Raw genomic sequence first — 57,438 nt, 5'->3', positions numbered from 1 at the left:
CGCCGGGCAGCAGGTGGGCGGAGAGTGGAAACAGCACCAGTGTCATGGGAATCGTCCTCTAGCGACTTCCTCTAAGCATACGACCGCCGGACGACGCGGGATCATTCAGACCAAATTGGAATAAATAATCCCTTAACAAACAGGGGGAAATAGCCTGGACAAGCCGCTTCGATATGCAGTAGAAATGGATAACCACCACTTATTCAAATCAATATTCTGCAATGTGGTGAAAAACGCAGTGAAATATCCGCCACCCCAAGGGGGTCGGGCCATTCCTATAGTTTTCTCGGCCCGATGCGGGTAAAATTCACGCCCTTATCCAGTCAGTCATTTTTCGACGCGCAACCTCGGTGGTCAGTTATGAAAGAGCATATTCATCATCTACTTGAACAAACGGTAGCCAATCTCAAGTCCGCGGGCGTCCTGCCGGCCGACCTGGAAGCCCGGGTGCAAGTAGACCGATGCAAGGAGAAGGCTCACGGCGACCTGGCCACCAACCTGGCCATGCTGCTGGCCAAACCGGCCCGCAAGAACCCCCGTGAGCTGGCCGCTGCCATCATCGAGCACCTGCCCACCTCCGATCTGATCGCCAAGGTCGAGATCGCCGGCCCCGGCTTCATCAACTTCTTCTTCGACCCGAGCTGGCTGGCCGGTCAGGTGGAAGCCATGGTGACCTCTGCCAACGCCAACGTGAAGCTGCCCGCGCCACAGACCGTGGTGGTGGACTACTCGGCGCCGAACGTCGCCAAGGAGATGGCGGTGCACCACATCCGCTCCACAGTCCTCGGTGACGTGGCCGCCCGCGCCCTGGAGTTCCTCGGCCACAAGGTGGTGCGTGCCAACCACATCGGCGACTGGGGCACCCAGTTCGGCATGTTGATCGCCTATCTGGAGAAGATGGCCAACGAGCACGCCTCCGACATGGAGCTCAAGGACCTGGAAGCCTTCTACACCCAGGCCAAGCGTCACTACGACGAGGACGAAGCCTTCGCCGAGCGCGCACGCAACTACGTGGTCAAGCTGCAGGGGGGCGATGAGTACTGCCGCACCATGTGGAAGAAGCTGGTCGACATGACCATGGAGCAGAACCAGCGCAACTACGATCGCCTGAACATCTCCCTGTCCAACAAGGACATCATGGGCGAGTCCATGTACAACGACATGCTGCCCCAGATCGTGGCCGACCTGAAAGCCAAGGGGCTGGCGGTCGAGAGCGAAGGGGCGACCGTGGTCTTCCTCGACGAGTTCAAGAACAAGGATGGCGAGCCCATGGGCGTCATCATCCAGAAGAGTGACGGCGGCTTCCTCTACACCACCACCGACATCGCCTGTGCCAAATACCGTTACGAAACCCTGGGCGCCGACCGCGTCATGTACTTCATCGACTCCCGTCAGCACCAGCACCTGATGCAGGCCTGGACCATCACCCGCAAGGCGGGCTATGTGCCGGAGTCCGTGCCCCTCGAGCACCACGCCTTCGGCATGATGCTGGGCAAGGACGGTCGTCCCTACAAGACCCGCTCCGGCGGCACCGTCAAGCTGGTCGACCTGCTGAACGAAGCGGAAGAGCGCGCAGCCGCCCTGCTGGAGAGCCGCAACAGCGACCTCTCTGCCGAAGAGAAGGCCAAGGTGGTGCACGCCATCGCCATGGGTGCGGTCAAGTATGCTGATCTCTCCAAGAACCGCACCACCGACTACATCTTCGACTGGGACATGATGCTGTCGTTTGAAGGCAACACTGCCCCTTACCTGCAGTACGCCTACACCCGCATCCAATCCATCTTCCGCAAGGCGAACATCGATGCCGAGGCCCTGACCGGCCACGTGACCCTGAACGAAGAGGCCGAAGAGGTGCTGGCCCAGAAGCTGATCCAGTTCTCCGACGCAGTCAACGGCGTGGCGGACAAGGGCATGCCACACTTGCTGTGCACCTATCTGTACGAGCTGTCCGGAAACTTCATGACCTTCTACGAAGCCTGCCCGATCAACAAGGATGGCGTGGACGAAGCGACCCGCAACAGCCGCCTGCTGCTGTGCGCCGCCACCGCCAAGGTGCTCAAGCTGGGCCTGGGCGTGCTGGGCATATACACCCTGGAGCGCATGTAATAGATGGCGACCCGGGATTACGTCAGCAACAGCCCGAGACGACGGGCCGGTGGTCGTAACATCAAGAAAGCGGCACCTCGCCGCTTTCCTGTTATCCCGGCACTGCTGGCCGGGGCCCTGGTCGTCGGCTTTGGCGCCTTCCTTTATCTGATCAACGGCAAGGGGGCGGATGCCCCCACCATCGAAGAGCAGGTGAAGGCCAACAAACCCAAGGCTCAGGGCAATACCCTGCCTCAGGAGAAGTGGAGCTACATCGAACGGCTGGAGAACAAGCAGGTGGACATCATAGAGCCGCCGCCCCAGCCGGGCGTGCTGCCACCGCCGCCTGCCGAGACTCTGACCCTGCAACCTGAGAAGCTGCCGCAGCCGGTACCGACCGAGATCCCCCAACCGGGGACCCCCATCGGTCAGGTGAAGCCCTTCCAGCCGCAACCGGTACAACCGGCCAAGCCGGCCACCGGTGCCCCGGTCGCTAGCGCGCAAGAGCAGGTGATCAACCAGAAGGCCGAGCGTGAGCGGATGGAGCGGGAGATCCGTGCCGAACTGGAGCGGGAGCGGGCCGAGGCCGCCAGGGCCAAGGCGGCGACCCAGACAGCGGCAGCCGACGGCGGTCGTTACATGATGCAGTGCGCCGCGCTGCGCTCGCAGGATTCCGCAGAGTCGCTCAAGGCGCGCATCGCCTTCGGCGCCGGCCTCTCCTCCAGCCTGCAGGTGGTCAATGGTGCCAATGGCACCGTCTACAAGGTGATGGTGGGCCCCTTCAGCGGCAAGGCGGCGGTCGATGCGGCCAACCGCAAGCTGCAAGGCTCCGGCATCAGCGGCTGCATCCCCAAGAAAGGCTAGCCACAGAGCCAATCAGGAAGGGCCGGGGGACAACCCCGGCCCTTCTCCTTTCGACCCCCCTCTCCCTCGCCGACATGGCCTCCCCTTTTTTCCCGACAACAGGCAGGCTTGAAAAGCCGGTTTGCCATCCCCATCTTTCTTGCCATGCACAGTCCGGCCGTCATTCGGCTCAAGCGAGGTAAGTAAAGTGACTACCATAGTTTCCGTCCGCCGCAACGGCCAGGTCGTGATCGGCGGTGATGGCCAGGTCTCCCTCGGCAACACCGTCATGAAGGGCAACGCCCGCAAGGTTCATCGTCTCTACAACGGCAAGGTGCTGGCAGGTTTTGCCGGCGGCACCGCCGACGCCTTCACCCTGCTCGAGCGCTTCGAAGCCAAACTGCAGGCCCATCAGGGCAACCTGGAGCGCGCCGCCGTGGCGCTGGCCAAGGACTGGCGCACCGATCGTGCCCTGCGCCGCCTCGAAGCCCTGCTGGCCGTGGCCGATGAGCACAAATCCTTCATCATCACCGGCAACGGTGACGTGGTGCAGCCGGAGCATGATCTGATCGCCATCGGCAGCGGCGGCAACTTCGCCCAGTCCGCCGCCATCGCCCTGCTGGAAAACACCGATCTGGATGCCAGGACCATAGTCGAGAAGTCCCTCAAGATTGCGGGCGACATCTGCGTCTTCACCAACGGCAACCACACCATCGAAGTGCTGGACTACAGCGCCAAGTAAGGGCGCCCGTCAGCCAACTCATTCTCCAAGGGGTGGGCCCTGCCCGCCCCGGATACAGGAACTCCATCATGTCCGAGATGACCCCGAGAGAAATCGTCCACGAGCTGGACCGTCACATCATCGGTCAGGCCGATGCCAAGCGTGCGGTGGCCGTGGCCCTGCGCAACCGCTGGCGCCGGATGCAGCTCAGCGAAGAGATGCGCCATGAAGTGACCCCGAAAAACATCCTGATGATAGGCCCGACCGGGGTCGGCAAGACCGAGATCGCCCGTCGTCTGGCCAAGCTCGCCAACGCACCCTTCATCAAGGTGGAAGCGACCAAGTTCACCGAAGTGGGCTATGTGGGCAAGGAAGTGGACAGCATCATCCGCGATCTCACCGATGTCGCCATCAAGCTGGTGCGCGAGACCGAGATGGAGAAGATGAAATACCGCGCCGAGGAAGCCGCCGAGGAGCGCATCCTCGACGCCCTGCTGCCGAACCCGCGCAATAGCTGGGGCGAGGAGGAGAAGGCCGACAACTCCAACACCCGCCAGATCTTCCGCAAGAAACTGCGGGAAGGTCAGCTGGATGACAAGGAGATCGAGCTGGATCTGGCCGCCACCCCCATGGGCGTCGACATCATGACCCCGCCGGGCATGGAAGAGATGGCCAACCAGTTGCAGGGGCTGTTCCAGAACCTGGGCCAGCAGCAGAAGAAGAAGCGCAAGATCAAGGTCAAGGAGGCCATGAAGGCGCTGATCGAAGAGGAAGCGGCCCGCCTGGTCAACCCGGAAGAGCTGAAGCAGAAGGCCATTGCCGCGGTCGAGAACAACGGCATCGTCTTCCTCGACGAGATCGACAAGATCTGCAAGCGCGGCGAGAGCTCGGGCCCCGATGTCTCCCGCGAGGGGGTACAACGCGACCTGCTGCCGCTGGTCGAAGGTTGCACCGTCAACACCAAGCACGGCATGGTCAAGACCGACCACATCCTGTTCGTCGCCTCCGGCGCCTTCCAGGTGGCCCGTCCGTCAGACCTCATCCCCGAGCTGCAGGGTCGCCTGCCGATCCGGGTCGAGCTGACCGCCCTCACCACCCATGACTTCGAGCGGATCCTGACCGAGCCGAACGCCTCCCTGACCGATCAGTACCAGGCGCTGATGGCCACCGAAGGGGTCAAGATCGAGTTCACCCAGGACGGCATCCGCCGTCTGGCCGAGGCGGCCTGGCAGGTCAACGAGCGCACCGAGAACATAGGTGCCCGCCGTCTGCACACCGTGATGGAGCGGCTGATGGAAGACATCTCCTACGACGCCTCCGAGAAGTCCGGCGAGACCTTCGTCATCGACACCGACTACGTCAACGCCCACCTGGGTGCCCTGATCGAGGACGAGGATCTGAGCCGCTATATTCTGTAGGCTCGCCCTCCCGATAAAAAAACGCCTCCCTTCGCGGAGGCGTTTTTTATGCGTCCCGTTCAGGCACTGACCGGTACCCCCTCCCGGCGGCGCCCCACCAGCCAGAACGCCAGGCCAATCAGCAGCGCGCTCAGGGCAAAGAGAGCCCGGGTGCCGAACACCAGCTCGCTGGCCAGGGTCAGGCCCTGCTCGCCCACCAGGGCGGCGAACAGGCCACCGAGCCCGGCCACCCCGATCAGCTGACCCAGATTGCGCGACAGGGTCAGCAGACCGGCCACGGCGCCCCGGGTCTGCTCACTCGCCTCCCCCACCACGGCACTGTTGTTGGCGGTCTGGAACAGGGCATAACCGGCGGTCAGCAGCAGTATGGGCAACAGATAGCCGAGCGGGCCGAACTGCCCAGCAGCCCCGGCCAGACCGAGGGCCGCAGCCCCCATGACTGCCAGCCCCAGTCGGACCACCTGTCGCGCCCCCAGCCTGTCCACCAGCCAGCCGGCGGGCATGCCCGTCAGGGCCGCCAGCAGGGGCCCGCCCGATATCATCAGGCCGACAGTCCCGAGACCGAGGCCGAAGACCCCCCTCAGGTAGAAGGGGCCTATGAGCAGGGTCAGCACCATGACGCTGGCCACCAGGGCGCTGGCGACAAGGCCGTGGCGCAGCCCCGGAGCCCCCAGCAACGCCAGCGGCAGCAGGGGCACAAGGGCGCGGTGCTCGCGGCGAATGAACGAGCCCGTGACAAGCAGGGCCCCCGCCCCCCACCAGAGGGCCAGGGCGCCCCCCAGGGTCAGCGCCAGGCCGTAGCAGAGCAGGGCCGCCACCAGCAGTGACAGGCTCGCGAGGTTCACCCCCTCTTCTTGTGGCGAGCAGTCGTCCCGGGGCAGACCGAGCCGGGCGCAGCCCAGTGCCAGCAGGCTGAGGGGCACCAGCAACAGGAAGGGGGCCTGCCAACCAAAGCTGGCCGTCAGCAGGCCGCCAAAGGAGGGGCCGAGCGCCGTGCCGCAGGCCGACAGGGTACCGAGCAGCCCCATGCCCCAGCCCCGCCGCGCCGGCGGCACCAGCTGGCCCACCATGGCCAGCGCCAGGGAGAGCATGCAGGCCGCAGCGATCCCCTGCAGGGCACGGGCCGCGATCAGCCAGCCTATGGTCGGCGCCAGGGCGCACAGCAATGAGGCCAGCGCAAAGAGCCCAAGCCCCAGGAGCAGCAGGCGACGCCGACCGAACCTGTCCCCCAGTCGACCGGCCACCACAGTCAGGCAGGTGATCCCCAGCAGATAGGCCACCAGCACCCACTGCAGACTGGCAAAAGGCACCGCAAAAGCCTGCCCCAGGGCAGGCAGTACCATGTTGGCCAGGCTCCCCCCCAGCATGGGCAGCAGGGTGGCGAGGCCGAGCGCCAGCAGGCCGAGGTGGCGGGTGGCAGGGGTCGGGAGAGAATTGAGTGATGACATGGCATGATCTTCGGCAGAGGATGATATCCACAAGGCTAGCGGGGGGCATGAGCAGGCGGAAGACGCACGACTTGCAACTTATAGCTGCACAAGACGCCATATAAAGAGAGGAATTCTTGCGTATGATGAAGCCAACCGACCGTCATGGATCCATCACCCGGGATCCCGGCTCGGCGAGGGCTATGCCATGAATACCCCCGACTTCAATCTGCTGCTGACCCTGGATGCGCTGCTGGATGAGGGCAGCGTGGCCGGTGCCGCCAGACGACTCTCCCTGAGCCCCTCCGCCATGAGCCGCGCCCTGGCCAGGCTGCGGGAGACCACGGGGGATCCGCTGCTGGTGCGGGCGGGTCGGGGTCTGGTGCCCACGCCGCGGGCCCTGGCCCTGCGCGCTCAGGTCAGCCAGCTGGTGCAGGATGCGCACGCCGTGCTGCGCCCCCAGCAGGAGGTGGATCCTGCGAGCCTGGAACGCACCTTTCGTTTGAGGTCCAGCGACGGCTTCGTGGAGGCAGTCGGTCCTGCCCTGCTGGCCCGGCTCGCCACCGAGGCCCCCGGGGTCAGGCTGCACTTTCTGGCCAAACCCGACAAGGAGAGCGGCCCCCTGCGCCGCGGCGAACTGGATTTCGAAACCGGCGTCATAGGCGCAGAGACGGTGCCCGAGCTACGTACCCAGGCGTTGTTTCAGGACCACTTCGTCGCCGTGGTGCGGCCGGGCCACCCCCTGTGCGAGGGCACTCTGACCACCGCCCGTTATGCCGCCGCCCGCCACATTCTGGTGTCACGGCGCGGGCTGGAGCAGGGCCCTATCGACGAGGCCCTGGCGCACCTCGGGCTGGCACGCGCGGCGGCGACCCTGGTCCCCGGCTTTAACACTGCCCTGGCCCTGGTGCGGGACAGCGACCTGGTGGCGACCGTGCCCGAGCGACACTGCGCCGCCCTGCACGCCGATCTGGTGACCCTGCCCCTGCCCTTTCCGCTGGCAGGGATCCGGGTCGCCCTGATCTGGCACCCCAGCCAGGACGCCGATCCGGCTCACCGCTGGCTGCGCACCCTCATTCGCGAGACCTGCGCCCAGGCCCCCTATGGAGGGGAGACCCGGGCCACCTGATCCCGACTCCCCGGCGAGAGAACCCGGCTTCCTGCCGCCCCTTGTTCAAAAAAAGATCGGCCAGCCCCTTCCCCCGAATTTATACGATCGTATAATTCAGATCAAAATCTGTTCAGAAGGAGTCTTGCCAGATGCACCCCACTCGCCAAAAACTGCTCGATACCGGCCTCGCGATCGCCGCCGACAAGGGGCTGCGCGGCCTCACGGTACGGGAGCTGGCAGCGGCGGCCGAGGTCAATCTCGGCACCTTCGTCTATCACTTCGGCAACCGTGACGCCTTTATCGACGAGCTGGTGGAGCTCTGGTACGCCCCCCTCTATGACGAGCTCAAGACGGTGGCGGCCAAAGGCACCTATCCATGTGCCCTCGCGACCTTCGAGGCGACCATGGAGGCGTTGATCGGACTGGTGGCGCGCCAGCGCAGCTTCATCAACCACCTGTTTGGCGATGCGCTGGCGGGCGAAGGGGCAGCCCAGCGCTTTCTGCTCAGTCTGCCGCGCCGCCATCCCCTGCTGCTGATCGAACAGGTGCGCACAGCGCAGGCGGAAGGGTCGCTGGTGGCGGGCCACCCGCTCCAGCTGATGATCTTCATCATGGGTTCGGTCGGCCTGCCGCTGGTGATCGCCGGCAGCGGTCGCCAGCTCGGTTGGCTGCCCCCGGAGGCGGCCCCCTTTCTGTCCCAGATAGACAACCCCGAGGCTGCCCGGCAACGCCTGGCATGGGCCCTGCGCGGCCTGCGCCGCACCGAAGGAGATCCCGCATGAAACAACGCATCGCACTCCTGGCCGTGCTGCTGGCGCTGCTCGGCGGCTACCTTTGGTGGCAGGGCCGCCCCGAAGGAGACCCGGTATGAAACAACGCATCGCCATCTTGGCCGTGATGCTGGCGCTGATCGGCGGCTACCTCTGGTGGCAGGGCCGCCCGGCCGACGGCACCATCCTCTACGGCAACGTCGACATCCGCGATGTAAACCTGGCGTTCAGGGTCGGCGGCAGAGTCAGCGAGGTGCTGGTCGATGAGGGGGACAGTGTGACAGCGGGTCAGCCGCTGGCCCGTCTCGATCCCGTGCCCCTCGCCCACGAGCGCGACAGCTCCCGTGCCAACCTGGCCGCAATCGCAGCGGCCAACACCTTGATCCACAAGGGGTATCGCAGCGAAGAGCGCGATCGGGCACGGGCCGAGCTGGCCGCCGCCGAGGCGGCGGCGCTCGAGGCAGAGCAGCAGTGGCGTCGCCAGAGTGCGCTGGCGGCGACCGGTGCCATCTCTCGCGGTCAGCTCGATACCGCTCGTTCCCAACGGGATCAGACCCAGGCCCAGGTGCGCGCCACCCGCGAGCAGCTCGGTCAGCTCGAGACCGGCTACCGCCCGGAAGAGATAGCCCAGTCCGATGCCCAGCTACAGGGGGCCAAAGCGGCGCTGGCCAGTGCCGAGCTCGCACTCGCCGACGCCGTGCTGACCGCCCCGAGCGACGGCATCCTCCTCACCCGCGCCATCGAGATCGGCAGCATGGTGCAGCCGGGGGTCACCGCCTTCAACCTCTCCCTGACCGCACCGGTCTGGGTGCGCGCCTATGTGGAGGAGCCCTGGCTCGGCCACTTTCCAAGCGGCGCCCGCGTGACCCTGACCACTGACTCGCGGCCGGATCAGCCCTATCAGGGCGTGGTGGGATTTGTCTCCCCCACCGCCGAGTTCACCCCCAAATCCGTGGAGACGCCGGATCTTCGCACCCACCTGGTCTACCGGCTGCGCATAGTAGTGCAGGATCCTGACTCTGCCCTGCGCCAGGGGATGCCGGTCACCGTCAGGTTGCAGCCATGAATGCCGCCATCCAGCTCACCGGGCTCACCAAGCGCTTCGGCGAGCGGGTCGCCCTCAACGCCATCTCGGCCACCATTCCGACCGGCGGCATCACCGGCCTGGTAGGGCCGGACGGGGCTGGCAAGAGCACCCTGCTGCGCCTGCTGGCCGGTCTGCTGGTGCCGGAGGCGGGGGAGATCCGGGTGCTGGGGCTGGATCCGGTGCGCGAGGGAGACGCCCTGCGCCAGCGCCTCGGCTACATGCCCCAGCAGTTCGGGCTCTACGAGGATCTCAGCGTGCAGGAGAACCTCAGCCTCTACGCCGACTTGCGCGGTGTGCTGGAGCCCGAGCGCAGCCCCACCTTGGCGCGGCTGCTCGCCTTCACCGACCTCGCCCGCTTCACCGCAAGGCCCGCGGGCAAGCTGTCGGGCGGGATGAAACAAAAGCTCGGGCTGGCCTGCGCCCTGCTCGGCACCCCGGATGTGCTGCTGCTCGACGAACCCGGGGTTGGGGTCGATCCCATCTCCCGCCGCGCCCTCTGGCAGATGGTGCGCGAGCTGGCCCAGGGGGGCATGACGGTGCTCTGGAGCACTGCCTACCTCGACGAGGCTGAGCTGTGCGACCACGTGCTGCTGATGGCGGACGGCGAGCTGCGCACCAGCGGCACCCCGGCGGAACTCATGGGCGCCATGGCGAGCCGCTGCTGGCTGCTGGAGGCGGGAGAACTGGACGGCCGGGAGCGGCGGGCCCTGCTGCGCCGCGCCCTGGCCCACCCGGCGGTGATGGACGGCGCCGTGGCGGGGGAGCGGGTGCGCCTGCTGCTGCACCCGGGCCAGATGCCGCCGCCCCTGGCGGAGTTGGGCCTAAGCGAGGGCGGCTTCCTACCGACCCCTGCCCGGCTGGAGGATGCCTTTATCGACCTGCTCGGCGGCGGCCCGGGCGGGGAGTCCAGCCTGGCGCAACTGATGCGCGAGGCCAGCCTGCCCGAGGGGGTCTCCCCGGAGGCGGTGATCGAGGCCCGCCGCCTCACCAAGCGGTTCGGGGATTTTGCCGCCACCGACGACGTCAGCTTCGCGGTGCGCCGGGGGGAGATCTTCGGCCTGCTCGGCCCCAACGGCGCGGGCAAGTCCACCACCTTCAAGATGGAGTGCGGCCTGCTGCGCCCGAGCAGCGGACAGGCGCTGGTGACCGGCATCGATCTGGCGCGCAGCCCCTCGGCGGCGCGTCAGCACCTCGGCTACATGGCCCAGAAATTCTCCCTCTACAAGCAGCTCACCGTGGCCCAGAACCTGTCGTTCTTCGCCGGCATCTACGGCCTGTTCGGTCGCCAGCAGCAGACGCGCATCGATGCCATGGTGAAGGCGTTCGCCCTCGGCCCCTGGCTCGGCCAGCAGACGGAATCCCTGCCCCTTGGCCTGCGCCAGCGCTTATCGCTGGCCTGCGCCCTGCTCCACGAGCCGCCGCTGCTGTTTCTCGACGAGCCCACCTCAGGGGTCGATCCGGTGACCCGGCGGGAGTTCTGGTCGCACATCAACGCGCTGGCCGATCACGGTGTCACCGTACTGGTCACCACCCACTTCATGGACGAGGCGGAGTATTGCGACCGCATCGCCCTCATCTACCGCGGTCGCCTGCTGGCCCTGGGCACCCCGGACGAGCTCAAGGGGTTGGCCGCCAAGGACACAAGCACCGCCTTGCCAACCATGGAAGAGGCCTTTATCACGCTAGTCGAGCAGGCCAGCGAGGAGGACGCATGAGCATCAACCGCCGCCGACTGCTGGCCCTGTGCCGCAAGGAGTCCCTGCAGATCGTGCGCGACCCCAGCAGCATCCTCATCGCCTTCATCATGCCCGTGGTGCTGCTGGTGGTGATGGGCTACGCCATCAACCTGGACGTGGACCACCTGCGGCTCGGCATCTGGCGCACCGATAGTGGCGCCCCTGCGGTGCGGCTGGAGCAGGCACTTCGCGGCTCCACGGCGCTGGAAATCCACGGCGGCCCGAGCAAGGCGGCGCTGCTCGCCAGTCTGGAGCGCGGCGAGATCCGCGGCCTGCTGGTGATCGATGACGGCTTCTCCGCCGCCCTGGCCAGTCAGGGGGATGGCACGCCGAAAGCCCTGCTGCTCACCGACGGCTCCGAACCCAACACGGCGAACTTCGTCACCCACTACGTGCAGGGGATCTGGCAGGGGTGGCTCGCCAGAGAGGGATTCTCCTTGCCGGTGGCGGTGGAGAGCCGCGCCTGGTTCAACCCGGCGCTGGTGAGCCGCAACTTCCTGGTGCCCGGCTCCATCGCAGTGGTGATGACCATCATAGGTGCCCTACTCACCTCCCTGGTGGTGGCCCGGGAGTGGGAGCGCGGCACCATGGAGGCGCTGCTCGCCACCCCGGTGACCAAGGCAGAGCTGCTGCTCTCCAAGCTGCTGCCCTACTACGGGCTCGGCATCGCCGCCATGCTCATCTGCCTGCTCTTCTCGGTGGCCGTGATGGGGGTGCCCTGGCGCGGCTCGCTGATCTCCCTGTTCGTGCTCACCACCCTGTTTCTCGGCAGCGCCCTCGGGCTCGGGCTCTTTCTCTCCACCGTGATGCGCAGCCAGTTCAACGCCGCCCAGGCCGCCCTGACGGCGGCGTTTCTGCCGGCCATGATGCTCTCGGGCTTCGTGTTCGAGATCGCCAGCATGCCACCGCTGTTGCGGGCCATCACCCACCTGATCCCGGCCCGCTACTTCGCGAGCTCGTTGCAGACCCTCTACCAGGCGGGCAACGTGCTCTCCATCCTGCTGGTCAACGGCGTCTGCCTGCTGCTGCTGGCCGCCTTCTGGCTGGCCCTCACCGCCCGCAAGACGCGGCGCACCCTGGAGTAAACATGCTGATCCGACTCTGGTGGCTGATCCGGAAAGAGTTGCAGGCCCTGATGGGCAATACCCAGGGGCGCTTCCTGCTCATCATGCCGGTGCTGCTGCAAACGGCACTCTTCCCCTTCGCCGCCACCCTGGAGGTGACCGGCAACACGCTCGCCATCTATGACCAGGATGGAGGGGCGCAGAGCCGGGAGCTCATCGAGCGCCTCACCCATATGCCCGCCTTCACCACAGTGGTGCCGGTGGCGGGCGAGGCGGGGATGACAGAGGCCATCACCGGGCAGCAGGCGCTGATCGGCCTCATCATTCCGCAGGATTTCTCCCGCCGGCTGGCCAGGGGCGAACAGGCCAGGCTGCAACTCATCATCGACGGACGCCGATCCAACGGGGGTCAGGTGGCGGCGGGCTACATCAATGAGGTGATCGCCCGCTGGCAGAACGAGGGCAAGGGGCAGCCCGAACTGGCGGTGCGCCACCTCTACAATCCCAACATCGAGTTCAGCTGGCACATATTGCCCTCCCTGGTGGCCATCATTACCACGGTCGGCTGCCTCATCGTCACCGCCCTGTCGGTGGCGCGGGAGCGAGAAGAGGGCACCTTCGATCAGTTGCTGGTCTCCCCCCTCACCGCGGGCTGGATCATGGCGGGCAAGGCGGTACCCGGCATCCTGGTGGCGGTGGGCCAGGGCACCATAGTCGCGCTGGCGGCCCGCTTCCTCTATCAGGTGCCGTTTGGCGGCAGCACCACCTTGCTGATGGCGGGCATGGTTTGCTACGGCCTGGCGCTGGCGGGGATAGGGCTCTTCGTCTCGTCGCTCTGTTCGACCCAGCAGCAGGCGTTTCTCGGGGTCTTCTCCTTCATGGTGCCGGCGGTGATCCTCTCCGGTTATGTCTCCCCCATCGAGAACATGCCGCAGCTGTTCCAGTGGCTGGCGGCCGTGGATCCCCTCAGCCACTTCATCCTGCTGCTCAAGGGGGTCTTCCTCAAGGATCTCGGCTGGTCGGCGGCCTGGCCCCTGCTCTGGCCCCTGCTCGCCATCGCCGGTGTCACCCTCTCCCTGGCGCTGGCCATGTTCCGCCGCCATATCGCCTGATGACCCGGCCCCTGCCAGGGCCGCACCGGACACGGAAACCGTCAACTGGTATACCCATTTATGCATAGGTTTGAATTTCCTCGAATTACCCCTGAGGAGATATATAAATAGACACTTGATTTACATCAATTGCCCACCGCCCCTAACTGGGTAGCCTAACGTCAGATTGATGTTTTATTACTCCAAAATTGAGGCAACCATGAGCAAAGTCAGACTGGTCGTTGTGGGCAACGGCATGGTGGGGCACCGCTTCATCGAAGAGCTGATCGAGCGGGCCGACCCGGGCCGCTACGAGATCACCGTCTTCGGTGCAGAACCCCGTCCCGCCTACGATCGCGTCCATCTCTCCTCCTACTTCTCCCATCACACCAGCGAAGATCTCTCCCTCGTCAAACCCGGTTTCTACGACAAGCACGGCATCCGCCTGCTGCTCGGCGAAGCGGTGAAAAAAATCGACAGAACGACCCGCGAAGTGCACTCCAACAAGGGCACTGTGGTCGGTTACGACAAGCTGGTGCTGGCCACCGGTTCCTACCCCTGGGTTCCCCCCATTCAGGGCAGCCAGCACCACGAGTGCTTCGTCTATCGCACCATCGAGGATCTGAAAGCCATCCGCAGCGCCGCCAAGAGCAGCAAGAGCGGGGTGGTGATCGGTGGCGGTCTGCTTGGCCTCGAAGCCGCCGGCGCCCTCAAGGCACTGGGTCTGGAGACCCACGTGGTGGAGTTTGCCCCGGTGCTGATGGCCGAACAGCTCGACGGTCAGGGCGGCCAGCTGCTGCGCCGCAAGATTGAATCCATGGGCGTGCAGGTGCACACCAGCAAGAGCACCAGCGAGATCCTGATGCACGGCGGCCGCGACGCCCAGCACCGCCTCGCCTTCGCCGACGGCAGCACGCTTGAAGTGGACGTGGTGGTCTTCTCCACCGGGATCCGCCCGCAGGATACCCTGGGCCGTTACTGTGAACTGGCCATTGCCGACCGTGGCGGCGTGCTGATCGACGATCACTGCCTCACCTCCGACCCCGACATCTATGCCATCGGCGAGTGCGCCGCCTGGCAGGGCCGCTTCTTCGGCCTGGTGGCCCCGGGCTACAAGATGGCCCAGATTACCGTCGACCACCTGCTGGGCGGCGACAGCTGCTTCGAAGGGGCGGACATGAGCGCCAAGCTCAAGCTGCTCGGCGTCTCCGTCGGTTCCATCGGCGATGCCCATGGCCGCACCCCGGGCAGCCACAGCTATGTGTTCCAGGATGACCAGGCTGGCGTCTACAAGAAAATAGTGGTGAGCGAAGACAACAGCCGATTGCTCGGCGCCGTGCTGGTGGGTGACGTGGATGACTACGGCAACCTGCTGCAGCTGATGCTCAACGCCCTGCCGCTGCCGAGCCACCCGGACACCCTGATCCTGCCCGCCTATGCCGGTGCCAAGCCGACCCTGGGGGTGGATGCCCTGCCTTCAACCGCCCAGATCTGCTCCTGCTTCGACGTCTCCAAGGGCGACATCGCCCAGGCGGTGGCCGAGGGTCACACCACCCTGGCCGCCATCAAGCAGCACACCAAGGCCGGTACCGGCTGTGGTGGCTGCGTGCCGCTCATCAGCCAGGTGCTCAACGCCGAGCTGGTGAAGCAGGGTATCGAGGTCAACAACCACCTCTGCGCCCACTTCCCCTACTCCCGTCAGGAGCTGTTCCACCTGGTCAAGGTGGAGGGGATCAAGAGCTTCGACGAGCTGCTGGCCAAGCACGGTCACGGCCATGGCTGCGAGGTGTGCAAACCGACCGTCGGCTCCATCCTCGCCTCCTGCTGGAACGACTATGTGCTGAGCCCGCTCAATACCCAGTTGCAGGACACCAACGACATCTTCCTCGGCAACATGCAAAAGGACGGCAGCTACTCCGTCATCCCGCGCATGGCCGGTGGTGAAGTGACCCCGGAAGGGCTGCTGGCGGTGGCCGAAGTGGCCCGCGACTACAAGCTCTACACCAAGATCACCGGCGCCCAGCGCATCGGCCTGTTCGGAGCCCAGAAGGATGACCTGCCCGCCATCTGGCGCAAACTGCTGGCGGCGGGCTTCGAGACCGGTCAGGCCTACGCCAAGGCGCTGCGCATGGCCAAGACCTGCGTCGGCAGCACCTGGTGCCGCTTCGGCGTGCAGGACAGCGTCGGCCTCGGGGTCTTCCTCGAGAACCGCTACAAGGGTATTCGCACCCCCCACAAGATGAAGTTCGGTGTCTCCGGCTGTACTCGTGAATGTGCGGAAGCCCAGGGCAAGGACGTTGGCATCATCGCCACCGATGCGGGCTGGAACCTCTATGTGGGCGGCAATGGCGGCATGAAGCCGCGCCACGCCGATCTGCTGGCGTCTGACCTCGACCGCGAGACCCTGATCAGGCTGATCGACCGCTTTATGATGTTCTACGTCACCAGCGCCGACAAACTGCAGCGCACCTCGGTCTGGCTCGGCAACCTGGAAGGGGGCGTCGACTACCTGCGCGAAGTGATCGTCGACGACAAGCTGGGGCTGGCCGACACCCTGGAGCGCGATATCCAGACCCTGATCGACAGCTACGAGTGCGAATGGTCGCGCACCCTCAACGAAGAGGAGGCACTCAAGCGATTCAGCCACTTCATCAACAGCGACAAGCGCGACCCGGACGTCCAGTTCGTCAGCGAGCGCGACCAGCACAGACCGGCTACCCCTGCCGAGCGCATTCCCGTCTACCAGATCGAGGTGGAGACCAAATGATGAAACTTGCCTGCCAACTCAACGACATCCTGCCGGGAACCGGCGTCTGCGCACTCATTGAAGGTCGCCAGAATATGCCTGTTTCGCTCGGTGTGGAGGTTCAATCATGAAATTCGCCTGCCAACTCAACGACATCCTGCCGGGAACCGGAGTCTGCGCACTCATTGAAGGTCGCCAGATCGCTCTGTTCCGCCCGAGCGCGGCCGCCGAGGTGTTCGCCATCGACAACCGGGATCCCTTCTTCGCCGCCAACGTGCTGTCGCGCGGCATCATAGGTGAACACGAGGGTGAGCTCTGGGTCGCCAGCCCGCTCAAGAAGCAGCACTTCCGTCTGCGCGACGGCCACTGCCTCGAGAACGCCGCCATGTCGGTGCAAAGCTATCCCGTTGAAGTACGCGACCAGCAGGTCTGGGTTGCCGTCTGATGCCGACAAACCCCAGATCCATGTCGGTACAGGGCTACGTCCCCGTTGAAGTACGCGACCAGCAGGTCTGGGTTGCCGTCTAACACCATGCATATCAGGGCTGCCCGCGGGCGGCCCTCTTGAAGGAAATAAAGATGTATACCGAAACCATCAACAAGTGCGCCGCCAACGCGGCCCGCATCAACAGCTTCGAGCGCAGCGACAAGCTCGGCTTCTGGCTCAGCTCCGCCATGGCGGGGGCCTATGTGGGCCTTGGCATCATCCTCATCTTCACCCTGGGCAACCTGGTGGATCCGAGCATCCGTCCGCTGGTGATGGGGGCCACCTTCGGCATAGCCCTCACCTTAGTTGTCATCGCCGGCTCCGAGCTGTTCACCGGCCACACCATGTTCCTCACCTTCGGGGTGAAGACCGGCAAGATAGCCATGGCCGACCTGCTGCGCATCCTGCCGCAGACCTGGGCCGGCAACCTGCTCGGCTCCATCGCGGTGGCGCTGATCTACTCCTATGGCGGCAGCCTGCTGCCGGACGCGGGCAGCCTGGCGCACAAGGTGGCGCTGGCCAAGACCCAGGCACCGGCGTTGACCCTGTTTATGAAGGGCGTGCTGTGCAACTGGCTGGTCTGCCTCGCCATCTGGATGGCGCTGCGCACCGAGGGTGCCGCCAAGTTCATCGCCATCTGGTGGTGCCTGCTGGCATTCATCGCCTCCGGCTACGAGCACTCGGTCGCCAACATGACCCTGTTCGCCCTCTCCTGGTTCGGTGCCCACTCCGAGGCCTACACCCTGGGCGGCATCGGCCACAACCTGCTGTGGGTGACCCTGGGCAACACCGTCTCCGGCGCCCTCTTCATGGGCCTCGGCTACTGGTATGCCACCCCCAAGGCTGAGCGCCCGGTCGCGGTGAGCGAGACCACCACCACTGCCAGCCAGACCCAAACCGCCTGATCAGGAGGCCCCATGGACTACTTGCCCATCTTTTGCCGACTCGACAACAAACCCGTGCTGCTGGTCGGCGGCGGCGAGGTAGCGGAGCGCAAGGCGCGCCTGCTGCTGGATGCCGGTGCCCACCTCACAGTCGTGGCGCCCGAGCTCGACCCCGAGCTGGCGGAACTGGCTGCCAACGGCAGCATCGAGTGGCTGGCCGGTGAATTCGCGCCGCAGCAACTGACGGGCAAGTGGCTGGTGGTGGCCGCCACCGATCGGCGCGAGGTGAACGCCCTGGTCTACCAGAGCGCCAATCAGGCGCGGATCTTTGCCAACGTGGTGGATGACCCGAAACGCTCCAGCTTCATCATGCCGTCGATCATCGACCGCTCGCCGCTGATGGTGGCCATCTCCTCCGGCGGCAAGGCCCCGGTGCTGGCCCGGCTGCTGCGGGAAAAACTCGAAGCCCTGCTGCCTCAGCATCTGGGCGCCGTCGCGGCCTTCGCCGGCAGCCTGCGGGAGCGGGTCAAGGCCCGCTTCGCCAGCATGGGGGAGCGGCGCCGCTTCTGGGAGCGGCTGCTCGGGGCAGACCGACTCGGGCAGGCGCTGGCACGGGGCGATAGCGCCTCTGCCAATCAGCTGGCCGACAGCCTGTTTGCCGACGAGAGCCAGACCGGTGGCGAGGTGGTATTGGTGGGAGCAGGCCCCGGCGATCCGGGCCTGCTCACCCTGCACGCCCTGCGCCAGATGCAGCAGGCGGACGTGGTGGTCTATGACCGGCTGGTCTCGGACGAGGTGATGGCGCTGGTGCGCCGGGATGCCAAACGTATCTTCGTCGGCAAGCAGGCGGGCAATCACTGCGTGCCGCAGGAGGGGATCAACCAGCTCTTGCTGGAGGAGGCGAAGAAGGGGCAGCGGGTGGTGCGGCTGAAGGGGGGCGACCCCTTTATCTTCGGCCGTGGCGGCGAGGAGCTGGAGACGCTGGTCGGCAGCGGCATCGGCTTTCAGGTGGTGCCGGGGATCACGGCGGCCAGCGGCTGTGCCGCCTACGCTGGCATTCCGCTCACCCACCGCGACCACGCCCAGAGCGTGCGCTTCGTCACCGCCCACGGCAAAGGGGGCGCCCGGGATCTCGACTGGCCGCTGCTGGCCAGAGACAAACAGACCCTGGTGTTCTATATGGGGCTTTCGTCTTGCGCCGTGATCCGCGAGCAACTGCTGACCCACGGCAAGGGGGGCGACACCCCGGTGGCGCTGATCGAGCGCGGCACCCAGCCAAGCCAGCGGGTCATTCGCGGCACCCTCGACCAGTTACCCGAGCTGGCGGCCGGGGTCGAGAGCCCAGCCCTTATCATGGTGGGGTCTGTGGTGACACTGGCCGACCAGCTCGCCTGGTTCGGTCAGAACAATGCCCCTCTGGCGGCGGTGGCATCCGCCTGATGGAGTCCTCCCGCGCCCCTGTTTGACGACGCCGCCCTGGGGCAGCGTCTGTTTTACTGTGCTGACTGTCATAACCTCTTGTTTTGAATTTGGTATCCTATGGAGCAAGGCCATCCGGCCAACCGAATTCAGGAATCTTGTTGCATGTCTCTCCCCCCCAAGAACAGCGCCAAACAGCGTGAACACGACAGAGCCCGCATCCTCACCCTGCTGCTGGCCGACGATGCCCTCACCGACAGCCTGCTCGATCCTCAAGGGGTGCAGGACGCCGCACTGCGAGATCAGACCAGCGAGCTGACGCGCCTGGTCAACAGCCTGCCGGCCGCCGACGTCGCCGATGCCCTGGAGTCCCTGCCCCCGGACGAGCGCCACGTGCTCTGGCAACAGGTGGACCCGGAGCGCCATGGCCAGATCCTGGTCGAGGCGTCGGAGACGGTGTGGGACAGCCTGATCAGCGGCATGAGTGACAAGGCGCTGCTGCAGGCCCTGCGCAGCCTCGACATCGACGATCAGATCTACCTAGGCCAATACCTGCCTCGCAACCTGATGGGTCGGCTGCTCACCTCCATGGCCCCCGACCAGCGCGACCGGGTGCGGGAGGTGATCCGCTACGGCAAGCACACGGTCGGCGCCATGATGGATTTCGAGCTGATCACGGTGCGCGCCGAGGTAAGCCTGGCGACGGTGCAGCGCTACCTGCGCCAGCTCGGCAAGATCCCCGCCAACACCGACAAGCTGTTCGTCACCGACAGGCGCAACCGGCTGCAGGGGGAGCTGCCCCTCACCACTTTGCTGCTGCACAAACCGGATACCCTGGTCGCCAACGTCATGGAGCGGGATCCCGTTACCTTCGACCCGGAAGACAACGATGAAGCCGCCGCTCGTACCTTCGAACGGGACGATCTCGTCTCTGCCGCCGTGGTGGATGGCAAGGGCAAGCTGATGGGGCGGCTCACCGTCGCCGAAGTGGTGGACCTGGTCTATGAGGAGAGCGACACAGATCTGCGTCGCATGGGGGGGATCAGCGAGGAAGAAGACGTGTTCGCCCCTGTCGCCAAGGCGGTCAAGACCCGCTGGGCCTGGCTGGCGCTGAACCTCTGCACCGCTTTCGTGGCCTCCCGGGTCATAGGCCTGTTCGAGCACAGCATCTCGCAACTGGTGGCGCTGGCGGCCCTGATGCCCATCGTCGCGGGGATAGGCGGCAACACAGGCAACCAGACCATCACCATGATAGTGCGGGCCTTGGCGCTGCAGCACATCCAGCCGGGCAACGTCTCCTTCCTGCTGTGGCGGGAGCTGGGAGTGGCGCTGATCAACGGCCTAGTGTGGGGCGGCACCATGGGGGTCGCGACCTACTTCCTCTATCAGGATGCGGCCCTGGGCGCCGTGATGACGCTCGCCATGGTGCTGAACCTGCTGGTGGCGGCCCTGATGGGGGTCATCATCCCCATGACCATGAGTCGGCTGGGGCGGGATCCAGCGGTGGGGGCCAGCGTGATGATCACCGCCATCACCGACACCGGCGGCTTCTTCATCTTCCTGGGTCTGGCGACCCTGTTCCTGCTCTAACCCCTGATGGCAGCCACCAGGGTGCCCGGCCCTGGTGGCCTCAGACCCCGGCAGCCCCGGATGGCAGGCCCTTGTCCCGCACAGGAATTCGGGAGTTGCTGCCGCGATAAAAACGGGGATTCCCGCCTCTGGGCAAGGAATAATCGTTGAAATGCCAACCCCACTCCTTATACTGAATCCACCTGTTTCCAGCGGTGGATCTGACACAATGGAATACAACACTTCAGAACTGTGCGACATCTATCAGGACATGGTGGATGTACTCGAACCCATGCTCTGCTCCTTCGGCGGCCGCGCCTCTTTCGGCGGCGTCATCACCACGGTCAAATGCTTCGAATCGAACGGCCTCATCCGTGAAGTCGTTAAAGAGAACGGCGTCGGCCGCGTGCTGCTGATCGACGGCGGCGGCTCCATGCGCCGGGCCCTGATCGACAGTGAGATCGCCACCACGGCGGCGGAAAACGAGTGGGAAGGCATCGTCTGCTATGGCTGCGTGCGCGAGGTCGACATCCTGGAAGATCTCGACATCGGCATCCAGGCCCTGGCCGCCATCCCGGTCGGTGCCGACCACAAGGATGTGGGAGAGACGGATCTGCCGGTCAACTTCGGCGGTGTCACCTTCCTGCCGGACGATCACCTCTACGCCGACACCACAGGGGTGATCCTCTCACCCGATGCGCTCGATATCGAATAAGCAGACACAGACTGAAGATGGGAGCCTAGGCTCCCATTTTTTATGGCTGCAACTTGCTGAAAAACAGACAAAAAAAGAGGGCCAGTAAACAACTGGCCCCTTAACTGGAAGCAATGTGAGCAATGTCGTGCCTTCACAAGAAGTCCATCACGCTGGAACGAATGAAGTCTTTCCCGGAAAACAAGGTAACAATAATCATTCTCATTTAACTGTGCAAGCCTTATTTGTAAAAAGTGCAAAAAAAAGACCACCGCGCGGGTGGTCATTCTCGTCAGGCTTGTCGTGTGGCCGTTTGCAGACTGGCCAGGCCGGTCTCCCCCACCAGCTTGCGGCTGAGGTAGCGCAGCAGCACGCCGTAGAGTGGTACAAACAATCCCAGGCTTATCAGCAGCTTGAATACGTAATCCACGGTCGCGATCTCGACCCAGTGCTCGGCCATGAAGGGATCCGTGCTGCGCCAGAAGGCGATGCTGAAGAAGGCGATGGTATCCACCAGGTTGCCAAACAGGGTCGAGGCCGCCGGTGCCACCCACCAGGCCCTGAGCAGTCTCAGGCGGTTGAACACCACCACGTCCATGAACTGGCCCACCAGATAGGCCATAAAGCTGGCCAGGGCGATGCGCGCCACGAAGAGGTTGAACTCCGCCAGGTTGCCCATGCCCTGATAACTGCCTTCGAAGAACAGCACGGAGAGCACATAGGAAACGGCCAGGGCCGGCAGCATCACGGTCTGGATGATCTTGCGGGCCAGTCCGGCACCGAAGATCCGCACCGTCAGATCGGTGGCCAGGAAGATGAACGGGAAGCTGAAGGCACCCCAGGTGGTGTGGAAGCCGAAGATGGTGATCGGCAGCTGCACCAGGTAGTTGCTGCTGGCGATGATCAGGATGTGGAACAACGAGAGACGCACCAGCGCCGTCTGGTGCTGAGCAGGGGTCAGATTCATGTTGTGACCTTTTTGGTTAATGGGGTTAGGGAACCCATACCGCCACCATAGCGATAATTGAGGGGCGAGATTATACGCCCCGACGCGGATAGTTCAATCCTTATGCGATGAGGCAGCTGAGTGCTGACGGCCTAGCCAAAGCACCACCTCCCTGTCGTCCGGGTGCGCCGCCTCCAGCCAGCAGCCGCTGTGCTGCTCATACTCCAGCCGCAACCGGCTGCCTTCGAACTCCAGCAGCCAGCTGTGGCGATCAGCGCCCCACTCCCGCTCGAGCGGTATAAGCTCCCACCCCTCGACCAGCTCTTCGGCAAGAGCCGGGAAGTTGTCCCAGTCAAGGCCTGAACAGGCCAGCAACACCACCCCGACCTCCCGATCTGTCTGCGTGACACGCCAGTTCATCTGTTGTCCCTCAACTGCTGCAAGAGAGCTCGCCACCGCAATACCACTGGGGCACCGGGGTCGCCAGATCCTCGTATTCCGGCTGCTCGTCATAGGGGCGCTGCAGGGCGGCAAACAACCGCTCGAACGGCGCCATGTTCCCCGTCTCGGCGGCGTCTATCACCTGCTGGGCCAGGGCATTGCGCAGCACGTACTTGGGATTGACGGCATCCATCCGCACCTTGCGCCCCGCATCCTGGCTCCCTTCACGGACCAGCCGGGCCCGATAGGTTTCGAGCCACTCCTGCCAGGCGGCCCGGTCCGGCAACAGCGCCAGCAGGCTGGCGTGCCACTCCCCCTGGGTGGTCAGCTCACCCAGGCGACGCAGGAAGAGGTGATAGTCCACCCGATGCGCCGCCAGCAACTGGAACAGCTGACGGAACAGGGCCGGGTCTTCATCCTCCCAGTTCTCCAGGCCAAGCCGGGCGCGCATCAGTTCGGAGTAGTGCAACATCAGCTGATGCTCGTACTGGGCCAGGGCCGCCGCCAGGGCGTCGCCGTCCACCTGTCCCGCCAGCGCCTGGGCCAGCTTCTGCAGGTTCCAGTATCCCACCGCCGGCTGCTGATCCAGGGCGTAGCGGCCACCCGGATCCGAGTGGTTGCAGACAAAATCCGGCACATAGGCATCGATGAAACCGTAGGGGCCGTAATCCAGGGTCAGCCCGAGCAGGGACATGTTGTCTGTGTTCATCACCCCGTGACAGAAGCCCGCCGCCTGCCACTTGGCGATGAGGCGCGCGGTGCGGCGCACCACCTCGGCGAACAGCTCGGCACCGCTTTCCAGTTCGGGGACGTGGTGACGCAGCAGATAGTCGATGAGAGCCGGGATCTTCTCCCCCTGGCCGCTCCAGGCGAAGTACTCGAAGTGACCGAAGCGCAGGTGGCTGGGCGCTGTGCGCAGCACTGTCGCCCCGCTCTCGACCTGCTCCCGGTAGACGGGCTCGTCACTGCCCACCAGCACCAGGGCCCGGGTGGTCGGAATGCCGAGGGCATGGAGCGCCTCGGAGGCGAGGTATTCGCGGATGCTGGAGCGCAGCACGGCACGGCCGTCGCCGAAGCGGGAAAACGGCGTCTTGCCCGCCCCCTTCAGGTGCAGATCCCAGCGCTGACCATCCGGCGCCAGCTGCTCCCCCAGCAGCAGGGCGCGGCCATCCCCCAGGCGCGGGCTGTAGCCACCGAACTGGTGCCCCGCATAGACCTGGGCCACCGGCTGCATACCCGGCAACGGCTGCCCCAACCCGCAGCAGGCGAGCCAGTCAGCCTCACCGATCCCGTCCAGCCCCAGTTCCCGCAGCAGCCCCTGATTGAGGTGCAGCAGCCTGGGTGCACGCAGAGGCTGAGGAGCCACGGGCTCGCAGGCCCAGGGCAGTTCGGTGGCGAAAGTGTTGATCAGCTTCATGGTGGTGTGGTTCGTCCCTGCGTATGCTCGTGTCACTCTTTATACCGCCGTCTGCCCGCTCAGGCTAACAGGCGATCGCGCTATTTCATTTCACGGAGAAAACAATGCAAAAATGGATATATGCCCTGCCCCTGCTGGCACTGGCCTGGGGACATCAGGTCAAGGCTGCCGACATCGAAGCGGGCAAGGCCAAGGCGACTGTCTGCGTCGCCTGTCATGGGGTGGATGGCAAGGCGAGTGTCCCCGTCTATCCCCATCTGGCCGGACAGAACGCTGCCTATCTGCTGAAACAGATGAAAGCCTTCAAGGAGGGTAGCCGCACAGAGCCATTGATGGCACCCTTCATGGCGATGCTGACCGAGGCGGATATGGAGAATCTGGCGGCCTATTATGCCAGCCTGAAGTAGCCTAGCGGCGCCCTATCCCCGATGCGGTCGATTACGCTGCGCGGATCGACCCTACCGGCGGCAGTAGTCGATGATAAGGTCCATAAAGGCCTCTCCGAAGCGCTCCAGCTAACGATGACCGACGCCGATGACCGTCAGCATCTCGTCATCGGCATCGCCACTGACCCCATCTCCACCAGGGTCGACCCTACCGGCGGCAATACTCGATGATAAGGTCCATAAAGGCCTCTCCGAAGCGCTCCAGCTTGCGGTGACCGACACCGTTGATGGCCAGCATCTCGTCCTCGGTCATCGGCATCAGCTGGGCCATCTCCACCAGGGTCGCGTCGTTGAACACCACGTAGGGCGGCACCTCTTCATCCTCGGCAATCTGCTTGCGCAGACCGCGCAGCTCCTTGAACAACCGCTTGTCGTAGTTGGCATTGTCGAGCAGACCGCTGCGCTTCTCCTTGCGGCTGGAGATGGGCTGCAAGCGTGGCACCGCCAGGGCCAGCGTCGTCTCACCGCGCAGCACGGGGCGGGCCGCCTCGGTCAGCTGCAGCACCAGGTTGCGGGTGATGTTCTGGGTCAGCAGCCCCTTGTGGATCAGCTGGCGGATCACGCTCATCCAGTATTCGTGGCTCTGATCCTTGCCGATGCCGTAGGTCGACAACTTGTCGTGGCCGTGATCCTTGATGCGCTGGTTGAGCGAGCCCCTGAGCACCTCCACCACATAACCTACCCCGAAGGCCTGACCCACCCGCCAGACGCAGGAGAGCGCCTTCTGGGCATCTTCGGTGCCGTCATAACTCTTGGGGGGATCCAGGCAGATGTCGCAGTTGCCACACGGCTTGTCGTTGTACTCGCCGAAGTAGTTGAGCAGCACCTGACGGCGGCAGGTCTGCGCCTCGGCGAAGGCCGCCATCACGTTGAGCTTGTATTGCTCCACCTGCAACTGCTGGGGGTTTTCGATGTTGTCGAGCAGGCGTCGCACCCGGCCAATGTCGGCGGGATCATAGAGCAGCAGCGCCTCGGCCGGGGTCCCATCGCGGCCGGCCCGGCCGGTCTCCTGATAGTAGGATTCGATATTCTTGGGGATGTCGTAGTGCACCACGAAGCGCACGTTCGGCTTGTCGATCCCCATGCCGAACGCCACCGTCGCCACCACTATCTCGACATCGTCCTTGAGGAAGGCATCCTGGGTGCGCAGCCGCTGATCCAGCGGCAGGCCCGCATGATAGGGCGATGCCTTGCAGCCATGGCGGGAGAGCCTCTCTGCCACTTCCTCCACCCGGTTGCGGCTGGAGCAATAGACGATGCCGCAGTTGCCCTTCTGGCTCTGCACGTAGCGCAGCAGTTGCTCGGCCCCCTTGAACTTCTCCACCAGGCTGTAACGGATGTTGGGCCTGTCGAAGCTGGCGGTGTGGATGAAGGGATCGTGCAATTCGAGGCGATGCAGCATGTCGCTGCGGGTCGCCTCGTCGGCAGTGGCGGTGAGCGCCACCACAGGCACCTGGGGGAACCACTGCTTGAGCCGTCCCAGCGCCGCGTATTCGGGCCGAAAATCGTGGCCCCACTGGGAGACGCAGTGGGCCTCGTCGATGGCGAACAGCCCGAGGGGCAACTCTGCCAGTCGATCCAGAAACTCGTGCTGCAGCAGCCGTTCGGGGGAGACATAGACCAGCTTGATCTCGCCACGGCGCATGGCGGCAAAGTTCTGGACCATCTCCTCCCGGCTCAGGGCGGAGTTGATATAGACCGCTGCCACGCCGTTGGCCCGCAGGCTGTCCACCTGATCCTTCATCAGCGAAATGAGGGGCGAGACCACCACTCCGAGCCCGGGGCGCAGCAGCGCCGGGATCTGGTAACAGAGGGACTTGCCGCCACCGGTGGGCTTGAGCACCAGGGCATCGCGCCCCGCCACTATCTGCTCGATGATCTCGAGCTGGCCCGGCCGAAATTGCTGGTAGCCGAAGACCGCCTGCAGCAGGGCAAGGGGGGTATCGGGCAAGGTGTCGGCAATGGCGGTCATGGGCTCTCCTTTGGGGTCGCCATTCTAAAGCAGCCGCCGCCCACAATAAACCTGCCATTGCGACTGTTAAGGAAGTGTTGCAGACTGGCTGGAGTTTTTACTCGGCTTTGATGACAGGGATCGGTATCAGAGAATGAAACAGATGTTGAAGAAGATGGCGCTCAGTGGCATTGCCAATCTGTTCGCCGAGAAGATGCCGTTCAACAAGCTCATCGGCATGCAGGTGACCCACTATGACTTCGAGAAAGTGGAGCTACGCATCAAGATGGATGACAAGCTGATCGGCAACCCCTTTCACAACATATTGCACGGCGGCGTCACCGCCAGCCTGCTGGATGTGGCCGGTGGCATGATAGTCGCCGCTTCCTGCATCGACGAGCTGGAGGATTTCTCCCCCAGCTACCTCAAGGAGCGCTTTTCCCGCCTCGGCACCATAGACCTGCGAATCGACTATCTGCGACCCGGCCGCGGCAACGAGTTCATCGCCACCGCCCACATCATCCGCGCCGGTAGCAAGGTCGCCGTCGCCCGTATGGAACTGCACAACGAAGAAGGGACCCACATCGCCTTTGGCACCGGCACCTATCTGGTCGGCTAATGGCCTTTATTGCATAAAAAGTGCGCTTCTAAGCTGATTTTAATCATTAGAATTGTTACCCCCTCCACCGGCCAGGGTCCATACTGAAAGTCGGGATTGTGTGCAGAGGGAGGATTGCAGACGATGAGCGCGATGCTGGCTACCAAACCATCCAGAGCCTTGTTGACACAGCTCGAGTCTATGCGCGAAGAAGTGCAGACACCCGAGTGCCATCACTGGTTGGAACAGGAGCTGGAGGGGTATTCTCTCTGTTCACCCCTGCCTTGGTATCGCATCATTGCCTGTCGGCAACGCGGTCACTTCCTGAATCTGAAGACGGGGAAATATCTGACTTGCCACATCGGCAGCCAAACGCTAAGCCAACGCGACCTGGCCCAAGTTCAGTTCATCTATGCCCGTGAACCCGCCGCCCACTATCTACTGCGTCATGATCCCGGTATCGAACCCTGGCCAGAGCAACTGCTGGAAGCGTATCGAGAGCAGTTGATCCCCGGCCATCTCTGCCTGCAGGCCTGGCATGAGCCCGTGTCTTCGCTGCGTTCACAACTGATGGAGGGAATAGCACATTTCATTAGTGAGTACCCCAAGCATGCGGCTCTGCAAACTCAGCACGGCTTCAAGGCGTTGCGGCATCAACACTGGCATATCTGATCATGCGCCCCGGGCGCAAGGAGGGCACCATCGACAAGACCCACAACGAGATTGCCACAATCTAGAGTGCCGGAGTCAGGATCAGACTCCACCTGTAGGGCCACCGAGCGGTGGCCCTTTTAATGGGCGGCATTCCGCACCGGGCAACCTCCTCTGCATACCGACCATGCGTCTGCCTATCACGGCCAAGGCAAATAGCCCAATGCGAAAGACAACCCATTGAACCCCATGCGACTCACCAGCACAGAGCTGCATGGTGAGCCACGGCAAGGCGGATCTTTGAGGTCTTGGCCGCGCAGGGCCTCGATGATCTGAGGGCTGATGAGCTGGCGATCGGGAGATAACCTGGTCGGAAGGCACATCGCACCATAGGTGCACCCAGATGAGGTGAACATCGAATTTGCCTGCCAGCTCAGGCCAGGCCGCCGATTGCAATGGCTGGCGCCTTGGTGCCATGCCGTATGTCGCGACGGCAGAGGAAGCAGTGGGAAGCACAGGTAGTCAGTCCCGCAACGTCTGACATGCCAACACCATGTTCCTGCTTCACTATGTCATCGCGTCGTACTGCATCGTGCTTTGCACCGCCTCTGGCGCGAGCAGTACGGTCACCACTTGTCGTGCTGCCAACCGCAAGTCACCTTCGCCGAGGATCGCAGACACAAAGAAGAGGGGCCCGCTTGTATCGGGCCCCTCGGTTGAACGCAACGATGCTACACCGTTACGGTCCAGTGCACAGATAGTTGTTGTTGTACTGGTCCAGTGTCGTGGCGAGGTTGTTTGCCTCGGCCGCGAATTGGCCCTTCTTCGGATAATCCCCCATCCCGGTGAAGTTCACCGCGTAGCTGGGCGGCGGTCCATCAAGAATGGCTTGGCCTGCAACCATCGCTGTGACGGCATTCGGACACTGCCCCGCCCCGGCTTGCACGTTCAGCTTCGCAGCCAGCAGTTGCGCTGCCATGTTGAACGCCGGATCACTCGACTTCTGCTTGCCGCTCCCGACATCCTGCTTGCTCAGGATACGTACGGCCTCCTGGCAGGTATCCACGAACAGGTTGCCGATATAGACCCCGCCACCGGCAAAGGAGGCCAGCGTCTGATCAAGCACAGGTTCCTGTTTGCCATTGGATTTGGCGCAGGACGCCCAGTTCCGCCAGAAACCGATGGTCAATGCACGGCCGCCTGGGGGCGGTGTGTTGTCGATATTGAACACCTTCGTTTCACCCGGCCCCACCTCGAAGTCGCCACAGAGAATACTGTTGTCGATATTCGGGTTGATGACTACGCCATCCGGTGGCATGAACGCATTCGGAACAAAGGTTCCGAAGCTGCTGAGCCACCCCGGCAGCATGATCTCGCAGATCTGATAGGTCTGGCCTGGGATGAGCTCCTGCGTAAACACCAGGGTGCCGCCGTTCCCGGCATTGGCCGACATCGACTCCAGGGTCTCGCCGACGGAGAAGGTGGTAGCCCCCTGCCGCAGCACGAAGGTAAACGAGTAGCTGCCCAAGTCGGGGAGGCCATTCATGGTCTTGAGGACTTGTGCCTTGCCGCGTTCACGGTTCAGGAACGAACAGGAGAAGACCTTGCCTGCATCCTCCGGGTAGTCGACCACGAAGTCGCAGACCTTGTCCTGAATCGGCGAATCCGGGTTGGCCGAAACCAGATCCCAACCCGCCTTGGCCGTCTCTACCACGGTATAGGTACCCTCGCTAGTGAGGAGCAGATCGAGGCCAGCGGTCTGGAACATCGAAGGGCCTGCACCCGCACCGACATCTTGCATACTCAACAGCCCGCCATCCGGACCATACAACTTGAAGGTCCAGTAGTAGTCGTCATCCGAGTTTTCGAGTACCGGCTCAGTGGTCTTCTGCACCTGCGCCTTGGCCGGTTCGGTTGTTGGCACATTCTGGAAGTCGACAGTTGCCGAACAATGGGTCGCGATGCCGTCTTCGAGCTGGAGATCCACCGTCCTGGGGTTCGGATACTCGGCTGGGTCGCGCGGGTCAGCCAGACCGACAGGGACGCCAGTGTCACTGCCTGCGGCGAAGAACACGCTGCTCACCTCTTCGACATAATAGGTGTCGGGAACCAGGCCCCACGCCGTGACGGATTGCGTCGTCGCGCCTCCCCCCGTGAAGGTAATGACCTTGGTCTTGCTGAACGATCCATCATTGGCTCGGGTAATGTGGAATGTCACCTCGAGTTTTTCACCCGCATCCAGGAAGTTGGGGATGCTCTTCTCAATCATGAGCTTGGCCATGACCGATGAGGCGATCGGGATCTGCAGTTCGTTGGTGCTGGCAGCAAATCCGTCCGAGGCGGTCAGGTAGGCGGTGTCTCTCAACATGCCCGTCGTGACGCGCTTGGGATCGTCGAGATAAACCATCTTGTCAAAGGTGATAGAACCACTGTCTGTCTGACCAGTCGTCTGCCACCCTACCTCGCCGTCCGTCTGCGTGTCCGCAATGTAGCCATCCAGGAAGTCGCCGAATGACGGGACCCCGACCGCATACATCAGACCCATGCCGTCGATCTCCTCCACGTCCTTGATGGTCGTCGAAGCATTGGTGACCTCACCCTGCTGGATCTGGGCGTTCGCGACCGCCGTCGTGGTGCCCGGGACCGGGATGCCAGTAGCCTTGTCCGTATAGGTCCCTGATACCTCGTTGTGCAGCCAGTCGCCAACCTTGCCCGCCGTCGCTGCGTCGAATTCGACCGTGAATTCGGCGACCATGCCATTGAAACCGGCAGCGAGGTCGAATTGACCCTCGTTATAGGTATCGAGCAGGGTACCGGTGTTGTCCGAACCCTTGTACAGCTTGTCGGTCAACTCGACGGTGATCGTACGCGCGGCTGGATTCTTCGCATTCAACACTATGTTGACCGCAACCTTGCCGCCGATGACTTCCGCCTTGGTCCAGGTGACCGTGATCTGGACGGGAAGGGACGTCGGCGCATCACTGCGGCAGACGTTGCCAAAGTCCAGCGAGTCTTCGGTCCCCTTGGAGATATTCCAGGTCTGCTCCGCGCCCTGGTGGGCCGTCATCGTCTTGGAAATCTCCTGCGGCTCGATCTCCTTCACCGGGATGGAGACGTCGCGTGCACCAGCCCCTCCGGTGCCGAGATCTTCGGCCAGGAGATTGGCGTGCAGCGATGAACCCGGGAACAGGTGCGATCCCAGGGCCAACCGGCCGTAATAGTCATAGACACAGGTGGTATTTTTCGCCTGTGTGACCGTGATCAGTCGGTAAATGGAAATGTCTGTGCCACCGATGCCGGGGTTCTTGGGGGTTTGCGGCGTCGACTGTGCTGCCGCACAGGACGCACTCGATTTGCCCACATTCAGTACCGGGGCCGAAATAATGTCATATCCGGGTTTACTTGCATCCTCGTTGTCCAGTACCACACCAAGGGTGTACATCTGGCTGGCAGGGGCGGAATTACCGGCCTGCAGCGTGATGCGATAAGGAACGAGGTCGAGTTCGTTCCACGTCTTGCCCAGGTTGCCAGTGGTGTAGTCCGCGTCGGGGCAGATAAAGGGGCCGCCATCGGGGAAGGTGAAATTCGCATCTTTGCGACATCCCTCCAAGGTAGTCTGCACCCCAACGGGGTCGGCGGCCTGCGCCGGGCCGAGCAGCCCGAGCGCGAGCACGGCCCCCAGCGTCGTCTTCCATCGTTTGCTGACGAACATGTCGATGTCTCCTTGACGTTGTCCTTGTGTGGCCGGGAAGTGTCGTTCGACACGAGCACCCACGACCGCCGGTCGTCATGACGAGAGCGATAGAGCAAGTCGTATGCCAGTAGATATGGTGTTTAAAAACAAGGAGTTACGAATTCTTGCCATCAGGCATGTCACAGCAGTGAAACACACGGTACCGCGCTACCCGTCGAAATTGACCACAAGTCTTTGATAATTGAACCAAACGAGCATGGGAGATGCTGTATCGCGATTGATACTCGTGGTGGCGATGTCTGAGGTGCCATCGCCCTGCTGCGATACCTGCCTCCAAGCCAATCTGTGTCGTCGCGACGGTGTGAAGGCTCGACATCGTGTCCAGCAGACCGTCAGTGCGACGCGCCATGTGCACGGCGAGCCGAGGAGCCACCACAGGGGGATTGCCGTTTGAAGGGGATCCGTCGATGAACGTCTGGTGCTGGCAAAGGCGGTGGAGGAGCAGGGTGCCCGGCTCAAGGGGGAGTGAACCGGATGTGCGTGACCGTCCCGGGAAGCATGCCTTTGCATAAGGGATGATGGACCAGACAAGGAAGGACAATGACGAGGAGATGCAGGGGAGATGCCTCATGGCCCTGGGCATTCCAAAAGCGAAAAGGCCGCTCGATGAGCGGCCTTTTCCAATGTGGTCGGTGTGAGAGGATTCGAACCTCCGACCCCTTCGTCCCGAACGAAGTGCGCTACCAAGCTGCGCTACACACCGATGTCTGCGGGGCGAGAATTTACCGAAAGCCCCGACATGACACAAGCCTTTTTTTGCATCTGCCGTAAAAAAAAGGCTTTACGCTCAATAATCCAGCGTTTCATGGCGATCAGGGGCACCGGGCTCATCCCGGTACTCGGTTACGCCTTTAGCGGCAGCTGAAACTCGGCTGGTCCCAGCAGACGCCGACTCCAATCGGCAACGACCCCGTGCTCCAGCCAGTGGGCCGCATGCTGCCGCCAATTGGGAGAGAGCGCCGGGTTCTCCAGCAGCAGTTGCAGGTCTCCTTCGTGGCGGGCCTGATTGAACAGGATGTCGGCGGTGCGCTTCACCGTCAGCTCGGGATAGGGCCTGTCCATCAGCAGCAGCGCATCCACCGGATCCACTCGCCCTTCCTCCAGCACCCGCAGCAACCAGCCGCAGCGACCGGTGAGTTGCATCACCTGAGAGAGGTGCGAGTAGCCAAAACGTTGATTGAGCTTGAAGCAGGGGGATCTCGGCTGGCTGATCTGGACCAGGGCTGCGCCGAGGCGATAGACATCACCGATACAGGCCTGCGCCTCGGTCAATCCGAGGCCGGAGAGGTTTTCGCCAAAGGCCGCCGGCTGCCAGGAGGCTCGGGGGGCAGGCAGGCCCAGCGCGGTTTGCCAAGTCTTCCACCAGGGGTAGTGATCCGCGGGATAGTAGTGCAGGGCGCGGTCCGGACCGCCGTGATGGCGTTTGTCGCTCTGCTCATCGCCTTCCAGGCCCGAGAAGCTGCACCACAGGGGATGGCCTGCCTCATGCTTGTCGATGGCACTGACGAGTCCGGGGGCGAGTTCGGCATTCATCTCGGCGCTCTGGCCGATAAAGAGGGAGATCCGCATTCCATGCTCCTGACGGATGAGAGAATGCGGATCTTAGGGGCTGTTGAGCCGTCAGCGCAAGCCGCGTGACCGCCTCAACAGCCCCGGGGTCAGGCGACGGCCTGCATCTGGGTGGTCATGGCAATCTCGGCACGGCGGCGTTTCTCCGCCCTCGCCATCAGGTACCAACTGCCGAAGGTGAACAGCGACACCGACAGCAGGATCAGGCTCGCCACCGCGTTGATCTCGGGTTTCACCCCGAGGCGCACCGCCGAGAACACCTCCATCGGCAGGGTAGTAGAACCTGGGCCGGAGACGAAGCTCGCCAACACCAGATCATCCAGCGACAGGGCGAACGACATCATGCCCCCCGCCGCCAGTGACGGGGCTATCATCGGGATGGTGATGAGGAAGAACACCTTCCAGGGCTTGGCCCCCAGATCCATGGCCGCCTCTTCGATGGAGAGATCCAGTTCCCGCAGCCTGGCCGACACCACGATCGCCACATAGGCGGTACAGAAGGTGGTGTGGGCAATCCAGATGGTCAGCATGCCCCGCTCGGCGGGCCAGCCCACCAGCTGGGCCATGGCCACGAACAGCAGCAGCAGCGACAGACCCGTGATCACCTCTGGCATCACCAGGGGTGCCGTCACCATGCCGCCAAACAGGGTACGGCCACGGAAGTGGGGGATCCGGGTCAGCACGAAGGCGGCCACAGTCCCCAGCGCCACCGCGGCGATGGCGGTGTAGAAGGCGATCTCCAGAGAGCGGAACACGGAGCCAATCAACTGTTTGTTGTCGAGCAGACCGAAATACCACTTCAGGGACCAGCCCCCCCACACCGTCACCAGCTTGGAGGCGTTGAAGGAGTAGATGACCATGATGATCATGGGCAGGTAGATGAACAGCAGCCCCAGCCAGAGCATCAGCTTGGCAAAACCAAAGCGCCTCATACTTTCCCCTCCAGCTCTTTGGCTTGGTTGCGGTTGAACAGGATGATCGGAATGATCAGCACCGCCAGCATCACCACCGCCAGGGCGGACGCCACCGGCCAGTCGCGGTTGTTGAAGAACTCCTGCCACAGCACCTTGCCGATCATCAGGGTCTCAGGGCCGCCCAGCATCTCGGGGATGACGAACTCGCCCACCACGGGAATGAAGACCAGCATGCAACCGGCGATGATGCCGTTCTTGGAGAGCGGCACCGTGATCTGCCAGAACCGGGTCAGGTTGCGAGCGCCGAGATCGGAGGCCGCCTCCAGCAGGCTCTGGTCATGTTTGACCAGATTGGCATAGAGCGGCAGCACCATGAACGGCAGGTAGGAGTAAACGATGCCGATGTAGACCGCCAGGTTGGTGTTGAGGATCTGCAAGGGCTCGTCTATTACCCCAATCCCCAGCAAGAAGCTGTTGAGCAGGCCGTTGTTGCTGAGGATGCCCATCCAGGCGTAGACCCGGATCAGAATGGCGGTCCAGGTCGGCATCATGATGAGCAACAGCAGAACGGTCTGGGTCTCCTTGTTGGCCCGTGCGATGGAGTAGGCCATGGGATAACCGATCAGCAGGCACAGAAGCGTGCTGATGAAGGCCATCTTGAGGGAACCCAGATAGGCCGCGATATAGAGCTCATCCTCCTGCAGCAGCAGGTAGTTGCCCATGTGGAGCAAGATGGTGAGCTGACTGTCTGCCCAGGTCACCACGTCGGTGTAGGGCGGGATCGCCACATCCGCTTCGGCGAAGCTGATCTTCACCACGATGACGAAGGGCAGCAGGAAGAACAGGAATAGCCAGAAGAAGGGGATGCCGATCACCAGCTGGCGTCCCCCCATCTGCTTGAGTCGTCTCAATGCCTTCATGATTGCAGCACCACGCCGCTGTCATCTTCCCAATACAGGAACACCTGGTCATCCCAGGTTGGCCGCTTGCCGTGGCGTTCGGCATTGGCGATGAAAGCCTGAACGATTTTGCCCGAGGGCAGCTGGATGTGATAAACCGAGTGGCCGCCCAGATAGGCAATGTCATAGACCTCACCCTTGGTCCAGTTGAAGTCCGGATGTTCGATCTCCTCCGGCTTGTGCAGGCTCATCAGCAATTTTTCCGGCCGCAGGGCGTAGGTCACCTTCTTGTTCTCGGCACGGGAGCTGATGCCATGGCCCACGTAGATGGGCTGCTCCAGATCCGCGCAGGCGATGGTGGCGTGGTCCTGCTCATCTTCCACCAGCAGGCCGTCAAACAGGTTGACGTTGCCGATGAACTCGCACACCAGCCGGCTGGCCGGGGTTTCGTAGATGTCCATCGGGCTGCCGATCTGCTCGATGCAGCCGAGGTGCATGATGGCGATCCGTTCCGCCATGGTCATGGCCTCTTCCTGATCGTGGGTCACCATGACGCAGGTTACGCCGACTCGTTCGATGATCTCCACCAGCTCCAGTTGCATCTTGGAGCGCAGCTTCTTGTCCAGCGCCCCCATGGGCTCATCCAGCAACAGCAGCTTGGGGCGCTTGGCAAGCGACCGGGCCAGGGCGACCCGCTGGCGTTGACCACCGGAGAGCTGGTGGGGTTTGCGGCGGGCATACTGGGTCATCTGCACCAGCTTAAGCATCTCCTCCACCCGGGCGTCGACCTCTGCCTTGGGCAGGCCATCCTGCTTGAGGCCGAAGGCGATGTTCTGCGCCACCGTCATGTGGGGAAACAGGGCGTAGGACTGGAACATCATGTTGATGGGACGTTCATAGGGCGGCATGTCGGTAATGTCGACCCCATCCAGGAACAGCCGCCCCTCGGTGGGGCGCTCGAACCCGGCCAGCATCCGCAGCAAGGTGGACTTGCCGGAACCTGAACCACCCAGCAGGGCGAAGATCTCGCCCTTGTGGATGTTGAGAGACACGTTGTCGACCGCCAGCGTTTCGTCGAACTGCTTGCTTACCCTGTCTATTTTGACCAGCACTTCTTTACGCTGCTGGCTGCCCTCGAGGGCTTTCTTGTAGGCACTGGAGGCTATCGCCATTACCAAACTCCCAAAGGTGATACCGGCCGGGGCCGATCCATCAATACAATCTGGCGCCCCGGGATGGGCGCCAAGGTTAGGTTCCGGACTTGATCTTGGTCCAACTCCGGGTGATCAGGCGCTGCACCGAGCGGGGATGTGCTTCCTGCACATACAGACGCTCCAGCACCGCCTGGGGGGGATAGACAGACTCGTCATCGCGCACGGCCTTGTCCATGAACTCTCCCGCCTTGATGTTCGGGTTCGCGTAGCCCACGTAGTCGCTCACCTTGGCGATGACCTGCGGCTCGAGAATATAGTTGATCAGGGCGTGCGCCTCTTTGACGTTGGTGGCATCGGAGGGGATCGCCATCATGTCGAACCACAGATTGCCCCCCTCCTTGGGGATGCTGTAGGCAATCTTGATCCCCTTGCCCGCCTCGTCGGCCCGGGCCGCCGCCTGTAGTATGTCGCCGGAGAAGCCCGCCGCCACACAGATGTCGCCGTTGGCGAGATCGCCAATGTACTTGGAGGAGTGGAAGTAGGTCACGTAGGGGCGCACCTTGAGCAGTTGCTCCTCGGCACGCTTGAGCTCCGCCGGATCATGGCTGTTGGGGTTGAGGCCGAGGTAGTTCAGGGCCGCCGGGATCATCTCGTCCGCCGAGTCGAGGAAGGCCACCCCGCAATGGGAGAGCTTCTTCATGTTTTCCGGCTCGAAGATGATGGCCCAGGAGTCGATCTTGTCGACCCCGAGCACCGCCTTGATCTTGTCGACGTTGTAACCGATGCCATTGGTGCCCCACAGATAGGGCACGGCGTACTGATGACCCGGATCCACCTTGTCGAGCTGCTTGAGCAGCAGGGGATCCAGGTTGCTCAGGTTGGGCAGCAGGGCGGGATCCAGCTTCTGGAAGGCCCCCGCCTTGATCTGCTTGGCCAGGAAATTGTTGGAAGGCACGACCAGATCGTAACCGGTGCGGCCGGTCAGCAGCTTGCCCTCCAGCGTCTCGTTGGAGTCAAAGACGTCGTAGACGGTCTTGATCCCGGTCTTCTGCTGAAAGTCACTGAGGGTGGTCTCGCCGATATAATCGGACCAGTTGTAAAAATGAACCACAGGGGCTGCCTGGGTCAGATTTGCAAACCCCAGAGTCAGGGCCAGCGTTGCCATCTTGGTCATGTGCACTTATCAGTCCTCATTTGTGTGATTTTGCCAGTCGCGCATCCATTCGCGCCGTCCATCCTGTCGGGTGGTCACCACCCTCCCGGCCGAACTGCGGACCGGGAGGGGTACTCGTCACTTACTTACCTGATTTGATCTTGGTCCAGCTGCGGGTCATCAGACGCTGCACCTTGGCCGGCAGATCCGGGAAGGTGTAGATCTTCTTGAGGGTGTCCGCCGTCGGGTAGATGCCCGGATCGTTGCGGATCGCCTCGTCCACCAGCGGGGTAGCTGCCTTGTTGCCGTTCGGGAACTGCACCACGTTGGTGATGTTCGCGATCACCTCCGGCTTCATCAGATAGTTGATGAAGGTGTGGGCGGCCTCGACGTTCTTGGCATCCGCCGGGATGGCGATCATGTCGAAGAAGCTGCCTGCCCCCTCTTTCGGAATGGTGTAAGTCAGGCTGACACCGTTCTTGGCCTCGGCGGCCCGTGCCTTGGACTGCTGCAGGTCACCGGAGTAACCGACCGCCACGCACAGGTTGCCGTTGGCCAGATCCGAAATGTACTTGGAGGAGTGGAAGTAGGCGGTATAGGGGCGGATGGAGAGGAACAGCTCCTCTGCCTTCTTCAACTCGTCCGGCTTCTGGCTATCCGGCTTGAAGCCCAGGTATTGCAGGGCGGCCGGCAGCATTTCGGTCGGCGAGTCGAGGAAGGAGACACCGCACTCCTTCAACTTGGCCATGTTCTCCGGCTTGAACACCAGATCCCAGGAGTTGACCGGCGCATCGGCACCCAGCACGGCCTTCACCTTCTCGGCGTTGTAGGCGTAGCCAATGGTGCCCCACAGGTAAGGGATGGAGTACTGGTTGCCCGGATCGCTCGGTTCGAGCGCCTTGAGCAGATCGACATCCATATTCTGCCAGTTGGAGAGTTTGGACTTGTCCAGCTTCTGGAAGACGCCTGCCTTGATCTGCTTGGCCAGGAAGGGGTTGGACGGGACGACAATGTCATAACCCGAACTGCCCGCCAGCAACTTGGCTTCCAGCACCTCGTTGCTGTCGAACACGTCGTACACCACCTTGATGCCCGTCTCCTTCTGGAAGTTTTCCAGCGTGTCCGGCGCGATGTAGTCGCTCCAGTTGTAGACGTGCAGCACCTTCTCGTCGGCCATCGCCCCGGTACTCATCATGACCAGCGCCACGGAAGCAGCCATCATTCCCTTTTTAAAAGACATAGTCCTTGTCTCCTAAGCAAATTGTATGCGTAAGCCAATCTGCCCGGTTGCAGCCTATTCCCGCAGCTTTGCAGCCGTCAGATCCAGACTGAGCCTGGCCAGTTTGACCAATTCATCCACCTGTTCCTCGGTGATCACCAAGGGGGGCGATATGATCATGGTATCGCCGACAGCCCTCATCACCAAGCCATTGTTAAAACAGAACTCCCGACAGGTCATCCCGGCGTGCAGTTCGGCCGGGAAACGACGTTTCGTCTGTTTGTCCTGGACTATTTCCAACGCGGCGACCAGGCCTTTCCCCCGGGTTTCCCCCACCAGCGGGTGATCGGCAAGCTCGCTCCAGCGGCGCTGCAAATAGGGGCCGATACTATCATGAACTCGCTTAACTATGCTCTCGCTTTGCATAAGCTGGATGTTGGCGATGGCCACGGCGCAAGCCACCGGATGACCGGAGTAGGTGAAGCCGTGGTTGAACTCGCCCCCCTCTTCCACCAGCACCTTGGCGACCCTGTCCCCCACCATCACGGCCCCCATCGGCAGGTAACCCGAGGTGATGCCCTTGGCCAGACACATGAGGTCAGGCTTGATGCCGAATCCTTCGCTGGCGAACCAGTGGCCGGTGCGACCGAAACCGCAGATCACCTCGTCGGCGATGAGCAGGATGCCGTACTTGTCACAGATGCGCTGGATCTCGGGCCAGTAGCTGTCGGGCGGAATGATGACGCCGCCGGCCCCCTGGATAGGCTCGCCGATGAAGGCCGCCACCTTGTCCACCCCCAGTTCCAGAATCTTCTCTTCCAGCTGGCGGGCACGGGCCAGGCCGAACTCGTGGGCGCTCATGCCCTCCCCCTCGCCGAAGTGATAGGGCTGATCGATGTGGACTATGCCGGGAATGGGCAGGCCACCCTGGGCGTGCATGCCCTTCATGCCCCCCAGACTGGCCCCCGCCACCGTGGAGCCGTGGTAGGCATTGTGGCGGCTGATGATCACCTGCTTGTCAGGCTGCCCCTTGCTGGCCCAGTAGTGACGCACCATGCGCAGCACAGTGTCGTTGCACTCGGAGCCCGAGCCGGTGAAGAAGACGTGGTTGAGATGGGGCGGCGTGATCTCGGCCAGCAGGGTCGCCAGTTCGGCGGCGGGGGGATGGCTGGTCTGGAAGAAGAGGTTGTAATAGGGCAGTTGCTGCATCTGTCTGGTGGCGGCATCCACCAGCTCCTGGCGGCCATAGCCCAGGTTGACGCACCACAGGCCCGCCATCCCGTCCAGGATGCGGCGCCCGTCGGAGTCTTCCAGATAGACCCCCTCGGCCTTGGTGATGATGCGACTGCCCTTCTTGTTCAGGGCCTGAAAGTCGGTAAAGGGATGCAGGTGGTGGCTGGCATCCAGCTGTTGCCACTCGCGGGTGGTCTGCTTCATTGCTTGCTCCTCGGTTCCTTCGATGTAAGCGATTTAAGCGATCGTCGTGCAGGCATCCATGGGCTGACCCACGGGCACGGTGCGGCAGCGAGCGGGCGCCATCGGCGGCCCCTCACGAGCCAGTGCCATCTTGCTTTGAGAGTGACGGGAGGGATCTGCGCCCCTCCCGAGACGGGTCAGACGTTCAGCAGCAGGAATTCCCGTTCCCAGCGGCTGATCACCCCGAAGTAGGTCTCGTACTCCTTGCGCTTGACCGCGACGAAGGCGCGGATGAAACGCTCCCCCAGCATGTCCTTGATGGGCTCGCACTGCTCCAGATGGCTGAGCGACTCCTCCAAGGAGCGGGGCAGGCTGTAGGGCAGGTCATAGGCACTCGCCTTCATCTCCTGCATCGGCTCCAGCTTCTCCAGCATGCCGAGGTAGCCACAGGCCAGGGTGGCGGCCAGCGCCAGATAGGGGTTGGCGTCGGCACCGGCGAAGCGGTTCTCGACCCGGCGCGCGCTCGGCTCGGAGAAGGGTACCCGCAGGCCGCAGGTGCGGTTTTCCACGCCCCACTGCACGTTGCGCGGCGCGCTCTCGCCGAAGGTGAGGCGGCGGTAGGAGTTGACGTTCGGCGCCAGCAGGGCGGTCACTGCCGGGGTGTACTTCTGCAGGCCGGCGATGAAGTGCATGAACAGGGCGGAGTTGCCCCCTTCGCTGGTGCCAAACAGGTTCCGCCCCTCGGCGTCTTCCAGGCTCTGGTGGATGTGCATGGCGGAGCCAGGCTCATCGCTCATGGGCTTGGCCATGAAGGTGGCATAGATGCCGTGACGGTGGGCAGCCTCCCGCATGGTGCGCTTGAACAGGAACACCTGGTCGGCGAGATCGATGGCGTCACCGTGCAGGAAGTTGATCTCCATCTGGGCAGCGCCGGACTCGTGGATCAGGGTGTCCACCTCCAGCTCCTGGGCCTCGCAGTAGTCGTACATGTCCTCGAAGATGGGATCGAATTCGTTGACCGCATCGATGCTGAACGACTGGCGAGCCGTCTCGGGGCGGCCGTTGCGGCCCACCGGCGGCACCAGCGGATAGTCGGGGTCTTCGTTGCGCTTGACCAGATAGAATTCGAGCTCGGGGGCCACCACCGGCTTCCAGCCCTGCTTCTCGTAAAATGACAGGACCCGGCGCAGCACGGAGCGCGGCGCTATGTCGATCAGCTTGCCATTGATGTCGAAACAGTCGTGGATCACCTGAGCCGTGGGCTCCAGTGCCCAGGGCACGAAACGAATGGTGTTGGGATCGGGATAGAGCTGCATGTCCCGCTCCAGCGGGTCGATCATGCTGTCGTCATCCGGGTACTCGCCGGTCACCGTCTGGGTGAAGATGACCTCGGGCAGCCGCATGCCCCCTTCGCGCAGAAACTTGTTGGCTGGAATGATCTTGCCTCGGGCATTGCCGGTGAAATCCGGGAACAGGCACTCCACTTCCGTGATGCGATTGCTCTCCATCCAGCCCTTGATACTGTCCATGTTAAACCCCGACTCTACGGTTGTCATTGGCAAGGGTGTCTAATATAAGGAACACCCTTGTTAAGAAAATGTAATCGACCTCACCATAAAAGCCCGCGATAAAGGCCTTTGTCAAGCAGTGGTGTTTAAAAAACTATAAACAACGGCTGATATAATGACCAGCGCGGCACCAAATACTAAACACCCTGTGCCATGATCAGCCCACTGCAAGCCCGATGCCAAGGATGGACAGATCCTGCTCGATACTCAGTCAGCCCCTGTCGGAGCGGGCCCATTTCTTTGCAAGGGCGCACAATCCTTATCCGATTCGCTTTGCATACCTGCATTTTTTTGGTACAAGGCCCGCCCTGATTTGCACTCTCCTGCATGGATTTGGTGCAAATCGGACTACAGGGGCTTGGTCTGCGGGCCGACAGCCCCCATAAATGGGAAAAATTGGGAAACTGACTGGTAGCAAACCCTATGTGTGATTTCATGACTGAAGACCAACTGGCCTTTTACAAGGGTCAGATCGAGCGACAAATCCTCGAGCTCGAAGAGCGTCTCAACTCCCAAGCCAGCCAGGCCATCGCCACCGATACCAACGAGATGGCCGATGAAATTGATCGTGCCAGCATCGAGGAGGCCCGCCGTCTGGAGCTGAACCGCATCGAGCACGACAAGCTGCATCTGCGCAAGCTGAAAGGGGCGTTGAAACGCATCAATGAAGGAGACTTTGGCTACTGCGAATCCTGCGGTGACGAGATCTCCCTCAAGCGGCTGCAGGCTCGTCCTGAGTCCCGCTTCTGCGTCGAGTGCCAGAGCACCAAGGAATTCAACGATACCCACGTGTTCCGCCGCGTCGCCTGATACGCCAGTGAACCGTCACCACCTTGTCGCACCGGGCTGCAGGCAAGGCCGTGCACAGGCAGCGGCGTCCGTCTAGACAGACGAGCATGCCGGGCCGCACATGAGCCTTGTTCGCGGCTTCACAGCAAGAGCGTGACAACTTCTGTTAGACTCCGGGCAAGTCCCGGACTCTACAGGAGATCAGAGCGTGAAATGGCTCATCAAGCTGTGTTTGTGCCTGCCGCTGCTGGCACAGGCGCAGACGCTCACCGTCAAGGTTCCCAGCCGACCGATCAATGACCTCGACAGCGAATACCAGCTCAAGCTGCTGGAGCTGGCACTCGACCGTGCCGGACAGCCCTACAAGCTGAAGCGGGTCGACCTCAATCTCAATCAGTTCACCCTGCAGCAGGAGCTGCGCAAGGGCAAAACCATCAACGTGTTCTGGATGGGTACCTCCAGCACCCTCGAATCCGCCCTGATCCCCGTCCCCATTCCGCTGTTCCGTGGTCTGGAAGGACTGCGGCTGTCGTTCATCCACGGCGATGCCCAGGAGAAGTTCAACCAGGTCAACACCCTGGCGGATCTCCGGCAGCTGAAGGCGGCCCAGGGGGTCGGCTGGGCCGACAACAAGATCCTGGAGCAGGCGGGCATAGCAACCTATGCGGGACGCTACAGCAACCTGTTCCGTCTCATCAACGACGGCGACAAGCTCGACTTCTTTCCCCGCGGTCTGGTGGAGATCTTCGCGGAACGCCGTGAGCTGGCGGCCCAGTACCCCAATCTCGCCATAGAGCAGCACCTGCTGATCCGCTACCCCTTCGCCGAGTTCTTCTTCGTCAGCCCAGAGTCTCCCAAGCTGGCCAAGGCGATCCAGACAGGGCTGGAGCGGGCCTATGCCGACGGCAGCTTCATGAAGTTCTTCCACGAGAATCCCAGGATCCGCGAGGCCCTGGCCAGCGCGAATCTGGAGCAGCGGGTCACCATCTCCCTGCCCAACCCGGACATGACCCCCTTGCTCAGGAGCATTCCAGCCCAATATTGGGATTATCCGCCCAGGCAGTAATGCCGGGATTGGGACTGTCCCCCTAGGCAAGGGCAGTAACGCCGGGATTCCGGCGCACTGGCGCTGGGACTTTCCACCGCGACAAAGGGCGTGAGTCCCAGACCACAGGCTCGCAGGGAATGAGCGGGCCGGTTTCAACCGCCGCACCAGGGAGGTGCCATGAAGCGACTCGACGACTGGTTCAGCGACTACGGCCAGAGCCACCAGCACCCGGTCAATGTGGCCATCCACAAGGTGGCCGTGCCTGGTATCTACCTCTGCACCCTGGCCCTGCTCTGGTGTCTGCCGGCAGGCCCGTTGCCGCCGTACCTCAACTGCGCGGTGCTGACGGCCATTCCGGTGCTGGCCTTCTACCTGCAGCTGTCGTTTGCCCTGTTCGTGGGAATGACGGCGTTGACCGCGCTGGGGCTGGTCCTCTGCCACAGCTGGCAAGGCCCCTTGCTGTGGCCCGCCCTGTGCGGCTTCGCGCTGCTCTGGGTAGCCCAGTTCGTCGGCCACCGGATAGAGGGGAAGCGCCCCTCCTTCCTCGCCGACCTGCAATTTCTGCTGGTAGGCCCCGCCTGGGTGCTGGCCAGCCTCTATCGTCGCTTGGGCATCCCCTACTGAGGGAAGCCAAAGGAGAAATCATGACACACAACTCCCCCCTTACCCGCGCCCTGCCTCTGCTGCTGGGCGCGCTGTTTGCCGGTCCGGCGCTGGCCGACAAGGCCGATCCCGTCGGCGAGGTGAGCACCGCCTTCAAGCTGGTTGGCCCGAACCACAAGATCCTGGTGGAAGCGTTCGACGACCCGAAAATCGCCGGTGTCGCCTGCTATCTGGCGCGCCCCAAGACCGGGGGCGTCAAAGGCGGTCTCGGGCTGGCGGAAGATCCCTCCCACGCCTCACTGTCGTGCCACCAGACAGGCCCCATCACCCTGCCCGCCAAACTCAAAGCCGGGGAAGAGGTGTTCGACGTCAGCACCTCCCTGGTGTTCAAGGAGCAGAAGGTGGTGCGTTTTTACGACGAGAAGCGCAATGCCCTTGTCTATCTGACGTACAGCACCAAGTTGGTGGATGGTTCGTACAAGAGTGCTGTGAGCGCCGTTCCCATCATGCCGTGGGGCTGAATCCCCACCATTTATCCCGTGATGACAGTCACTATTTGTTGTAATTTAACCACATCATTATCTGCGGAGAGCGCCCCATGAGAGTCGCCGTTTTCAGTACCAAGAGCTACGACAAGGAACACTTCAATCAGGCCAACAGCCAGTACGGCTTCGAGCTGGAGTTCTTCGACGTACGGCTGGAGGCCAAGACAGCCCGCCTCGCCCATCACTTCCCCGTGATCTGCCTGTTCGTCAACGATGACGCCGACCGGGAGGTGCTGACCGAGCTGGCCGCCAACGGCACCAAGGTCATCGCCCTGCGCTGCGCCGGTTACAACAACGTGGATCTGGTGGCCGCCAAGGAGCTGGGTCTGAAAGTGGTGCGGGTGCCCGCCTACTCCCCCGAGGCCGTCGCCGAGCACGCGGTGGGCCTGATGATGACCCTCAACCGCCGCATCCATAAGGCCTACCAGCGCACCCGCGATGCCAACTTCTCCCTGGAGGGGCTGGTCGGCTTCAACATGCACGGCCGCACCGCCGGCATCATAGGCACCGGCAAGATCGGCATCGCCACCCTGCGCATCCTCAAGGGCTTTGGCATGCGCCTGCTGGTGAGCGATCCCTACCCGAACCAGGCTGCCATCGATCTGGGGGCCGAATACGTGGACATCGACACCCTGCTGCGTCAGTCCGACGTCATCAGCCTGCACTGCCCCCTGTTCAAGGAGAATTACCACCTGCTGAACAAGGAGGCCTTCGCCAAGATGAAGGACGGGGTGATGATCATCAACACCAGCCGGGGCGGCCTGCTCGACTCTAACGCCGCCATCGAAGCCCTCAAGACCTCCCGCATCGGCGCCCTGGGGCTAGACGTCTACGAGGAGGAGGAAGATCTCTTCTTCGAGGACAAGTCCAACGAGGTGATCACCGATGACATCTTCCGCCGCCTCTCCGCCTGCCACAACGTGCTGTTCACCGGTCACCAGGCCTTCCTGACCCGGGAGGCGCTGCACGCCATCGCCGACACCACCCTCGGCAACCTCCAGGCCATAGAGAGCCAGGGCCGCAGCGACAACGAGGTGGAGTGACACCTCCCCGCAGCGATGAAAACAGAGGGAGCCACTCCCTCTGTCTCCTGCGCAGACAGACACCCCGCTCGCCCTGTTGCCCCCTTCGACCGCAATAACCATGGCGCCGGGTTGTGAGACTCGGCGCCTTCGGGTAGGCTACCAGCCCTTTTTTGTACAGGAGTCTGGCAAGCATGTTCATCGGATTTGCTCACTGTACCTCCGACTGTGCGCCGGGTTGTAAGACCCGGCACCTTCGGGTAGGCCAGTCCTCCTTTTTTACTCTGGAGTCTGGCACCCATGTTTATCGGATTTGATTACGGTACCTCCAACTGTGCCGTCGCCGTGATGGAACAGGGCAGCCCCAGGCTGCTGACCCTCTCCGGTTCCCACTACCTCCCCTCCACCCTGCACGCCCCACACCGGGACGCCATCGCCGGCCTGCTGGCCGAACGGCTGGCAAGTACGCAGCAGGCGGAGTACCTCAAGCTGCGTGGCCCCGTGGTGACCCGGGCCCAGGCGGTGCGCCGCCAGATGCGCGAAGAGGGACTCATCGACGAGCTCAGCTTCGGCGGTGCGGCGCTGGAGCGCTACCTGGAGGAGCCGGATGACGGTTACTACATCAAGTCGCCGAAATCCTTCCTCGGGGCCTACGGCCTCAAGGCGCCCCAGATAGCCCTGTTCGAGGACATCGTCTGCGCCATGATGCTGCACGTCCGCCACGAGGCGGAGCAGCAGACCGGAGCCCCGGTGCGCCAGGCGGTGATCGGTCGCCCGGTCAACTTCCAGGGGCTGGCCGGGGAGGAGAGCAACCGCCAGGCCATCGCTATCCTGGGTGAGGCGGCCCGCCTCGCCGGCTTCGAGCGGGTGGAGTTTCTCTACGAGCCGGTGGCCGCCGGCTTCGAGTTCGAGGCGCGCCTCAGCGAGGATGCCGTGGTGCTGGTGGTGGACATAGGCGGCGGCACCACGGACTGCTCCATGCTGCGCATGGGCCCGAGCCACCGCGACCGGCTGGATCGCAGCGGCGATCTGCTCGGCCACAGCGGCCAGCGCATCGGCGGCAACGACTTCGACATCCGGCTAACGGTGGAGGGCATGATGCCGCTGCTCGGCATGCACGAGACCCTCAAGACCGGCAAGCCACTGCCCCATCCGCTGTTCTGGGACGCGGCCGCCATCAACGACGTCAGCGCCCAGAGTCGCTTCTACAGCCTGGATACCGCCCGCCAGCTGCAGGATCTGCAGCTCGACAGCCAGCCCGGCAGCAAACTCTCACGGCTCGCCAGCCTGCGGGCCCACAAGCTGAGCCACCAGCTGGTGTGGCGCGCCGAGCAGGGCAAGATCGCCCTGTCCGACCATGAGCTCAACAACCAGACCCTGAATGAGCTGGAGAAGGGGCTGGAGGCGGAACTCACCCGCCCTCAACTGGCAAGTGCCTCCGCCCCCCTGCTGGAGAAGATTGGCGAGCTGATGGACGAGGCGATCGCCGCCGCCGGCGTGGCACCGGACCGGATCTTCGTCACCGGCGGTAGCGCCCGCTCCCCTCTCATCAAGGCCTTCATTCGCCAGAAGCTGCCCGCCGTGCCTTTGGAGGGAGGGGATGACTTCGGTTCTGTGGCCTCGGGGCTCGCCCGTTACGCCGAGCGGTTGTTCGCCGGCTGAGACGGTCAGGGGAGCCATGGATAAGCAGGCTCAGCCGGGGCAGGTGTTGCCATTTACCGACACCCCCCTCTCCCTGAGGGCGACAGAAGCGGTCGGGCCGGCCCCCCCGTGCCCTGCCTCCCGAGCCATGGCACGGGTATGCTTGTCACTCCCCCCACCGGAGCCCCTTTCATGCCCAGATTTCTGCTACTGCTGCTCGCCCTGCTCCTGCTCAGCGCCTGCAGCAGTACTCCCCGCTTCGCCTCGCAAGATCTGCAGCACCACCACTGGGTGCTCGACAAGCTGGATGGCCAGGCCATCCCCAGCAGCCGCATCAATCCCCCCGACATAGAGATAGGGGAACACCTCACCGTCAATGGCATCGCCGGCTGCAACCGCTACTTCGGCCAGGGCCACCTCGAGGATGACAGACTCTGGGTCACCAGCCTGGGCAACACCGAGATGGCCTGTCTGGCGCCGCTCGATGCCGTGGAGCAGGCGGTGCTGACCACCCTGACCGAGGGTGCCACCCTGAGCGGCACGCCACAGACCCTGATCCTGACCGGAAAACAGCACCGTTTGGAATACAAACTGCGAGACTGGGTGTACTAGGGCTCACAAAACCACTCACCGACAGGAACAACTGACCCAGCTGTGGCACAATATGAGGCAATGTTCGCAATGGAGGCTGCCTCAGCCATGTCGATGGATCGCCTGTTTGGCAAGATCAAACAACTGCCCACAATCCCGCAACTGCTGCACGAGCTGATGCAGAGTTTCAACGATGAGAATGCCCGCATCGACGAGATCGCGGCCAAGATCGCCATGGACCAGGTGATCAGCGTCAAAGTGCTGCGGATGGCCAACTCCGCCGCCCTGCGCCGGGGCAACGAGGTGACCTCCATCGAGCAGGCGGTGATCCGTCTCGGCTTCAACCGCTTGCGCTCCGTGGTGGTCGCCTCCGGCATCATCAGCAGCTTCAAGGCCCCCCCTGGCTTTGACAAGCACCGCTTCTGGACCCAGACCTTCCAGGTCGCCACCATAGCCCGCACCCTGGCCCAGCAGACCAAGGCGGTGGATCCGGAGAGCGCCTTCACCTGCGCCCTCATTCACAACATCGGCGAGCTGCTGATCCAGAGCACCTTGCCGGAGGAGGCCGGGCTCATCAACCTGGCCATCGAGAAGGGGAGCAGCCGGGTCGAGGCCCAGCGGGAGATGCTGGGGTACGACTATGCCCAGCTCGGCGCCGAGCTGGCGAAACGATGGAACCTGTCGGCCTCCTTCGTCGATGCCATCGCCCAGCAGCTGGATCCCCTCTCTCACGATCCCGTCAGCAAGGAGGCGGTGCTGATCCGGCTCGCCGTCTTCGTCTCCTTCGCCTGGCACGCCGGGGTACCGGCCCAGGCCATCATAGCGCGCTTCCCCAAGCCGCTGGCCGACCAGCTCGGGCTGGATCCCGCCACCCTGGCGGATCAGCTGGAGCAACTTCACGAACAGGGCAATGCCCTCGCCGACCTCCTGACCCAGTAGCCTCTGGCCACCCTCTGATGCAGTAGATACCATGACCCATCCCTTCCTGTTTCATCCCCAGGTGGCACCCTGGTTCAAAGAGAGTGCCGATACCCTGTTGCTCACCCTGTTCAGCGAGCTGGACGCCCCCATCCGCGAGGTGTGGCTGCGTCACGAGCCGGACAACGAGGAGTACCTGGTGGCCATGCGCCCGGTCTCGACCCGGGACAGGCTGCAGGTCTGGCAGGTCGAGCTGCCGCTGGCCAGGGGGCAGGAGATCCACCTCTACTGCTTCAAATGTCTTACAGACGAGGAGCAGTGGTGGCTGCACGGGGCGGGCGTCAGCGCCGCCATGCCGCCGCGGGAGCAGCATTTCCGCTTCAACAGCCATCACCAGCCGCCGACCTGGGTACAGGATCAGGTCTTCTACCAGATCTTCCCCGACCGCTTCTGCAACGGCGATCCCTCGCTGAGCGTCAAGCATCACGAGTATGAGTACCGCGGCAAGGCGGTCATCAGCAAGGCCTGGGGAGAACCGGTCAGTCGCCACGAGGAGGGCCACGGCGCCTGCGAGTTCTACGGCGGGGATCTGGCGGGGATAGACGCCAAGCTGCACTACCTGCAATCCCTCGGCGTAACGGCGCTCTACCTCAACCCCATCTTCGATTCGCCGAGCAACCACAAGTACGACACCCAGGACTACTACAGTGTCGACCCGCACCTCGGCACCAATGCCCAGTTTGCCGAGCTGACCCGCAACCTGCACCAGCGCGGCATGAAGATCATCCTGGACGCCGTGGTCAACCACACCTCCACCGATCACCCCTGGTTCTGCCCGCCGCTGGGGGCCCAGAGCAACCCTGACTCCCCCTGGCGCAGCTTCTACACCTTCGACACCGAGGGGGACTACGTCAGCTGGAAGGGCATTCGCAGCCTGCCCAAGCTGGACTTCTCCAGTGAGCAGGTGCAAGACGCCGTGTATCGGGCAGACAACGCCATTCTGCGCTATTGGATGCGTGCCCCCTACCAGATCGATGGCTGGCGCTTCGACGTCATCCACATGCTGGGGGAACGGGGCTCGGCCATGGGCAACAGCGGCCATGTGCGCGCCATTCGCGGCGCGGTGAAGCAGGAGAACCCTGACGCCTACGTGCTCGGCGAACACTTCTTCGAGGCAAGCCAGTGGCTGCAGGGGGATCAGGAGGACGGCGCCATGAACTACTACGGCTTCGCCCACCCCATCCGCGCCTTCCTGGCGGGGCAGGACATCGCCTATCACCCCATCCGGATCAGCGCCGAGGAGCTGGACCGCTGGCTCAAGCTGGCCCGGGCTCATATCCCTTTCAAGAACCAGCTGGCCCAGTTCAACCTGCTGGACAGCCACGACACCGCCCGCTTCCTGCGCCTGCTGGGGGAGGACAAGCAGCGGATGCGGCTCGCCGCCACCCTGCTCATCACCTATATCGGTGTGCCCTCCATCTACTACGGCGACGAGGTGGGGCTCTCCGGCGGCAACGATCCGGACTGCCGTCGCTGCTTCCCCTGGGACACCACAGACTGGGATCACGTGCTGCACGATCACTACCGCCGCCTGATCCAGATCCGCAAGCAGCGCCCGGCCCTGCGCCGGGGGGACATCCAGACCCTCTACGCCGGCCCTCACAGCTATGTGTTTGCCCGCACCCTGCAAAGCGATCAGGTGGTGGTGGCCTGCAACCGCCACCCCACGGAGCCGCGCACCATCAGCCTGCCCCTGTGGCAGACCGCCAGCCCCGCCAGCCGCTTCACCGACGCCTTCAACGGCGACAAGTTCGAGGTGGTGCAAGGGGAGGTGCAGCTCACCATACCGGCCAACTCGGCCAGGGTGCTGCTGTCGAGCTGACAACAAAAACCGGAGCCCAAGGCTCCGGTTTTTCTTCATGTTGCTTCGGCAAACCCCGGCAACCTCAGTAGTTGATGCTGACGTAGGGGACTTCCGGCACATTCCACGCCTGCTTGAGGTAGACGGTCAGCACGAAGAAGAAGTTGGCCAGCAGGTTGGCGAAACGATAGAGAATGGAGTCGAAGCGCACGCCGCTCTCTTCGAGGCGCACCAGCAGGCGCACCACCTTCTTGCTGCCGCAGCGGCACAGGTGCAGGGTGGGGATTGGCTGCGGCCCCTGGGGCAGCACGAAGCCGGTCACCCGGCCGCGGCTCGCCTCGTTGTAGTGATCGTAACGCCCCTTCAGCCAGTCCAGATCTTCCTCGAAGATCCCGAGCCTGCCACGCACCGAGCCGTTGAGGTTGTAGATGAGTCGTTGCAGGGTCGCCAGATCCGCCAGCACGGGCCGGGTATCCTCATCCGGCACCAGATGGGGGAGCACGGCCCCCACCTGACAGCAGAGCTCGTCGGTGGCGATCTCGTAGTCACACTGGAACTGGGTCTCGAAGATGAAGGGGTAGCAGAGCTCGCGCTTGTCTCTTGGCTTCTTGGGGTTCATGGCATCGTCTGGCTGGAGAAAAGGGCAGTTTGCCAGCCCGGGCCCGGGCTGGCAAACGCCACATCAGAGAGGTGACGAACCGGGATCAGGTGGTCGCCATCTGCTGGCCGAGCAGCCTCATGGCCTCCAGCATCCGCTGGTTGAAGCCCATGAAACCGGCGCCCTCTGCCCCCTCACTCTGGCCTCGCGCCGCCAGTACTGCAGGGGTCAACGCCTGCTGCTGGGCAGGCGGCAACAGGGCATCGGCCTGCTGCTGCAACTGGCTCAGCTTCGGCAGATAGTCCGCCAGCGGCTTGAGGCCCTCCTGCAGCGAATGGGCCCCCTGATAGGTCTGGCTCAAGCGGGCCGACTGCTTGAGCTTGAGGGAGTATGAGGCCAGCTGACTGTCGTCCAGTTGCAACCCGTCCAGCCTGTCGGCCAGGGTCTTACCCTCCCCGCCTCCGAAGAACTGGCCAGCCAGCTCGTCCAGCCCCTTGACCAGTTTGCCGATGGCCTCCATCTCGCCACTGTCGAGATCCCCTTCCAGGGAGAAGTCGAAGCTCTGGCTCGACTTGAGGCTGAACTGGCTGCCGCTCCCGTCGTTACGGGACTTGAACTGCCAGCTGTCGCTGAACCTCAGCATCACCTTGTCCCCGTCCCGGGTCTCGATCTCGAGGAAGGCCTGCTGCCGACTGGCCATCTTGGCCGCCCCGAGATCCGTGGTCGAGACCTCGCCGAAGAACTCTTGCTCGAAGGACTCCAGCCCCTCCTGGATCAGCTTGTAGCTCTGATCCATGCCGGTCTTGATGTCCTCGTTGTCCGCCCAGTCCCCGAGCTGCTTTCTGGCGTCGCCGAAGCCCATGTCCACGCCTTTGCGGGCCTGCTCCATCATCTTGGCCAGCTCCTCATCCGACTTGCCGTCGGCACGGGCCGCGCCCAGCCGTCCGGTGACAAACTGCAGCACGTTGTCCGCCACCGTCTCGTAATCGAACAAGGTCTCCGGGGTGATTGCCTCTGGCGGATCCAGCTTGAACTCCTGACTCTTGGGGGCCTGATAGTGCTGGCCGTTGATCTCCAGCGCGAATTGCAGCGCCTGCTGGATCAGCACCTGGGCCCACTTCGGGGGCTTGTTCAGGGAGACCTCATCCCCCTTGCCCGCCGTTTTCGACTCTGCCTGTTGAGGCGATTTGGGAGCAATGCCCACTCCCTTGGGTTGGGCTGCGCCCATGCCATCGATCTGCATCATCACTCTCCCGCCATACTGGTGGATCGGTTATCGGCCCGACTGGCCACTTCTTGACCACAAAAAACTTGGACAATCCGCGACGGCCTTTTAAAATCCCCACCCTTTGGTTGGCTGCGGCCTTCCCCCGGTTTCTGCCCGGCCCTGCCGGTGTGCATCTGAGGTATCTATGACCCAATCCCAGCGGACCCCCGCCGACTACCAGGCCCAGCTCGACGAAAAGCGCGATCGCCTCACCCAGCTGTTCGCCGACTTCAATCCGCCCGCGCTTGAGGTCCATGCCTCCCCCGCCGAGCACTACCGGATGCGTGCCGAGTTCCGCATCTGGCACGAGGGGGATGACCTCTTCCACTGCATGTATGCCCAGGCCACCAAGGAGATCATCCGGGTCGACAGCTTCCCCACCGCCAGCCTGCTCATCAACCGGCTGATGCCAGTGCTGCTGGCAGGGCTGCGCCCGCACCCCGTACTGCGCCGCAAGCTGTTCCAGATAGACTACCTCTCCACCCAGTCCGGCCAGCTGTGCGTCAGCCTGCTCTACCACCGCAAGCTGGAGGCGGAGTGGCAGCAAGCTGCCGAGGCCCTGCAGGCCGACCTGCGGGCCCAGGGGTTCGATCTGCAACTGATTGGCCGCGCCCACAAGCAGAAGATCTGCCTGGGGGAGGAGTTCGTCATCGAGCGGCTCAACGTGCAGGGGCGCGAGCTGGTCTACAAGCAGGTGGAGAACAGCTTCACCCAGCCCAATGCCGCCATCAACGAGCAGATGCTGGGCTGGGCGCTGGACGTGACCCACGACAGCGAGGGTGACCTGCTGGAGCTCTACTGCGGCAACGGCAACTTCTCCATCGCCCTGGCCCAGAACTTCCGCAAGGTGCTGGCCACCGAGATCGCCAAGCCGAGCGTGGATTCAGCCCAGTACAACATCGCCGCCAACGGGGTCGACAACCTGATCATCCTGCGCATGTCGGCGGAGGAGTTCACCATGGCGATGCGCGGCGAGCGGGAGTTCAACCGCCTCAAGGGGGTCGATCTCGGCGCTTACCAGTGCAACACCATCTTCGTCGACCCGCCCCGTGCCGGCCTTGACGACGCCACGGTCAAGCTGGTGCAGGAGTACGACAACATTCTCTACATCTCCTGCAACCCGGAGACCCTGCAGGCCAACATGGCGGTCCTCGGCGAGACCCACAAGATCGCCCGCTTCGCCCTGTTCGACCAGTTCCCCTGGACCCACCATATGGAGGCCGGGGTCTATCTGCGCCGCAAGGCAGGCTGATACCGCAGGGACGCCAATCCCCTTCGACAGGCAGAATGAGAACAGGGCCTCGGGCCCTGTTTGATTAGTTATCCCGGTGCAGAGCGCTGGCGCAGCCGTTATGCTGGCGACACGCGCATTCGCGCCATAGCCGGGGCCACGCCACCATGCCACGCGTTCTGTTTGTTGAAGATGATCCCGACATAGGCCAGCTCATCAGCAGCTGGCTCGGTCGCCACGACATAGAAGTGCTGCTGGAGAGCCGGGGCGATCTGGCGCTCGCCAGGGTGGAGGTCGAGCAGCCCGACCTGGTGCTGCTCGACATCATGCTGCCGGGACAGGACGGCCTCTCCCTGTGCCGGGATCTGCGCCCGCGTTTTGCCGGTCCCATCGTCATGCTCACTTCGCTGGACAGCGACATGAACCAGATCCTCAGTCTGGAGCTGGGGGCCAACGACTACATCCTCAAGACCACGCCGCCCCCCGTGCTGCTGGCCCGGCTGCGGGTCCAGTTCCGCCAGCAGGGGCTGCGGGCATCCCAACCACTCGCTCCCAGCCCCCCGCCCCAGCGCCTGCAATTCGGCCGCCTGCGGATCGACGGGCCGGGTCGGGACGTGCGCCTCGATGGCGACAGCGTGCCCCTCTCTACCGCCGACTTCGATCTCTTGTGGGAGCTGGCCTGCCACGCCGGCCAGATCCTGGGACGGGAGGCGCTGTTTCGCAGCCTGCGGGGCCGCGATTACGACGGCCAGGACCGCAGCATGGACGTGGCCATCTCCCGCCTGCGCCGCCGGCTTGGGGATGACAGCAACAACCCGACCCGGATCAAGACGGTGCGCCAGAAGGGTTATCTGCTGGTGCCCCAGGCCTGGGAATAAACAGTTACCGAATGACGTTGATGCTCTCTGCTCCCTGCTCCCCTTGCGGGAGAAGGGTTGGGGATGAGGGGATAACAAAACAACGCCAAGACGCAACCCAGGCAAGAGGAGAACCTCCATGCGACGCCTGTTTATCCAGTTCTACCTGCTGCTGATCGGCTGCTTCTGCCTCGCCATCCTGCTCATCGGTCTGGTCTATCAGGTCAGTGCCGAGCGGGCGGGGGATCGCTATCTGGAGCGGATGATGCAAGGCTCCCTCGGCCTGCTCACCGGTGAGCTGGCCCGGCTGCCGCCGGCGCACTGGCCCGCCCGCATGGCGGAGCAGAGCCGCCAGCTCACCCTACCGCTGCGGATCGGGGCCCTCGCCAACCAGCCGCTGGCCAGGGAGGATCAGGCCTTTCTCGAGGCGGGCAACATCGTCATCGTCGAGGAAGATGACACCTTCCTGCAGCGCATCCCCGGCACCGATCAGGTGCTGATCGTCGGCCCCGTGCCCTACCTATCCTACCTGCACGAGCTGCACTGGGTGGATGTGGGCCTGCTGCTGCTCATCGGCCTCTCCCTCGGTCTCCCCATCCTGCTCTGGCTGCGTCCCCACTGGCGCGGCCTGCAGCAACTCGAACAGACAGCCCGCCGGGTCGGCGATGGGGATCTCTCCAGCCGCACCGGCCTGCCCCCCGGCAGCAGCCTGGGCCGGGTGGGCCGCACCTTCGATCAGATGACGGAGCAGTTGCAGGCCATGCTGGCCAGCCGCAAGCAGCTGACCGACGCCATCGCACACGAGCTGCGCACCCCCCTGGTGCGGCTGCGCTACCGGCTCGCCATGCTGGCCGAGCCTCCCACCACCGAGGAGCAGCAGGGGCTGGAGCGGGATCTCGGCGCCCTGGACGCCCTCATCGAGGAGATGCTCACCTACGCCAGGCTGGATCGCCCTGAGCTGCCGCTGCAGTGCAGCGAGCTGGAACTGGCCAGTTGGGCCGGTAGCCGCCTCCCGGACTGGCAGGCGCTGCGGCCACAGACCCGGCTCGATTTCGTACGCCCGGCCATGGCCTTGCCCTGGCACGGCGACATCCGCCTGCTGGACAGAGCGCTGGAGAACCTCATCGGCAACGCCCTGCGCCACGCCACCAGCCGGGTGAGCCTCGCCATGAGTCGGCAGCAGGATCACTATCTGCTGGAGGTGGCCGACGACGGCCCCGGTATCGATCCCGCGCTGGCGCCCCAGATCTTCGAGCCCTTCGTGCGGCTGGATCAGAGCCGGGACAGGCGCACCGGCGGCACCGGGCTCGGTCTCGCCATAGTGCGCAGCATAGCCCGCCACCACGGCGGCGAGGTACAGCTGCTCCCGAGCAGCAGCGGTGCCCGCTTCTGCCTCAGGCTGCCCGTACATTTGGATACAAACCGTCACCAGTCGCTCACTGAACCACAGGTTGAACAGCCCTAGGATGACGTCATGGAGAGCCGCTCCATGTCATCAAACCGAACGAGGAACTGGAATATGAAAAAGCTGATCCCCCTGAGCCTGGCCGCTGTCTTCGCCCTGACCTCCGGCTTCACCATGGCTGCCACCCCGACCAAGGCTGCCGCCCCCCACGCGACCCAGACCAAGGTGGTGAAAAAGCATCACAAGGCGACCCATGCCGCACCGGCCGTGAAAGTGGCCCCCAAGACCAAGTAACAGGCGCACAAGCCCCCAATGAAAAGGGGCCCCATCATGGGGCCCCTTTTGTCGTGTTCAGGCGGCTCAATCTTGCATGTAATCTGCCGGCAGTGCGATGCGCGCCACGCCGGAGGCCACCGCCGCCAGCGCCACGGCGCGGGCCACGCGGGGCAGCAGACGGGCATCCATCGGCTTGGGAATGACGTACTCCTTGCCGAAGGTGAGCTCGCTCACCCCGGCGGCGGTCAGCACCTCGGCCGGGACCGGCTCCTTGACCAGGCCGCGAATGGCCTCCACCGCCGCTATCTTCATGGCGTCGTTGATGCGGCTGGCGCGCGCATCCAGGGCGCCGCGGAAGATGAAGGGGAAGCAGATGACGTTGTTGATCTGGTTCGGATAGTCCGAGCGACCCGTGCCCATGATGAGATCGCTACGTACCGAGTGCGCCAGGGCCGGCTTGATCTCGGGATCCGGGTTGGAGCAGGCGAAGATCACCGGGTTGGGGGCCATCAGCGCCACCGCCTCGGCAGGCAGCACGTCCGGGCCGGAGACGCCGACGAACACGTCCGCCCCGTCGATGACATCCATCAGGGTACGCAGCGGAGTCTCGTTGGCGAAGCGCTGCTTGTACTGGTTGAGATCGGTGCGACCGGTGTGGATCACCCCCTGACGGTCCAGCATGAAGATGTTGTGTGGCGCGGCGCCACACTTGATCAGCAGGTCCATGCAGGCGGTGGCGGCGGCCCCGGCGCCCATGCAGACGATGCGGCTCTGTTCGATGCGCTTGCCCTGCACTTCCAGCGCGTTGAGCAGACCGGCGGCGGTGACGATGGCGGTGCCGTGCTGATCATCGTGGAACACCGGGATGTCGCAGCGCTCGATCAGCACCTGTTCGATCTCGAAGCACTCGGGGGCCTTGATGTCTTCCAGATTGATGCCACCGAAGGTATCGGCGATGGCCGCGACAGTGTCGATGAACTGCGCACTGGTCTCGTGTTTCACCTCGATGTCGATGGCGTCGATGCCGGCGAAGCGCTTGAACAACAGGGCCTTGCCCTCCATCACCGGCTTGGAGGCCAGCGGCCCCAGATTGCCAAGACCGAGGATGGCGGTGCCGTTGGAGATGACGGCCACCAGGTTACCCTTGCCGGTGTAGCGGTAGGCATCATCGGGATTGGCGGCGATCTCGCGCACCGGCTCGGCCACACCCGGGCTGTAGGCCAGCGCCAGATCGCGGGCGGTCTCGGCGGGTTTGGTAAGGGCGATGGCTATCTTGCCGGGAATGGGTTGGGCGTGGTAATCGAGCGCTTGTTGACGAAGATCGTGACGCAGATCGGACATGGGGGACCCCGATACGGAAGTGAATGTGGTGGTGCATTGGCTCGCCACAGGCGAGGGCTCGGGATCATAAAGAAAACCATCGGGCTTTCACAGTAGAAAGTATTGCCGTTATCCACCGATGAGCCAATCATCAGCACGTATCACCGACAATGAATACCCATTTAGTTATAGATATGGTTTCAATCCATCACGGGTAT

At 63.3% G+C, this 57,438-nt stretch carries 51 protein-coding genes and 1 tRNA gene (2 of these 52 running past the window's edge); 32 read left to right on the top strand and 20 right to left on the bottom strand.

Annotation, left to right across the window (positions count from 1 at the left end):
* A protein-coding gene (locus ACB039_RS13255; RefSeq protein ID WP_041206584.1) for an LON peptidase substrate-binding domain-containing protein crosses the window boundary here: on the bottom strand, positions 1-46 show its beginning. 521 nt of this gene lie to the left of the window's left edge; only the first 46 of its 567 coding nucleotides appear in the window; it begins with the start codon at positions 44-46; its stop codon lies off the left edge, out of view.
* 314 nt (positions 47-360) lie between these two features.
* On the opposite strand from ACB039_RS13255, the gene argS reads away from it, so the two are divergent.
* The 4 genes from argS to hslU all read left to right on the top strand — a co-directional run bounded on the left by argS (position 361) and on the right by hslU (position 5,067).
* Positions 361-2,106 carry an arginine--tRNA ligase gene (gene argS, locus ACB039_RS13250; protein ID WP_218410328.1) on the top strand — a complete coding sequence of 582 codons (1,746 nt, stop codon included), beginning with the start codon at positions 361-363 and terminating at the stop codon, positions 2,104-2,106.
* Between the two features lie 3 nt (positions 2,107-2,109).
* Positions 2,110-2,949, top strand: a complete 840-nt coding sequence (locus tag ACB039_RS13245) for an SPOR domain-containing protein (protein ID WP_171269354.1) — start codon at positions 2,110-2,112, stop codon at positions 2,947-2,949.
* A gap of 187 nt (positions 2,950-3,136) precedes the next feature.
* Positions 3,137-3,670 (top strand): ATP-dependent protease subunit HslV, encoded by a 534-nt coding sequence (hslV, locus tag ACB039_RS13240; RefSeq protein WP_025328697.1) that lies wholly within the window; start codon positions 3,137-3,139, stop codon positions 3,668-3,670.
* A gap of 68 nt (positions 3,671-3,738) precedes the next feature.
* Positions 3,739-5,067 carry an HslU--HslV peptidase ATPase subunit gene (gene hslU, locus ACB039_RS13235; RefSeq protein ID WP_005328414.1) on the top strand — a complete coding sequence of 443 codons (1,329 nt, stop codon included), beginning with the start codon at positions 3,739-3,741 and terminating at the stop codon, positions 5,065-5,067.
* A 59-nt stretch (positions 5,068-5,126) separates the two neighbouring features.
* Here the strand turns inward: hslU and ACB039_RS13230 are convergent, their stop codons facing one another.
* On the bottom strand, positions 5,127-6,515 hold the full coding sequence (locus ACB039_RS13230) for an MFS transporter (protein WP_371165847.1): 1,389 nt from the start codon (positions 6,513-6,515) through the stop codon (positions 5,127-5,129).
* A gap of 187 nt (positions 6,516-6,702) precedes the next feature.
* Between ACB039_RS13230 and ACB039_RS13225 the strand changes: the two genes are divergently transcribed.
* The 12 genes from ACB039_RS13225 to rraA all read left to right on the top strand — a co-directional run bounded on the left by ACB039_RS13225 (position 6,703) and on the right by rraA (position 21,173).
* Complete coding sequence (locus ACB039_RS13225) at positions 6,703-7,623, top strand: LysR family transcriptional regulator (RefSeq protein ID WP_371165846.1); 921 nt, start codon at positions 6,703-6,705, stop codon at positions 7,621-7,623.
* A 131-nt stretch (positions 7,624-7,754) separates the two neighbouring features.
* Entirely contained in the window at positions 7,755-8,387 is a 633-nt protein-coding gene (locus ACB039_RS13220) for a TetR/AcrR family transcriptional regulator (protein ID WP_171269357.1), read from the top strand.
* Between the two features lie 85 nt (positions 8,388-8,472).
* Positions 8,473-9,441, top strand: a complete 969-nt coding sequence (gene hlyD / locus ACB039_RS13215) for a secretion protein HlyD (RefSeq protein ID WP_371165845.1) — start codon at positions 8,473-8,475, stop codon at positions 9,439-9,441.
* Positions 9,438-11,177, top strand: coding sequence for an ATP-binding cassette domain-containing protein (locus ACB039_RS13210; protein WP_371165844.1), 1,740 nt, complete (start codon positions 9,438-9,440; stop codon positions 11,175-11,177). Before hlyD ends, ACB039_RS13210 begins: the two co-directional genes overlap by 4 nt.
* Positions 11,174-12,283, top strand: a complete 1,110-nt coding sequence (locus ACB039_RS13205) for an ABC transporter permease (RefSeq protein ID WP_371165843.1) — start codon at positions 11,174-11,176, stop codon at positions 12,281-12,283. The genes ACB039_RS13210 and ACB039_RS13205 overlap by 4 nt, the downstream gene beginning before the upstream one ends.
* 2 nt (positions 12,284-12,285) lie before the next feature.
* Positions 12,286-13,374, top strand: coding sequence for an ABC transporter permease (locus ACB039_RS13200; protein WP_371165842.1), 1,089 nt, complete (start codon positions 12,286-12,288; stop codon positions 13,372-13,374).
* Positions 13,375-13,573: 199 nt separating this feature from the next.
* Positions 13,574-16,120, top strand: a complete 2,547-nt coding sequence (gene nirB / locus ACB039_RS13195) for a nitrite reductase large subunit NirB (protein WP_263684636.1) — start codon at positions 13,574-13,576, stop codon at positions 16,118-16,120.
* Positions 16,121-16,226: 106 nt separating this feature from the next.
* Positions 16,227-16,544, top strand: a complete 318-nt coding sequence (nirD, locus tag ACB039_RS13190) for a nitrite reductase small subunit NirD (RefSeq protein WP_161507704.1) — start codon at positions 16,227-16,229, stop codon at positions 16,542-16,544.
* Positions 16,545-16,678: 134 nt separating this feature from the next.
* Complete coding sequence (gene nirC, locus ACB039_RS13185; RefSeq protein WP_171269363.1) at positions 16,679-17,491, top strand: nitrite transporter NirC; 813 nt, start codon at positions 16,679-16,681, stop codon at positions 17,489-17,491.
* 12 nt (positions 17,492-17,503) lie between these two features.
* Entirely contained in the window at positions 17,504-18,910 is a 1,407-nt protein-coding gene (cysG, locus tag ACB039_RS13180) for a siroheme synthase CysG (protein WP_171269364.1), read from the top strand.
* A gap of 144 nt (positions 18,911-19,054) precedes the next feature.
* Positions 19,055-20,479 (top strand): magnesium transporter, encoded by a 1,425-nt coding sequence (gene mgtE / locus ACB039_RS13175; RefSeq protein ID WP_161507707.1) that lies wholly within the window; start codon positions 19,055-19,057, stop codon positions 20,477-20,479.
* Positions 20,480-20,687: 208 nt separating this feature from the next.
* Complete coding sequence (rraA, locus tag ACB039_RS13170) at positions 20,688-21,173, top strand: ribonuclease E activity regulator RraA (RefSeq protein WP_005328442.1); 486 nt, start codon at positions 20,688-20,690, stop codon at positions 21,171-21,173.
* Between the two features lie 271 nt (positions 21,174-21,444).
* Here rraA and ACB039_RS13165 read toward each other — a convergent pair whose 3' ends face one another.
* From ACB039_RS13165 to ACB039_RS13155, 3 genes are all read right to left on the bottom strand, one after another.
* Positions 21,445-22,119, bottom strand: a complete 675-nt coding sequence (locus ACB039_RS13165) for a 7-cyano-7-deazaguanine/7-aminomethyl-7-deazaguanine transporter (protein ID WP_371165841.1) — start codon at positions 22,117-22,119, stop codon at positions 21,445-21,447.
* Between the two features lie 93 nt (positions 22,120-22,212).
* Positions 22,213-22,518 (bottom strand): DUF3630 family protein, encoded by a 306-nt coding sequence (locus ACB039_RS13160; RefSeq protein WP_161507709.1) that lies wholly within the window; start codon positions 22,516-22,518, stop codon positions 22,213-22,215.
* Positions 22,519-22,528: 10 nt separating this feature from the next.
* Positions 22,529-23,956: a YdiU family protein gene (locus tag ACB039_RS13155; RefSeq protein ID WP_371165840.1), complete on the bottom strand. Its 1,428-nt coding sequence runs from the start codon at positions 23,954-23,956 to the stop codon at positions 22,529-22,531.
* 104 nt (positions 23,957-24,060) lie between these two features.
* Between ACB039_RS13155 and ACB039_RS13150 the strand changes: the two genes are divergently transcribed.
* On the top strand, positions 24,061-24,363 hold the full coding sequence (locus tag ACB039_RS13150; protein WP_042649191.1) for a cytochrome c: 303 nt from the start codon (positions 24,061-24,063) through the stop codon (positions 24,361-24,363).
* 187 nt (positions 24,364-24,550) lie between these two features.
* Here the strand turns inward: ACB039_RS13150 and recQ are convergent, their stop codons facing one another.
* Entirely contained in the window at positions 24,551-26,374 is a 1,824-nt protein-coding gene (recQ, locus tag ACB039_RS13145) for an ATP-dependent DNA helicase RecQ (RefSeq protein WP_005328456.1), read from the bottom strand.
* 133 nt (positions 26,375-26,507) lie between these two features.
* Here recQ and ACB039_RS13140 point away from each other — a divergent pair, with 133 nt between their 5' ends.
* Together ACB039_RS13140 and ACB039_RS13135 are read left to right on the top strand one after the other, a co-directional pair.
* Positions 26,508-26,972, top strand: coding sequence for a thioesterase family protein (locus ACB039_RS13140; RefSeq protein ID WP_005328457.1), 465 nt, complete (start codon positions 26,508-26,510; stop codon positions 26,970-26,972).
* Between the two features lie 123 nt (positions 26,973-27,095).
* On the top strand, positions 27,096-27,623 hold the full coding sequence (locus ACB039_RS13135; RefSeq protein ID WP_043128692.1) for a hypothetical protein: 528 nt from the start codon (positions 27,096-27,098) through the stop codon (positions 27,621-27,623).
* Between the two features lie 718 nt (positions 27,624-28,341).
* Here ACB039_RS13135 and ACB039_RS13130 read toward each other — a convergent pair.
* The 10 genes from ACB039_RS13130 to ACB039_RS13085 all read right to left on the bottom strand — a co-directional run bounded on the left by ACB039_RS13130 (position 28,342) and on the right by ACB039_RS13085 (position 41,209).
* Positions 28,342-31,314: a hypothetical protein gene (locus ACB039_RS13130; protein ID WP_371165839.1), complete on the bottom strand. Its 2,973-nt coding sequence runs from the start codon at positions 31,312-31,314 to the stop codon at positions 28,342-28,344.
* A 668-nt stretch (positions 31,315-31,982) separates the two neighbouring features.
* Positions 31,983-32,059 (bottom strand) — tRNA-Pro (locus ACB039_RS13125).
* 140 nt (positions 32,060-32,199) lie between these two features.
* Positions 32,200-32,925, bottom strand: coding sequence for an MOSC domain-containing protein (locus ACB039_RS13120; RefSeq protein WP_317841673.1), 726 nt, complete (start codon positions 32,923-32,925; stop codon positions 32,200-32,202).
* 89 nt (positions 32,926-33,014) lie between these two features.
* Positions 33,015-33,857: an ABC transporter permease subunit gene (locus tag ACB039_RS13115; protein ID WP_025328719.1), complete on the bottom strand. Its 843-nt coding sequence runs from the start codon at positions 33,855-33,857 to the stop codon at positions 33,015-33,017.
* The gene (locus ACB039_RS13110; protein ID WP_043128697.1) at positions 33,854-34,759 is read right to left on the bottom strand and encodes an ABC transporter permease subunit; all 906 of its coding nucleotides are present in this window, start codon (positions 34,757-34,759) and stop codon (positions 33,854-33,856) included. The genes ACB039_RS13115 and ACB039_RS13110 overlap by 4 nt, the downstream gene beginning before the upstream one ends.
* On the bottom strand, positions 34,756-35,910 hold the full coding sequence (potA, locus tag ACB039_RS13105; RefSeq protein ID WP_005328474.1) for a polyamine ABC transporter ATP-binding protein: 1,155 nt from the start codon (positions 35,908-35,910) through the stop codon (positions 34,756-34,758). Before potA ends, ACB039_RS13110 begins: the two co-directional genes overlap by 4 nt.
* 76 nt (positions 35,911-35,986) lie before the next feature.
* Positions 35,987-37,066 (bottom strand): polyamine ABC transporter substrate-binding protein, encoded by a 1,080-nt coding sequence (locus tag ACB039_RS13100; protein ID WP_371165838.1) that lies wholly within the window; start codon positions 37,064-37,066, stop codon positions 35,987-35,989.
* Positions 37,067-37,187: 121 nt separating this feature from the next.
* Positions 37,188-38,285, bottom strand: coding sequence for an extracellular solute-binding protein (locus ACB039_RS13095; protein WP_139438034.1), 1,098 nt, complete (start codon positions 38,283-38,285; stop codon positions 37,188-37,190).
* A 54-nt stretch (positions 38,286-38,339) separates the two neighbouring features.
* Complete coding sequence (locus ACB039_RS13090) at positions 38,340-39,701, bottom strand: aspartate aminotransferase family protein (protein WP_371165837.1); 1,362 nt, start codon at positions 39,699-39,701, stop codon at positions 38,340-38,342.
* Positions 39,702-39,877: 176 nt separating this feature from the next.
* Entirely contained in the window at positions 39,878-41,209 is a 1,332-nt protein-coding gene (locus ACB039_RS13085) for a glutamine synthetase family protein (protein ID WP_005328484.1), read from the bottom strand.
* Positions 41,210-41,671: 462 nt separating this feature from the next.
* Between ACB039_RS13085 and ACB039_RS13080 the strand changes: the two genes are divergently transcribed.
* From ACB039_RS13080 to malZ, 9 genes are all read left to right on the top strand, one after another.
* Positions 41,672-42,058 carry a TraR/DksA C4-type zinc finger protein gene (locus ACB039_RS13080; protein WP_005328486.1) on the top strand — a complete coding sequence of 129 codons (387 nt, stop codon included), beginning with the start codon at positions 41,672-41,674 and terminating at the stop codon, positions 42,056-42,058.
* Positions 42,059-42,245: 187 nt separating this feature from the next.
* Positions 42,246-43,103: a hypothetical protein gene (locus ACB039_RS13075; protein WP_042649197.1), complete on the top strand. Its 858-nt coding sequence runs from the start codon at positions 42,246-42,248 to the stop codon at positions 43,101-43,103.
* A gap of 159 nt (positions 43,104-43,262) precedes the next feature.
* On the top strand, positions 43,263-43,709 hold the full coding sequence (locus ACB039_RS13070; RefSeq protein WP_371165836.1) for a DUF962 domain-containing protein: 447 nt from the start codon (positions 43,263-43,265) through the stop codon (positions 43,707-43,709).
* 20 nt (positions 43,710-43,729) lie between these two features.
* Positions 43,730-44,209, top strand: a complete 480-nt coding sequence (locus ACB039_RS13065) for a CreA family protein (RefSeq protein WP_371165835.1) — start codon at positions 43,730-43,732, stop codon at positions 44,207-44,209.
* 77 nt (positions 44,210-44,286) lie between these two features.
* The gene (locus ACB039_RS13060; RefSeq protein ID WP_371165834.1) at positions 44,287-45,276 is read left to right on the top strand and encodes a 2-hydroxyacid dehydrogenase; all 990 of its coding nucleotides are present in this window, start codon (positions 44,287-44,289) and stop codon (positions 45,274-45,276) included.
* A gap of 279 nt (positions 45,277-45,555) precedes the next feature.
* Complete coding sequence (gene yegD / locus ACB039_RS13055) at positions 45,556-46,917, top strand: molecular chaperone (RefSeq protein ID WP_371165833.1); 1,362 nt, start codon at positions 45,556-45,558, stop codon at positions 46,915-46,917.
* 171 nt (positions 46,918-47,088) lie between these two features.
* Positions 47,089-47,508 carry an META domain-containing protein gene (locus tag ACB039_RS13050; RefSeq protein WP_005325473.1) on the top strand — a complete coding sequence of 140 codons (420 nt, stop codon included), beginning with the start codon at positions 47,089-47,091 and terminating at the stop codon, positions 47,506-47,508.
* Between the two features lie 69 nt (positions 47,509-47,577).
* The gene (locus ACB039_RS13045; protein ID WP_182310307.1) at positions 47,578-48,426 is read left to right on the top strand and encodes an HDOD domain-containing protein; all 849 of its coding nucleotides are present in this window, start codon (positions 47,578-47,580) and stop codon (positions 48,424-48,426) included.
* Positions 48,427-48,457: 31 nt separating this feature from the next.
* Complete coding sequence (malZ, locus tag ACB039_RS13040) at positions 48,458-50,287, top strand: maltodextrin glucosidase (RefSeq protein WP_161507721.1); 1,830 nt, start codon at positions 48,458-48,460, stop codon at positions 50,285-50,287.
* A gap of 64 nt (positions 50,288-50,351) precedes the next feature.
* Here malZ and ACB039_RS13035 read toward each other — a convergent pair whose 3' ends face one another.
* Both ACB039_RS13035 and ACB039_RS13030 read right to left on the bottom strand, forming a co-directional pair.
* Positions 50,352-50,885, bottom strand: a complete 534-nt coding sequence (locus ACB039_RS13035; protein ID WP_371165832.1) for an ATP--cob(I)alamin adenosyltransferase — start codon at positions 50,883-50,885, stop codon at positions 50,352-50,354.
* Positions 50,886-50,970: 85 nt separating this feature from the next.
* Positions 50,971-52,107 carry a DUF5610 domain-containing protein gene (locus ACB039_RS13030; protein ID WP_371165852.1) on the bottom strand — a complete coding sequence of 379 codons (1,137 nt, stop codon included), beginning with the start codon at positions 52,105-52,107 and terminating at the stop codon, positions 50,971-50,973.
* 169 nt (positions 52,108-52,276) lie between these two features.
* Here ACB039_RS13030 and trmA point away from each other — a divergent pair, with 169 nt between their 5' ends.
* From trmA to ACB039_RS13010, 4 genes are all read left to right on the top strand, one after another.
* Positions 52,277-53,383: a tRNA (uridine(54)-C5)-methyltransferase TrmA gene (gene trmA, locus ACB039_RS13025; RefSeq protein ID WP_371165831.1), complete on the top strand. Its 1,107-nt coding sequence runs from the start codon at positions 52,277-52,279 to the stop codon at positions 53,381-53,383.
* Between the two features lie 146 nt (positions 53,384-53,529).
* Positions 53,530-54,240 (top strand): two-component system response regulator RstA, encoded by a 711-nt coding sequence (gene rstA / locus ACB039_RS13020; RefSeq protein WP_042649207.1) that lies wholly within the window; start codon positions 53,530-53,532, stop codon positions 54,238-54,240.
* Between the two features lie 118 nt (positions 54,241-54,358).
* Positions 54,359-55,684 carry a two-component system sensor histidine kinase RstB gene (gene rstB / locus ACB039_RS13015; protein WP_371165830.1) on the top strand — a complete coding sequence of 442 codons (1,326 nt, stop codon included), beginning with the start codon at positions 54,359-54,361 and terminating at the stop codon, positions 55,682-55,684.
* A 54-nt stretch (positions 55,685-55,738) separates the two neighbouring features.
* Entirely contained in the window at positions 55,739-55,918 is a 180-nt protein-coding gene (locus ACB039_RS13010; RefSeq protein WP_042649209.1) for a hypothetical protein, read from the top strand.
* A gap of 66 nt (positions 55,919-55,984) precedes the next feature.
* Here the strand turns inward: ACB039_RS13010 and ACB039_RS13005 are convergent, their stop codons facing one another.
* Together ACB039_RS13005 and ACB039_RS13000 are read right to left on the bottom strand one after the other, a co-directional pair.
* Positions 55,985-57,241, bottom strand: a complete 1,257-nt coding sequence (locus ACB039_RS13005) for a malic enzyme-like NAD(P)-binding protein (RefSeq protein WP_042649212.1) — start codon at positions 57,239-57,241, stop codon at positions 55,985-55,987.
* 179 nt (positions 57,242-57,420) lie between these two features.
* Positions 57,421-57,438, bottom strand: partial view of a DUF2867 domain-containing protein gene (locus ACB039_RS13000; protein WP_042649210.1) — the 3' portion only. The gene runs 1,416 nt beyond the window's last position; the window shows 18 of its 1,434 coding nt (coding positions 1,417-1,434); the start codon falls outside the window, past its right edge; the stop codon is at positions 57,421-57,423.

It is taken from the genome of Aeromonas sp. S2(2024), from assembly GCF_041402505.1.
Lineage (GTDB): Bacteria > Pseudomonadota > Gammaproteobacteria > Enterobacterales > Aeromonadaceae > Aeromonas > Aeromonas media.
This window is presented reverse-complemented; position numbering and strand designations above follow the sequence as displayed.

Excerpts from the sequence above, each read along its gene's own strand:
- argS (WP_218410328.1), top strand. The coding sequence starts at position 361 with ATGAAAGAGCATATTCATCATCTACTTGAACAAACGGTAGCCAATCTC.
- ACB039_RS13245 (WP_171269354.1), top strand. The coding sequence starts at position 2,110 with ATGGCGACCCGGGATTACGTCAGCAACAGCCCGAGACGACGGGCCGGT.
- hslU (WP_005328414.1), top strand. The coding sequence starts at position 3,739 with ATGTCCGAGATGACCCCGAGAGAAATCGTCCACGAGCTGGACCGTCAC.
- ACB039_RS13230 (WP_371165847.1), bottom strand. The coding sequence starts at position 6,515 with ATGTCATCACTCAATTCTCTCCCGACCCCTGCCACCCGCCACCTCGGC.
- ACB039_RS13225 (WP_371165846.1), top strand. The coding sequence starts at position 6,703 with ATGAATACCCCCGACTTCAATCTGCTGCTGACCCTGGATGCGCTGCTG.
- ACB039_RS13220 (WP_171269357.1), top strand. The coding sequence starts at position 7,755 with ATGCACCCCACTCGCCAAAAACTGCTCGATACCGGCCTCGCGATCGCC.
- hlyD (WP_371165845.1), top strand. The coding sequence starts at position 8,473 with ATGAAACAACGCATCGCCATCTTGGCCGTGATGCTGGCGCTGATCGGC.
- ACB039_RS13210 (WP_371165844.1), top strand. The coding sequence starts at position 9,438 with ATGAATGCCGCCATCCAGCTCACCGGGCTCACCAAGCGCTTCGGCGAG.
- ACB039_RS13205 (WP_371165843.1), top strand. The coding sequence starts at position 11,174 with ATGAGCATCAACCGCCGCCGACTGCTGGCCCTGTGCCGCAAGGAGTCC.
- ACB039_RS13200 (WP_371165842.1), top strand. The coding sequence starts at position 12,286 with ATGCTGATCCGACTCTGGTGGCTGATCCGGAAAGAGTTGCAGGCCCTG.
- nirB (WP_263684636.1), top strand. The coding sequence starts at position 13,574 with ATGAGCAAAGTCAGACTGGTCGTTGTGGGCAACGGCATGGTGGGGCAC.
- nirD (WP_161507704.1), top strand. The coding sequence starts at position 16,227 with ATGAAATTCGCCTGCCAACTCAACGACATCCTGCCGGGAACCGGAGTC.
- nirC (WP_171269363.1), top strand. The coding sequence starts at position 16,679 with ATGTATACCGAAACCATCAACAAGTGCGCCGCCAACGCGGCCCGCATC.
- cysG (WP_171269364.1), top strand. The coding sequence starts at position 17,504 with ATGGACTACTTGCCCATCTTTTGCCGACTCGACAACAAACCCGTGCTG.
- mgtE (WP_161507707.1), top strand. The coding sequence starts at position 19,055 with ATGTCTCTCCCCCCCAAGAACAGCGCCAAACAGCGTGAACACGACAGA.
- rraA (WP_005328442.1), top strand. The coding sequence starts at position 20,688 with ATGGAATACAACACTTCAGAACTGTGCGACATCTATCAGGACATGGTG.
- ACB039_RS13165 (WP_371165841.1), bottom strand. The coding sequence starts at position 22,119 with ATGAATCTGACCCCTGCTCAGCACCAGACGGCGCTGGTGCGTCTCTCG.
- ACB039_RS13160 (WP_161507709.1), bottom strand. The coding sequence starts at position 22,518 with ATGAACTGGCGTGTCACGCAGACAGATCGGGAGGTCGGGGTGGTGTTG.
- ACB039_RS13155 (WP_371165840.1), bottom strand. The coding sequence starts at position 23,956 with ATGAAGCTGATCAACACTTTCGCCACCGAACTGCCCTGGGCCTGCGAG.
- ACB039_RS13150 (WP_042649191.1), top strand. The coding sequence starts at position 24,061 with ATGCAAAAATGGATATATGCCCTGCCCCTGCTGGCACTGGCCTGGGGA.
- recQ (WP_005328456.1), bottom strand. The coding sequence starts at position 26,374 with ATGACCGCCATTGCCGACACCTTGCCCGATACCCCCCTTGCCCTGCTG.
- ACB039_RS13140 (WP_005328457.1), top strand. The coding sequence starts at position 26,508 with ATGAAACAGATGTTGAAGAAGATGGCGCTCAGTGGCATTGCCAATCTG.
- ACB039_RS13135 (WP_043128692.1), top strand. The coding sequence starts at position 27,096 with ATGAGCGCGATGCTGGCTACCAAACCATCCAGAGCCTTGTTGACACAG.
- ACB039_RS13130 (WP_371165839.1), bottom strand. The coding sequence starts at position 31,314 with ATGTTCGTCAGCAAACGATGGAAGACGACGCTGGGGGCCGTGCTCGCG.
- ACB039_RS13120 (WP_317841673.1), bottom strand. The coding sequence starts at position 32,925 with ATGCGGATCTCCCTCTTTATCGGCCAGAGCGCCGAGATGAATGCCGAA.
- ACB039_RS13115 (WP_025328719.1), bottom strand. The coding sequence starts at position 33,857 with ATGAGGCGCTTTGGTTTTGCCAAGCTGATGCTCTGGCTGGGGCTGCTG.
- ACB039_RS13110 (WP_043128697.1), bottom strand. The coding sequence starts at position 34,759 with ATGAAGGCATTGAGACGACTCAAGCAGATGGGGGGACGCCAGCTGGTG.
- potA (WP_005328474.1), bottom strand. The coding sequence starts at position 35,910 with ATGGCGATAGCCTCCAGTGCCTACAAGAAAGCCCTCGAGGGCAGCCAG.
- ACB039_RS13100 (WP_371165838.1), bottom strand. The coding sequence starts at position 37,066 with ATGACCAAGATGGCAACGCTGGCCCTGACTCTGGGGTTTGCAAATCTG.
- ACB039_RS13095 (WP_139438034.1), bottom strand. The coding sequence starts at position 38,285 with ATGTCTTTTAAAAAGGGAATGATGGCTGCTTCCGTGGCGCTGGTCATG.
- ACB039_RS13090 (WP_371165837.1), bottom strand. The coding sequence starts at position 39,701 with ATGAAGCAGACCACCCGCGAGTGGCAACAGCTGGATGCCAGCCACCAC.
- ACB039_RS13085 (WP_005328484.1), bottom strand. The coding sequence starts at position 41,209 with ATGGACAGTATCAAGGGCTGGATGGAGAGCAATCGCATCACGGAAGTG.
- ACB039_RS13080 (WP_005328486.1), top strand. The coding sequence starts at position 41,672 with ATGTGTGATTTCATGACTGAAGACCAACTGGCCTTTTACAAGGGTCAG.
- ACB039_RS13070 (WP_371165836.1), top strand. The coding sequence starts at position 43,263 with ATGAAGCGACTCGACGACTGGTTCAGCGACTACGGCCAGAGCCACCAG.
- ACB039_RS13065 (WP_371165835.1), top strand. The coding sequence starts at position 43,730 with ATGACACACAACTCCCCCCTTACCCGCGCCCTGCCTCTGCTGCTGGGC.
- ACB039_RS13060 (WP_371165834.1), top strand. The coding sequence starts at position 44,287 with ATGAGAGTCGCCGTTTTCAGTACCAAGAGCTACGACAAGGAACACTTC.
- yegD (WP_371165833.1), top strand. The coding sequence starts at position 45,556 with ATGTTTATCGGATTTGATTACGGTACCTCCAACTGTGCCGTCGCCGTG.
- ACB039_RS13050 (WP_005325473.1), top strand. The coding sequence starts at position 47,089 with ATGCCCAGATTTCTGCTACTGCTGCTCGCCCTGCTCCTGCTCAGCGCC.
- ACB039_RS13045 (WP_182310307.1), top strand. The coding sequence starts at position 47,578 with ATGGAGGCTGCCTCAGCCATGTCGATGGATCGCCTGTTTGGCAAGATC.
- malZ (WP_161507721.1), top strand. The coding sequence starts at position 48,458 with ATGACCCATCCCTTCCTGTTTCATCCCCAGGTGGCACCCTGGTTCAAA.
- ACB039_RS13035 (WP_371165832.1), bottom strand. The coding sequence starts at position 50,885 with ATGAACCCCAAGAAGCCAAGAGACAAGCGCGAGCTCTGCTACCCCTTC.
- ACB039_RS13030 (WP_371165852.1), bottom strand. The coding sequence starts at position 52,107 with ATGCAGATCGATGGCATGGGCGCAGCCCAACCCAAGGGAGTGGGCATT.
- trmA (WP_371165831.1), top strand. The coding sequence starts at position 52,277 with ATGACCCAATCCCAGCGGACCCCCGCCGACTACCAGGCCCAGCTCGAC.
- rstA (WP_042649207.1), top strand. The coding sequence starts at position 53,530 with ATGCCACGCGTTCTGTTTGTTGAAGATGATCCCGACATAGGCCAGCTC.
- rstB (WP_371165830.1), top strand. The coding sequence starts at position 54,359 with ATGCGACGCCTGTTTATCCAGTTCTACCTGCTGCTGATCGGCTGCTTC.
- ACB039_RS13010 (WP_042649209.1), top strand. The coding sequence starts at position 55,739 with ATGAAAAAGCTGATCCCCCTGAGCCTGGCCGCTGTCTTCGCCCTGACC.
- ACB039_RS13005 (WP_042649212.1), bottom strand. The coding sequence starts at position 57,241 with ATGTCCGATCTGCGTCACGATCTTCGTCAACAAGCGCTCGATTACCAC.